62 protein-coding genes (2 of these 62 cut by a window edge) are annotated in these 56,324 nt (G+C 59.4%); 34 read left to right on the top strand and 28 right to left on the bottom strand.

Translation table 11 applies throughout. The features are described from left to right. Positions 1–765: the 5' portion of an alpha/beta hydrolase gene (locus FGF66_RS04190; protein WP_342779636.1), read on the bottom strand. Its footprint begins 21 nt before the window's first position; the window shows 765 of its 786 coding nt (coding positions 1–765); it begins with the start codon at positions 763–765; the stop codon falls past the left edge of the window. A gap of 188 nt (positions 766–953) precedes the next feature. Between FGF66_RS04190 and FGF66_RS04185 the strand changes: the two genes are divergently transcribed. From FGF66_RS04185 to FGF66_RS13095, 3 genes are read left to right on the top strand one after another with little or no spacing between them, the layout of a single operon-like run. Beyond that, positions 954–1,469, top strand: coding sequence for a septal ring lytic transglycosylase RlpA family protein (locus FGF66_RS04185; RefSeq protein WP_139456471.1), 516 nt, complete (start codon positions 954–956; stop codon positions 1,467–1,469). A 29-nt stretch (positions 1,470–1,498) separates the two neighbouring features. After that, a complete protein-coding gene (locus FGF66_RS13100; protein WP_211341974.1) occupies positions 1,499–1,768 on the top strand; it encodes a four helix bundle protein in 270 nt (89 codons plus the stop codon). Further along, positions 1,743–1,874, top strand: a complete 132-nt coding sequence (locus FGF66_RS13095) for a four helix bundle protein (RefSeq protein WP_211341973.1) — start codon at positions 1,743–1,745, stop codon at positions 1,872–1,874. The genes FGF66_RS13100 and FGF66_RS13095 overlap by 26 nt, the downstream gene beginning before the upstream one ends. A 61-nt stretch (positions 1,875–1,935) precedes the next feature. Here the strand turns inward: FGF66_RS13095 and FGF66_RS04175 are convergent, their stop codons facing one another. Together FGF66_RS04175 and FGF66_RS04170 are read right to left on the bottom strand one after the other, a co-directional pair. Then, entirely contained in the window at positions 1,936–2,640 is a 705-nt protein-coding gene (locus tag FGF66_RS04175; RefSeq protein WP_139456438.1) for a YecA/YgfB family protein, read from the bottom strand. A gap of 26 nt (positions 2,641–2,666) precedes the next feature. Further along, the gene (locus FGF66_RS04170) at positions 2,667–3,188 is read right to left on the bottom strand and encodes a GNAT family N-acetyltransferase (RefSeq protein WP_139456437.1); all 522 of its coding nucleotides are present in this window, start codon (positions 3,186–3,188) and stop codon (positions 2,667–2,669) included. 357 nt (positions 3,189–3,545) lie between these two features. Here FGF66_RS04170 and FGF66_RS04165 point away from each other — a divergent pair, with 357 nt between their 5' ends. The 3 genes from FGF66_RS04165 (at position 3,546) to FGF66_RS04155 (ending at position 6,134) form a co-directional block, all read left to right on the top strand. Next, on the top strand, positions 3,546–4,265 hold the full coding sequence (locus tag FGF66_RS04165; protein ID WP_139456436.1) for a CsgG/HfaB family protein: 720 nt from the start codon (positions 3,546–3,548) through the stop codon (positions 4,263–4,265). Positions 4,266–4,535: 270 nt separating this feature from the next. Then, positions 4,536–5,240 carry a PHP domain-containing protein gene (locus FGF66_RS04160; RefSeq protein ID WP_139456435.1) on the top strand — a complete coding sequence of 235 codons (705 nt, stop codon included), beginning with the start codon at positions 4,536–4,538 and terminating at the stop codon, positions 5,238–5,240. A gap of 27 nt (positions 5,241–5,267) precedes the next feature. Next, complete coding sequence (locus FGF66_RS04155; protein WP_139456434.1) at positions 5,268–6,134, top strand: hypothetical protein; 867 nt, start codon at positions 5,268–5,270, stop codon at positions 6,132–6,134. Between the two features lie 6 nt (positions 6,135–6,140). Here FGF66_RS04155 and bioA read toward each other — a convergent pair whose 3' ends face one another. The 9 genes from bioA to FGF66_RS12590 all read right to left on the bottom strand — a co-directional run bounded on the left by bioA (position 6,141) and on the right by FGF66_RS12590 (position 15,291). After that, positions 6,141–7,454: an adenosylmethionine--8-amino-7-oxononanoate transaminase gene (gene bioA, locus FGF66_RS04150; RefSeq protein ID WP_139456433.1), complete on the bottom strand. Its 1,314-nt coding sequence runs from the start codon at positions 7,452–7,454 to the stop codon at positions 6,141–6,143. Then, positions 7,451–8,146, bottom strand: a complete 696-nt coding sequence (bioD, locus tag FGF66_RS04145; protein WP_170181204.1) for a dethiobiotin synthase — start codon at positions 8,144–8,146, stop codon at positions 7,451–7,453. Before bioD ends, bioA begins: the two co-directional genes overlap by 4 nt. Continuing rightward, positions 8,143–8,943 (bottom strand): malonyl-ACP O-methyltransferase BioC, encoded by an 801-nt coding sequence (gene bioC, locus FGF66_RS04140; RefSeq protein WP_246046567.1) that lies wholly within the window; start codon positions 8,941–8,943, stop codon positions 8,143–8,145. Before bioC ends, bioD begins: the two co-directional genes overlap by 4 nt. Next, positions 8,922–9,602 carry a pimeloyl-ACP methyl esterase BioG family protein gene (locus tag FGF66_RS04135; protein ID WP_139456431.1) on the bottom strand — a complete coding sequence of 227 codons (681 nt, stop codon included), beginning with the start codon at positions 9,600–9,602 and terminating at the stop codon, positions 8,922–8,924. Before FGF66_RS04135 ends, bioC begins: the two co-directional genes overlap by 22 nt. Then, the gene (locus FGF66_RS04130) at positions 9,599–10,819 is read right to left on the bottom strand and encodes an aminotransferase class I/II-fold pyridoxal phosphate-dependent enzyme (RefSeq protein ID WP_139456430.1); all 1,221 of its coding nucleotides are present in this window, start codon (positions 10,817–10,819) and stop codon (positions 9,599–9,601) included. The genes FGF66_RS04135 and FGF66_RS04130 overlap by 4 nt, the downstream gene beginning before the upstream one ends. Then, positions 10,816–11,817, bottom strand: coding sequence for a biotin synthase BioB (gene bioB, locus FGF66_RS04125; protein WP_139456429.1), 1,002 nt, complete (start codon positions 11,815–11,817; stop codon positions 10,816–10,818). Before bioB ends, FGF66_RS04130 begins: the two co-directional genes overlap by 4 nt. Further along, positions 11,814–12,815, bottom strand: a complete 1,002-nt coding sequence (locus FGF66_RS04120; RefSeq protein WP_139456428.1) for a biotin--[acetyl-CoA-carboxylase] ligase — start codon at positions 12,813–12,815, stop codon at positions 11,814–11,816. Before FGF66_RS04120 ends, bioB begins: the two co-directional genes overlap by 4 nt. Positions 12,816–13,183: 368 nt before the next feature. Continuing rightward, on the bottom strand, positions 13,184–14,920 hold the full coding sequence (locus FGF66_RS04115) for an N-acetylmuramoyl-L-alanine amidase family protein (protein ID WP_246046564.1): 1,737 nt from the start codon (positions 14,918–14,920) through the stop codon (positions 13,184–13,186). 125 nt (positions 14,921–15,045) lie between these two features. Further along, complete coding sequence (locus FGF66_RS12590) at positions 15,046–15,291, bottom strand: hypothetical protein (protein ID WP_170181203.1); 246 nt, start codon at positions 15,289–15,291, stop codon at positions 15,046–15,048. On the opposite strand from FGF66_RS12590, the gene topA reads away from it, so the two are divergent. The 9 genes from topA (at position 15,245) to FGF66_RS04070 (ending at position 23,570) form a co-directional block, all read left to right on the top strand. Further along, positions 15,245–17,647, top strand: coding sequence for a type I DNA topoisomerase (gene topA, locus FGF66_RS04110; RefSeq protein ID WP_139456427.1), 2,403 nt, complete (start codon positions 15,245–15,247; stop codon positions 17,645–17,647). The genes FGF66_RS12590 and topA overlap by 47 nt on opposite strands. 183 nt (positions 17,648–17,830) lie before the next feature. Then, positions 17,831–18,007 (top strand): hypothetical protein, encoded by a 177-nt coding sequence (locus tag FGF66_RS04105; RefSeq protein WP_246046562.1) that lies wholly within the window; start codon positions 17,831–17,833, stop codon positions 18,005–18,007. A 230-nt stretch (positions 18,008–18,237) separates the two neighbouring features. Next, positions 18,238–18,759: an NYN domain-containing protein gene (locus FGF66_RS04100; protein ID WP_139456426.1), complete on the top strand. Its 522-nt coding sequence runs from the start codon at positions 18,238–18,240 to the stop codon at positions 18,757–18,759. Positions 18,760–18,849: 90 nt separating this feature from the next. After that, a complete protein-coding gene (locus tag FGF66_RS04095) occupies positions 18,850–19,176 on the top strand; it encodes a chorismate mutase (RefSeq protein WP_139456425.1) in 327 nt (108 codons plus the stop codon). A 13-nt stretch (positions 19,177–19,189) separates the two neighbouring features. Next, positions 19,190–20,236, top strand: coding sequence for an endolytic transglycosylase MltG (gene mltG, locus FGF66_RS04090; RefSeq protein ID WP_139456424.1), 1,047 nt, complete (start codon positions 19,190–19,192; stop codon positions 20,234–20,236). A gap of 90 nt (positions 20,237–20,326) precedes the next feature. Further along, a complete protein-coding gene (locus FGF66_RS04085; RefSeq protein WP_139456423.1) occupies positions 20,327–21,520 on the top strand; it encodes a phosphoglycerate kinase in 1,194 nt (397 codons plus the stop codon). Positions 21,521–21,648: 128 nt separating this feature from the next. Further along, positions 21,649–22,473, top strand: a complete 825-nt coding sequence (locus FGF66_RS04080; protein WP_139456422.1) for a rhomboid family intramembrane serine protease — start codon at positions 21,649–21,651, stop codon at positions 22,471–22,473. Between the two features lie 39 nt (positions 22,474–22,512). Beyond that, complete coding sequence (locus FGF66_RS04075; RefSeq protein ID WP_139456421.1) at positions 22,513–22,980, top strand: YkvA family protein; 468 nt, start codon at positions 22,513–22,515, stop codon at positions 22,978–22,980. 71 nt (positions 22,981–23,051) lie between these two features. Next, positions 23,052–23,570: an O-acetyl-ADP-ribose deacetylase gene (locus FGF66_RS04070; protein ID WP_139456468.1), complete on the top strand. Its 519-nt coding sequence runs from the start codon at positions 23,052–23,054 to the stop codon at positions 23,568–23,570. A gap of 112 nt (positions 23,571–23,682) precedes the next feature. Here FGF66_RS04070 and FGF66_RS04065 read toward each other — a convergent pair whose 3' ends face one another. The 5 genes from FGF66_RS04065 to FGF66_RS12585 all read right to left on the bottom strand — a co-directional run bounded on the left by FGF66_RS04065 (position 23,683) and on the right by FGF66_RS12585 (position 27,150). Further along, entirely contained in the window at positions 23,683–23,937 is a 255-nt protein-coding gene (locus FGF66_RS04065; protein WP_139456420.1) for a hypothetical protein, read from the bottom strand. A gap of 130 nt (positions 23,938–24,067) precedes the next feature. Then, on the bottom strand, positions 24,068–24,448 hold the full coding sequence (locus tag FGF66_RS04060) for a DUF4365 domain-containing protein (RefSeq protein ID WP_139456419.1): 381 nt from the start codon (positions 24,446–24,448) through the stop codon (positions 24,068–24,070). 80 nt (positions 24,449–24,528) lie between these two features. Further along, a complete protein-coding gene (locus FGF66_RS04055; RefSeq protein ID WP_211341972.1) occupies positions 24,529–26,364 on the bottom strand; it encodes an AAA family ATPase in 1,836 nt (611 codons plus the stop codon). Positions 26,365–26,600: 236 nt separating this feature from the next. After that, positions 26,601–26,771: a toll/interleukin-1 receptor domain-containing protein gene (locus FGF66_RS04050; RefSeq protein ID WP_170181202.1), complete on the bottom strand. Its 171-nt coding sequence runs from the start codon at positions 26,769–26,771 to the stop codon at positions 26,601–26,603. A gap of 43 nt (positions 26,772–26,814) precedes the next feature. Continuing rightward, positions 26,815–27,150: a hypothetical protein gene (locus tag FGF66_RS12585; protein ID WP_170181201.1), complete on the bottom strand. Its 336-nt coding sequence runs from the start codon at positions 27,148–27,150 to the stop codon at positions 26,815–26,817. Between the two features lie 48 nt (positions 27,151–27,198). On the opposite strand from FGF66_RS12585, the gene FGF66_RS04035 reads away from it, so the two are divergent. Both FGF66_RS04035 and gatB read left to right on the top strand, forming a co-directional pair. Then, the gene (locus FGF66_RS04035; protein WP_342779635.1) at positions 27,199–27,744 is read left to right on the top strand and encodes a lipid-binding SYLF domain-containing protein; all 546 of its coding nucleotides are present in this window, start codon (positions 27,199–27,201) and stop codon (positions 27,742–27,744) included. Positions 27,745–27,789: 45 nt separating this feature from the next. Further along, on the top strand, positions 27,790–29,217 hold the full coding sequence (gene gatB, locus FGF66_RS04030) for an Asp-tRNA(Asn)/Glu-tRNA(Gln) amidotransferase subunit GatB (protein ID WP_139456415.1): 1,428 nt from the start codon (positions 27,790–27,792) through the stop codon (positions 29,215–29,217). A 206-nt stretch (positions 29,218–29,423) separates the two neighbouring features. Here the strand turns inward: gatB and xseB are convergent, their stop codons facing one another. Then, on the bottom strand, positions 29,424–29,720 hold the full coding sequence (xseB, locus tag FGF66_RS04025) for an exodeoxyribonuclease VII small subunit (protein ID WP_139456414.1): 297 nt from the start codon (positions 29,718–29,720) through the stop codon (positions 29,424–29,426). A gap of 69 nt (positions 29,721–29,789) precedes the next feature. Here xseB and obgE point away from each other — a divergent pair, with 69 nt between their 5' ends. From obgE to corA, 11 genes are all read left to right on the top strand, one after another. Further along, a complete protein-coding gene (obgE, locus tag FGF66_RS04020) occupies positions 29,790–30,797 on the top strand; it encodes a GTPase ObgE (protein WP_139456413.1) in 1,008 nt (335 codons plus the stop codon). After that, the gene (locus FGF66_RS04015; protein ID WP_139456412.1) at positions 30,784–31,251 is read left to right on the top strand and encodes an N-acetyltransferase; all 468 of its coding nucleotides are present in this window, start codon (positions 30,784–30,786) and stop codon (positions 31,249–31,251) included. Before obgE ends, FGF66_RS04015 begins: the two co-directional genes overlap by 14 nt. Positions 31,252–31,299: 48 nt before the next feature. Beyond that, complete coding sequence (locus FGF66_RS04010) at positions 31,300–31,566, top strand: HPr family phosphocarrier protein (RefSeq protein WP_139456411.1); 267 nt, start codon at positions 31,300–31,302, stop codon at positions 31,564–31,566. A gap of 34 nt (positions 31,567–31,600) precedes the next feature. Continuing rightward, positions 31,601–32,746: a glycosyltransferase family 4 protein gene (locus tag FGF66_RS04005; protein WP_139456410.1), complete on the top strand. Its 1,146-nt coding sequence runs from the start codon at positions 31,601–31,603 to the stop codon at positions 32,744–32,746. Then, on the top strand, positions 32,680–33,600 hold the full coding sequence (locus FGF66_RS04000; RefSeq protein ID WP_342779634.1) for a glycosyltransferase family 2 protein: 921 nt from the start codon (positions 32,680–32,682) through the stop codon (positions 33,598–33,600). The genes FGF66_RS04005 and FGF66_RS04000 overlap by 67 nt, the downstream gene beginning before the upstream one ends. Beyond that, the gene (locus FGF66_RS03995; protein ID WP_139456409.1) at positions 33,597–34,178 is read left to right on the top strand and encodes a methyltransferase domain-containing protein; all 582 of its coding nucleotides are present in this window, start codon (positions 33,597–33,599) and stop codon (positions 34,176–34,178) included. Before FGF66_RS04000 ends, FGF66_RS03995 begins: the two co-directional genes overlap by 4 nt. Further along, complete coding sequence (locus tag FGF66_RS03990) at positions 34,162–35,322, top strand: glycosyltransferase (RefSeq protein WP_170181200.1); 1,161 nt, start codon at positions 34,162–34,164, stop codon at positions 35,320–35,322. Before FGF66_RS03995 ends, FGF66_RS03990 begins: the two co-directional genes overlap by 17 nt. Then, positions 35,256–36,815, top strand: coding sequence for an oligosaccharide flippase family protein (locus FGF66_RS03985; protein ID WP_246046557.1), 1,560 nt, complete (start codon positions 35,256–35,258; stop codon positions 36,813–36,815). The genes FGF66_RS03990 and FGF66_RS03985 overlap by 67 nt, the downstream gene beginning before the upstream one ends. After that, positions 36,812–39,199, top strand: a complete 2,388-nt coding sequence (locus FGF66_RS03980; RefSeq protein ID WP_139456407.1) for a hypothetical protein — start codon at positions 36,812–36,814, stop codon at positions 39,197–39,199. The genes FGF66_RS03985 and FGF66_RS03980 overlap by 4 nt, the downstream gene beginning before the upstream one ends. Beyond that, positions 39,196–40,476 carry a glycosyltransferase family protein gene (locus tag FGF66_RS03975; protein WP_139456406.1) on the top strand — a complete coding sequence of 427 codons (1,281 nt, stop codon included), beginning with the start codon at positions 39,196–39,198 and terminating at the stop codon, positions 40,474–40,476. Before FGF66_RS03980 ends, FGF66_RS03975 begins: the two co-directional genes overlap by 4 nt. A gap of 72 nt (positions 40,477–40,548) precedes the next feature. Further along, entirely contained in the window at positions 40,549–41,673 is a 1,125-nt protein-coding gene (gene corA, locus FGF66_RS03970) for a magnesium/cobalt transporter CorA (RefSeq protein WP_246046555.1), read from the top strand. A 154-nt stretch (positions 41,674–41,827) separates the two neighbouring features. Here the strand turns inward: corA and FGF66_RS03965 are convergent, their stop codons facing one another. Continuing rightward, positions 41,828–42,295, bottom strand: a complete 468-nt coding sequence (locus FGF66_RS03965; RefSeq protein ID WP_139456405.1) for a YqhA family protein — start codon at positions 42,293–42,295, stop codon at positions 41,828–41,830. A gap of 1,240 nt (positions 42,296–43,535) precedes the next feature. Here FGF66_RS03965 and FGF66_RS03960 point away from each other — a divergent pair. Together FGF66_RS03960 and FGF66_RS03955 are read left to right on the top strand one after the other, a co-directional pair. Continuing rightward, complete coding sequence (locus FGF66_RS03960) at positions 43,536–44,399, top strand: hypothetical protein (protein WP_139456404.1); 864 nt, start codon at positions 43,536–43,538, stop codon at positions 44,397–44,399. Positions 44,400–44,459: 60 nt separating this feature from the next. Then, entirely contained in the window at positions 44,460–45,233 is a 774-nt protein-coding gene (locus FGF66_RS03955) for a hypothetical protein (protein ID WP_139456403.1), read from the top strand. Between the two features lie 101 nt (positions 45,234–45,334). Here the strand turns inward: FGF66_RS03955 and FGF66_RS03950 are convergent, their stop codons facing one another. From FGF66_RS03950 to rpmH, 9 genes are all read right to left on the bottom strand, one after another. Further along, the gene (locus FGF66_RS03950) at positions 45,335–45,763 is read right to left on the bottom strand and encodes a PIN domain-containing protein (RefSeq protein WP_139456402.1); all 429 of its coding nucleotides are present in this window, start codon (positions 45,761–45,763) and stop codon (positions 45,335–45,337) included. Continuing rightward, positions 45,753–45,971: a hypothetical protein gene (locus tag FGF66_RS03945; protein ID WP_139456463.1), complete on the bottom strand. Its 219-nt coding sequence runs from the start codon at positions 45,969–45,971 to the stop codon at positions 45,753–45,755. Before FGF66_RS03945 ends, FGF66_RS03950 begins: the two co-directional genes overlap by 11 nt. 142 nt (positions 45,972–46,113) lie before the next feature. Then, positions 46,114–47,553 (bottom strand): 23S rRNA (uracil(1939)-C(5))-methyltransferase RlmD, encoded by a 1,440-nt coding sequence (gene rlmD, locus FGF66_RS03940; RefSeq protein WP_170181199.1) that lies wholly within the window; start codon positions 47,551–47,553, stop codon positions 46,114–46,116. 41 nt (positions 47,554–47,594) lie between these two features. Beyond that, positions 47,595–48,518, bottom strand: a complete 924-nt coding sequence (locus tag FGF66_RS03935; RefSeq protein ID WP_139456401.1) for an ROK family protein — start codon at positions 48,516–48,518, stop codon at positions 47,595–47,597. After that, complete coding sequence (locus FGF66_RS03930; RefSeq protein ID WP_139456400.1) at positions 48,515–49,111, bottom strand: phosphatase PAP2 family protein; 597 nt, start codon at positions 49,109–49,111, stop codon at positions 48,515–48,517. The genes FGF66_RS03935 and FGF66_RS03930 overlap by 4 nt, the downstream gene beginning before the upstream one ends. A gap of 6 nt (positions 49,112–49,117) precedes the next feature. Further along, the gene (gene yidC / locus FGF66_RS03925; RefSeq protein ID WP_139456399.1) at positions 49,118–50,887 is read right to left on the bottom strand and encodes a membrane protein insertase YidC; all 1,770 of its coding nucleotides are present in this window, start codon (positions 50,885–50,887) and stop codon (positions 49,118–49,120) included. Continuing rightward, positions 50,887–51,138, bottom strand: a complete 252-nt coding sequence (gene yidD, locus FGF66_RS03920) for a membrane protein insertion efficiency factor YidD (RefSeq protein WP_211341969.1) — start codon at positions 51,136–51,138, stop codon at positions 50,887–50,889. Before yidD ends, yidC begins: the two co-directional genes overlap by 1 nt. Positions 51,139–51,209: 71 nt before the next feature. Next, entirely contained in the window at positions 51,210–51,647 is a 438-nt protein-coding gene (gene rnpA, locus FGF66_RS03915; RefSeq protein WP_139456397.1) for a ribonuclease P protein component, read from the bottom strand. Between the two features lie 59 nt (positions 51,648–51,706). Continuing rightward, the gene (rpmH, locus tag FGF66_RS03910; protein WP_139456396.1) at positions 51,707–51,868 is read right to left on the bottom strand and encodes a 50S ribosomal protein L34; all 162 of its coding nucleotides are present in this window, start codon (positions 51,866–51,868) and stop codon (positions 51,707–51,709) included. A gap of 406 nt (positions 51,869–52,274) precedes the next feature. On the opposite strand from rpmH, the gene dnaA reads away from it, so the two are divergent. The 4 genes from dnaA to FGF66_RS03890 all read left to right on the top strand — a co-directional run. Next, the gene (dnaA, locus tag FGF66_RS03905) at positions 52,275–53,756 is read left to right on the top strand and encodes a chromosomal replication initiator protein DnaA (protein ID WP_139456395.1); all 1,482 of its coding nucleotides are present in this window, start codon (positions 52,275–52,277) and stop codon (positions 53,754–53,756) included. Between the two features lie 283 nt (positions 53,757–54,039). Continuing rightward, entirely contained in the window at positions 54,040–55,164 is a 1,125-nt protein-coding gene (gene dnaN / locus FGF66_RS03900; RefSeq protein ID WP_139456394.1) for a DNA polymerase III subunit beta, read from the top strand. 11 nt (positions 55,165–55,175) lie between these two features. Continuing rightward, positions 55,176–56,288, top strand: coding sequence for a DNA replication/repair protein RecF (recF, locus tag FGF66_RS03895; protein WP_139456393.1), 1,113 nt, complete (start codon positions 55,176–55,178; stop codon positions 56,286–56,288). Continuing rightward, positions 56,285–56,324, top strand: the beginning of a protein-coding gene (locus FGF66_RS03890; protein WP_139456392.1) for a DUF721 domain-containing protein. Its footprint extends 254 nt past the window's final position; the window shows 40 of its 294 coding nt (coding positions 1–40); its start codon is at positions 56,285–56,287; its stop codon lies beyond the right edge, outside the window. The genes recF and FGF66_RS03890 overlap by 4 nt, the downstream gene beginning before the upstream one ends.

Here is a 56,324-nt window from a genome sequence, read left to right as displayed (position 1 = left end):
GCTGATGCGGTTGGCGACAAACCGCACGGCGGCATCGACGGCGGCCTTGCGTTCACAGTCGCAGAAAATCTGGTGGTCGGTTTTTTCGAACCAGACAATGGATGTGGCCTCTGGCGGCGTCGCGACGGCGCGCGTCAGAATTTCGGCGCTCTCGGGCAGCACGATGCTTTCGTGGCGGGCGTGCAGAATCAGCGCAGGCACGCGGACGCGGACGGTGATCCGCATCGTCTCCTCCAGCAGCTCGAACATCGAGAGAATCGTTTTGGTCGGCGCCCAATCATACTGCTCCGGAATGATGGCGCTGCCGGGATCGGCGAATTTGGCCTCCATGCCCCAGCGGTCAACGACATGGCTGATGAGCGGCGCGAGGAAGTGGAGCGGGCGTCCGGGGCCAAGCGGCGAGGTGAGCCTGATCGGCGGCGTGGCGAGAATGACCGAATCGACCAGCTCCGGACGGCGAGCGGCAAGTTGCAGCGCGAGCAAGGCGCCCATGCTGTGGCCGATGACCACCGCCTTGCCGTCGATGCCGGTCAGCGTTTCGAGCGCTCGCTCGGCATCTTCGAGCCAGTCCGGCCAGGTCACGCCGCGCAGCTCGTCCGGCGATGAAGCGCCATGACCGCGCAAGAGTGGCGTGGCAATCCGGAGGTCGAAGCGGCCAAGCGGGCCGAAAAGCTCCCGTACGCTCTCAAGGTTCGCCGTAAATCCGTGAAGGATCACGATGCCGGTCAAGCGCCTTTCTGGCGGCTCATGTGAAACCCGATTCATCATTCGGCAAAAGTGCTGTTCACTGCATAACTATCTGCGGTAAAAGCGTTTGCAGACATACGGCAGAAAATTTTGATTCAGGAAATATACAAGAGGGTCAGGAATATTCAGTCGAAATAGCTATTTTTTTATTCAAAGGATAGCGCTACCATGTCGATATGCAGCTCCCCGATTACCGGAGATACGCCATGATCAAGTACAAGAGAATACCCGTCCTGCTGTTGCTTCTGCTCCTGTCGCTTCAGGCCTGTTCGACGTACAAGGGCACAACGACCACGTCACGCGGCCAACAGCGAATATCGCCGGAAGAGGCGTACCGGCTGGGCAAACTCAAGAATAATCCCTACCTCATCGACGGTCGGCTCTATGTGCCCATGAGCTTCGACCAGGTCTATGCCTACGAGGAGACCGGCCTGGCCTCGTGGTACGGCCAGGAGACGCTCGACCAGCATAACGGACAGCCCACGGCCTACGGCGAAACGTTCGACCCAAATCTGCCCAGCGCCGCCCACAAATACCTCCCGCTGCCGATGATCGTGAGGGTCACCAACCTCGAAAACAACACCTCGATCGTCGTGCGGGTCAACGACCGCGGCCCCTTCGTCGATGGCCGCGTGATCGACCTGAGCATGGAAGCCGCCAAACGGCTCGGCTTCTACGGCAAAGGCACCGCCAAGGTCAAGATCGAATCGGTGTACCGGTAGGGAGAATGATGAATTATGAGCGATGAGTGATGAGTGATGAATTGAAAATTCCTGAACGGTCGTTCCGGTTTGCTGTTCGGATTGTGCGGTTTTGCCGTTTTCTTGAACGACACGGCAATGTTTCTCGCACACTGGCTGGCCAGTTATTGCGATCAGCGACATCGATCGGAGCCAATGTCGAGGAGGCTCAAGCCGGGCAAAGCAAATCGGATTTCATTGCGAAAATGTCCATTGTCCGACAAAGAGGCGCGCGAAACCCACTACTGGCTTCGTGTGCTTGTCGCATCAGATGTCGTTGAACAACCACAACTCGATAATTTGCTCAAAGAGTCAGATGAGCTGGTTCGCATCCTGACCAGCATCGTAAAGTCAGCGCAATGCGGAAAAGCCCACCGCGAACAGTAGTCTCTCACTCCCCATCCGCTTCTTTAATTCAGCATTCATCACTCATAACTCATCATTTTCCTCACTTCCCGCAGCATTTTTTGTACTTCTGGCCGCTGCCGCAGGGGCAGAGATCGTTTCTGCCGGGGTCTTCAGCTTTGGGCGGTTTCGCGCTTTCCGCCGCCTGGTTCCGCGCCGGCATCCAGAAGCTTTTGATTTCAAGCACGGCTTCCGGGATCAGCTTCCAGAGTTCGTACTCCTTCTCCTCATCCAGCCCAAGCTTGTCGCGCAACAGGCCGGAGGCAGCGGAGATGGCAAAAATAGTCTTGGAGCCTTTTTCGTCTCTCAGCAGCGGCTGCCAGGAGGCGGGCCTCACGTTCACTCCCTCGATGAAGCCGAGGCACCACGATCTGGCCGCGTGGCGCTGCGCCTCGTCGTTGTCGAAGGTGGTCAGGTTGGGCAGCGGCGCGTAGTCGGCGGGACTCTCCTCGAACTGATGCGCGAGCGCGTTCATCATCCGCACGGTCAGCCCCACGATCCGCTCCTCCTGCTTGCCGGACTGAAAAACCGGCGCTTCGGCGGAGCCAGCCGAACCCCAGACGTACGACAGCCATTCGTCACGCCCGATCGTATCCGGCCCGATGACGAGCGCGGTCAGGAAGCCGTCGAGCGCGTCGAGATTCATCGGATGCTTCAGTTCCGATTCGTGCAGCAGGAAATCCTCCAGCTCTTCATATTCCTGCGCGGTCAGTTCTGCGGTGGAGTTATACTGAAAGGTGTCACTCATGATTCGTCTGGTGATGTGTTATCGATTTATGCAGCGGGGCCGCTCGTCATGAACGCTTCGTGGAAGCTCGCCATGCCTTGCGCAACGCGCCCGTCAAACGAGAGCGTGAAAAAGACCTCCGGCGGTACGCCCTCGTGCGCCAGCCCCTGCGGGTTCTCGAAGCCGAATTGCCGGTAATATTCCGGATGGCCGACCAGGCAGCAGCCTTTCGCGCCGAGCGCTTGCAGCCGGGCGAGGCCCTCGCGGATCAGTGCCTTGCCGATGCCCTGCCGCTGAAGCTCCGGCATCACCGAGACCGGCCCGAGGCCGAACCAGTCAGTCGTGCCGTCCTGCATCGTCACCGGCGAAAAGGCGATGTGGCCGACGACCTGCCCGTCGAGTTCCGCCACGAGCGAGATGGTCAGAGCGCCAGCCTCGCGCAGCGCCCCGATGACGAACTGTTCGGTGTGCTGGCTGATTTCGAGCGTCGCGAAAGCCGCGACGGTCACCTCGCTGATCGCCGTAGCATCGGCAGGCGTTTCTGGTCTGATGACGATTTTCTGGTTCATCGTGGCTGGCGGTTGTTGAAGCGTTCAGGAAACGCGTGTTCAGGCGAGTTTGCCTGGGAATTTGTCGGCCAATATACCAATATCCCCCGTTTGTCGTGCACACCCGCAGGAGCGCCGTCCGGCAGGCGCGGGGCGTGACCGGAAAACGTGACCGGTCAAGTTCGCGGTGAACTTTGCGCTCTTTGCTTTTCCTTTTTACAGTGATACTTTACTTATGCTTGGCCTTGCACAGGTTCATTGCCCATTTTTGTATATGGCGCGACGCCTGAAGGCCGGGCCGGAAAAATTTCACCCCTGTTCTCTGTCCGTTTCGCATCCGAGAGATAATCATCACCATAACTCCCAAGGAGACTCATCATGAAGATCAAAGCCTTGCTGATTTTTCTGCTTTTCTGCACCATCGCCCTCGTCCAGGATGGACTGGCCGCCGGAAAACCCCGGATCGGCGTCCTGAGGTTCACCAACCACTCCGGTGCGGCATGGTGGAACGGCGGCGTCGGTACCGACCTGCAAGACATGCTCATCTCGGAACTTGCATCAACCAACAGCTTCCGCGTGCTCGAAAGGCGGGAACTCGACGCGGTGCTCGACGAACAGGATCTCGGCAGGTCTGGCCGGATCAATCCGAGAACACGCGCCAGACTGGGCAAAATCACCGGCGCCCAGTACCTTGTCGCCGCGACGGTTTCCGCATTTGAACAAAACACGAGCGGTGGCGGCGGCGGACTCTCTTTCCGCGGGATCAGTCTTGGCGGAAGGCAGGACAAGGCCTACATGGCGGTCGATCTGAAGGTGATCGATGTGGAGACCGGCGAAATCTACGACGCACGGACGGTCGAGGCGACCTCGAAGTCGAGCGGCGTCAGCGTCGGCGTTTACCGCGACGGCTTTGGCGGCCACCTCAGCGAGTACAAGAACACCCCTGTCGGCAAAGCGATCCGCGCCTGCATCATCGAAATCACCGATTATCTGCAATGTTCGCTCGTGGAGGGCAAGGACAGCGGCTGCATGGATCAGTACAACCGCAAAGAGCAGAACCGCCGCGAAAAGACCAGAGGCTCCATCGATCTCGATTGACCAGCCGGAACGGCTCGCCTGATTTCAGAAGCGCCTGCGCATTGTTCGCCCGATGCGCAGGCGCTTCTGTTTTTTAACTGGCAGAGCCCGGCAGGGGAGAAAAAAATCGGCAGGATCACGGATGGTTAAGAAAGCGCTTTCAGTGTGGTCGCGCCCGCCCTCAGCTCTGCTTTCCCGCGTCTGCCAAAAGTTTGCAAAGCCTTCACGCTTTGATCACGTCTCTTCTCGCCTTTCGGCTTTATCTTCGAATTTATTCTTACCGGACTACCCATGCAATGGCTCTACTGCGATTTTCATATCCACACGACCTGGAGTGACGGGGCGTGTTCGATTGACGAGGTTGTCGATCTCTACGGCGAGGCCGGATTCGATGTGATCGCCATAACCGATCATGTGCTTGACCGCGAAAGCATCGAGCGATACGGGAAGCCCGTTTCGGAGCTCTCCGTCATGGACAGGGCGGCGTTCGGTGCGTATCAGAAGTCGCTGTGGCGTGCGGCGAGAAGCGCTTGGGAGAAGTATGGAATGCTGTTGATTCCTGGCGTCGAGCTGACCAACAACACCGACCGCTATCACATCCTGGCTCTCGACCTCAAGGAATTCATTTCACCTGATCTGTCCGTCGAAGAGATCATTGCATCCATCAGAAGACAAGAGGGGATTTCGGTTGCCTGTCACCCCTATTTCAGGAACCATTCCGGGGAAGACCCGTCGTTCTACCTCTGGGAAAACCATGAACGCCTCGCCTCGCTGTTCGACGCATGGGAGGTGGCCAACCGGGACGACCTGTTCAATGTTGTCGGCCTGAAAAAATTCAACTACATCGCCAACTCCGACTTTCACGAACCGAGGCACCTGCTGTCGTGGAAAACGCTGCTGCGATGCGAAAAGAATGTCGAATCGGTCAAGGAGACCATCAGAAAAAATGACCAGGTTTCGTTATTTTTGTACCGTGGGGGGAAAATCCGGCCGTGACTTGCGGCCCGAAAAAAAGGTTGAATCATGGTCGTTATTCTCCGGCGCTTTGTTGCCCTGTACGATTGGTTTGAGCAGCTCTGGGAAGACCGGCGCCGGGAGCGCGTTGCAGCCAATCTGCTGATTCTGGCGTTCCTCTCTTCGCTCATCCTGATCGAGCTTGCCCGTCTGGGGTGGCTTCCGGCAGGCGTCGCCTCTCTTCTGCCGAAAACCCATTACTACGCTATCAGCACAGCGCTTTCCATGCTGCTCGGCCTCGAAGTGTTCGGGCTGGTCTTCAGCATCGCCAAATCGGTTTCGGTGTCGGTCGGCAAGCAGTTTGAAATTCTCTCGCTCATCCTGCTTCGCCACTCCTTCAGCGAGCTTGTCCATTTCAGCGAGCCGCTGGGCTGGGCGGAGGCGTCGCAGCCGGTGCTGCTCATGCTTGCCTATGCGGGCGGCGGCCTGTCGATCTTCCTCTTGCTCGGCGTCTATTACAAGCTCCAGCACCATCGCGCCATCACCCGTGACAAGGAGGCCGCGGCGGATTTCATCGCCGTCAAGAAGATCATCTCGCTTTTGCTTCTGCTGATCTTTTTCGTGATCGGCGCTATCGACGGTTTGAAGTATCTGAATGGCAATGCCACGAACGAATTCTTTTCACTCTTCTTCACGATTCTCATCTTCAGCGACGTGCTGATCGTACTGATCTCGTTGCGCTACAGTTCGAGCTATCCCGTTGTTTTCCGGAACTCCGGGTTCGCCGTCGCCACCTTGCTCATTCGGCTCGCCCTGACCGCGCCGCCCTATTTCAGCGTACTGCTCGGCATCGGCGCGATTGCGTTCGCCATCGGCATCACCTTCGCCTACAACCGCTTCGAAAACGCTGAGATGCAGCGCTCGGCGCATATCTGAGCGCGGTCAGCTTTGTGCTCCATCGGGATTGGATGGAGCGCTGACAGCGCTCATCTCCAGAACATCGCAGACCGCCGAGGTGAGCGCAGCAAGTTCGCCTTCGCCGATAATGAATGGCGGCATGAGATAGACCAGCCGTCCGAAGGGCCGAACCCAGACGCCCCGCTCGACGAACGCTTGCTGGATTTTCGCCATATCGACCGGCTTGTCGAGTTCGACCACGCCGATGGCTCCGAGCGTCCGCACGTCGCGTACGCCGGTCATCGCGTTGCAGGGCGCGAGGCCTTTGGCGAGTTGCTGCTCGATGCGCCGGACGCTCGATTGCCAGTCGCTGGAAAGCAGCAGCGTGAGGCTCGCCACGGCGACCGCGCAGGCGAGCGGGTTGGCCATGAAGGTGGGGCCGTGCATGAACACGCCGGGATTTCCGGCGGAGATCGTGTCGGCCACATGGCCGGAGGCGACCGTGGCGGCGAGGGTCATGTAGCCGCCGGTGAGCGCCTTGCCGAGGCAGACGATGTCGGGCGTGACGCCTGCGTATTCCATCGCGAACATCCGGCCCGTGCGCCCGAAGCCGGTCGCGATCTCGTCGAAGATGAGCAACACGTCGTGTTCCGTGCACAGCTCCCGGAGGCGTTGCAGATAAACCGGGTTGTAGAAACGCATCCCGCCCGCCCCCTGCACGATTGGCTCGATGATGATCGCCGCGACGACGCTGGCGTGAGTTTCGAGCAGCTCCCGCATCTCTGCGATGGCCACCTCGCGCCACGGCTCGCGGAAGCCGCACGACGGCGCTTCGGCGAAGAGCTGCTCCGGCACTGCGCCGCTGAAGAGGCTGTGCATTCCCGTGACCGGATCGCAGACCGACATGGCCATGCAGGTGTCGCCGTGATAGCCGGAGCGCACCGTCAGCAAGCGTTTCTTTGCCGGACGACCGGCGGCCTGCCAGTATTGCAGCGCCATCTTGATGGCCACCTCGACGGAGACCGAGCCAGAGTCGCAGAAGAAAACGCGGTCGAGCGGATCGGGCAGAAGGCCGACGAGCAGGCGACCAAGCTCGATGGCCGGTTCGTGCGTCAGCCCGCCGAACATCACGTGGCTCATGCGAGCGAGCTGCTCCGTCACGGCGCGGTTCAGCGCCGGATGGTTGTAGCCGTGGATCGCCGCCCACCACGACGACATGCCGTCGATCAGTTGCCGCCCGTCCTCCAGCTCGATCAAGACGCCGCTGGCGCTTTTGACGGGATACACCGGCAAGGGATCGGCCATCGAGGTGTAGGGATGCCAGAGATGCTGGCGGTCGAAATCGAGATTCATCGTCATCGGCGTGGCGGATCGATGAGGCGTTGCAAATCCTCCGCCTCCACCGCGAGGCCGCTGGCATCGAGATCGATCACCGGCGCGGCGTCGTAGCCGAGGCGCTTCAGGGCGGCGGCGATCACCGTGCGCGTGTCGGCGGCGATGGTTTCGTCCGCCTCGAAGAACCGGTTGTAGATGAGGCCACGGACAGGAATATGCCGCGCCGCGCACACTTCGAGCGAGAGCAGCGTGTGGTTGATGCTGCCGAGGCGCGGGGAGCTGACCAGCACGAGGCCGTAGCCCGCGTCGCGCACGTAGTCGGCGAAGAGCAGCTCCGGCGTGAGCGGCACGAGCAAACCGCCAACCCCTTCGAGCAGCACGAGGTCGTAGCGCAACTGCAATTTGAAGGTGCTGCGCCGGATCGCCATGAAGTCGATCTCGCGCCCCTCCAGCGCGGCGGCAAGATGCGGCGAAGCCGGAAAGCGGAAGAGGTACGGGCAGGTCGCGCCGTCCAGATCGACCTCCTGCAACGGGATGCCCATCAGTTCGCGGTGCGTGGCAATGTCCTCCGAGACGCCCTCGCAGCCGGTCTGCGCGATCTTCTGGGTGATCGTGCGCACTCCCGCCCCGGCGAAGCGCCGGGCGAGCAGGCCGGTGGCGACGGTTTTGCCGATGCCGGTATCGATGCCCGACACCACGAGCACCTGTCCTTTCATGACTCTTTCCTCCTGAAACAGCAATAAACGGGATGCCAGGTGAGCGCGACGCCGCTGCCCGCCGGGTAGGCAGCGCGATAGCGGCGCAGAAAATCGAGGTAGTGCGAGCGCGTCCAGGCGCGGCTGGAAACGCCGTTCACGCCGGTTGCGCGGATGTGGCGGAGCACCGCTTCGGGCGTCTCGAACTCCTGCCGGACGATCTCCTCTTCGATGGCGACCACCTCGAAGGCCGTTCCGCCAAGCGCGGCGACTTCGCCGATGCTCCGGTAGGGGAGCGCCGCCTCGCCGAGCGTGGCGATCTCGCGCATGTTCTGTGCGCCGAAGGTGCTGAACGCCACGAGGCCGCCCGGCCTCATCGACGCCGAGAGCCGCTCGAAAAATAGCGCCGGTTCGTGCAGCCACTGCAAGGTGGCGTTCGAGACAGCAAGATCGAGATTGGCGGGCAGCGGATCGAGCCGCTCGACGTCGCCTGGCAGGAACTCCAGCCGCCCTATCTCGCGGCCTGACACGGCAGCCTCGACGAACACGCGGCTTTCGGCGACGAGATCGTTGGCGTAAAAAGCCTCCGCCGAGTGGCGCTCGAAGAGCATCGAGGTGAGCATGGCCGAGCCGCAGCCGAACTCGAAGACGCGCCCAAGAGACGGCGCGGCTCCGGCGCTTTCGATCATTGCGACCAGCCGCGCGGCCATGCGCCGCTGCACCTCGGCGTGACCGGCGTAGGTCGGCAGCGCTCGCCGGAAGCGGCGGCGCACGAGCTGCTTGTCGATACCGGCGCTCATGCGAGCAGCTCCCGCCATCCGGCGAGGTGGGTGAAGGGAAAATGGGGCATCGCGGCGATTTCGACGGCGGGCACTCCCGCCTCGCGCCACGAGCGGCGCTGGTTTTCGGGCGTGAAAATCAGGTCGCGCCCGCCGATCAGCGCTTTCGAGAATTTCCATGACGCGGCGCTTGCCGCCGGACAACTGGCGACCGCCTCGCCAATCGAGCGAAGTTCCGCCTGCTGCTCGTCGGCGGAGCGGACAGCGCGGACGGCCTCGGCGATCTCCGCCGGAATGCCGCCCGTCATCCGGCGCTCGAAGCGCTTGCGGTTCTCGTCGTTCCAGCTTTCGAGCGTTCCACGGAAGATTTCGGGCGGAATGCCGCGCTCCGCATTGACCGGCGTCGGCGTGCCGTTGAGCGCCACGGCGCGGTCGATCCTTGCGAGTCCCGCATTCGAGGCCGCCCAGACGCCAAGCGACCAGGCGACGAGATAGAGCGAATCCGAGTCGGCTATCGCCTCGCCGAGCCAGCCGGGTAGCGAGAGGTCGCAGTAGTCGTAGAGCACGGCGATGTCGCGATCCGGCAAATCGGGCCACGTCGAAGCAAGCCAGTCGGCCACGCGGCGATCCATGCCCCAGCCGTTGAAAAAGAGCAGCAGGCTTCGGTTGCCCCGCCGGACGATCCACTCCGCTTTCACGATGCGCCCCTTTTCATGGTTTCGGCAAGCGCGGCGATGTCCTCGACGGTCAGATCGGCCCGGAGTGAAAAGCGGAGTCTGGCGCTGTTTTCGGGCACGGTCGGCGGACGCACTGGCAGCGCGTGGAAGCCCGCCTCGCGCAAGGATTCGGCCATCGCGACCGCCCGGCGATCTTCGCCCAGCACCACCGGCACGATGTGGCTCTCTCCGGGCGCGTCGAACCCCGCCTCGCGGAGGCGCTCGCGCAAGGTCGCCGCGAGACGGAGCAGATGGTCGCGCTCCCGCTCCATTTCGAGCTGCTTCGTGAAGGTGGCGAGGCTCCAGGCGAGCGCCATCGGGGGCAGGGCGGTGGTGAAGATCAGCGTGCGCATCGTGTTGACGAGGTACTCGCGGAAGAGGCCGCGCATGACGGCGTACGCGCCCGTCGAGGCGAGCGATTTGCCGAAGGTGCCGACGATGATGTCGATCTCCGGGATCACCTCCGCCGCTTCGCAGAGGCCGAGGCCGCGCTTGCCGAAGACGCCCGCCCCGTGCGCTTCATCGACGATCAGCACTGCGCCGTAACGTCGCTTGAGATCGACCAGACGCCGCAGGTCGGCAAGGTCGCCATCCATGCTGAAGACCGACTCGGTGACGATGAAAATCTGGCGGTAGCGATTTCCGGCGGCAGCAAGCTGCTCTTCGAGGTGGTCGCAGTCGGCATGGCGGAAGCGGAGGAATTCGGCGTCGGCGATGCGCAGGCCGTCGATGATACTCGCGTGGTTGAGCTTGTCGCTGAGGATCAGGTCGTGGCGGGTGGCGAGCGCGGGCAGGATGCCGGTGTTGGCGTGGTAGCCGCTGTTGAAAACGAGCGCCGACTCGCTGCCGTACGCGGCGGCAAGCGCGGCTTCGAGTTCGTCGCAGACCGGGTGATGGCCCGTCAGGAGGCGCGACGACGAGCTGGTCATGGCGTAGCGCCCGTCGTCAAATCGATCATCCTGAATCCCTGCGATGAACGAGCCGAACAGCTCGCGGTCTGCGCCGAGGCCGAGGTAGTCGTTCGAGGAGAGGTTCAGCAGTTGCCGTTCGCCAACCGTGATGAACCGCCCGCTCCGCTCGCCGGTTGCGGGGATGGAGCGAAATCGCTGCTTCGCTTTCAGCCTCTCCAGCTCCGCCGCGATATGCGACTCGATTGGCAGTTCGACCCGGCTCGATGCCGCAGTGGTGACGCCGCTCATGAGAACATCGAGAGTTGCCGGGCGAGCTGGCGGTCGGCGGCGATGTCGCGGCCACGGGTGGTCAGATAGCCGCCGGTGAGGAAGCCGTCCGCGCCGGCCAGCATCAGCAGGCCCTGAAAATCCTTCATCACGGTTTCGCGCCCGGCGGCGAACTTGATGATCTTTTCGGGATGCGCGAGGCGGCAGATGGCGAAGGTTTTGGCGATCTCCGTCACGGGCAGCGGCGTGGCCTTTTCGAGCGGTGTGCCGTCGATCGGTACGAGCACGTTGATCGGAATGACCGAGACGTCGAGGTCGCGCAGCGCGAAAATCATCGCGACGCGCTCCTGCATCGTTTCGCCCACGCCGATGATGCCGCCGCAACAGACGCCGATGCCGCTGGCGCGGAGCCGCCGGATCGTCTCGATGCGCTCGTCAACCCCGTGCGTCGTGGCGATCAGCTCGCCGTAGCGGCGCGGATCGACCTGGATGTTGATGTTGTAGTGCGCGACGCCGTGGCGGGCCAGTTCGGCGGCGGGCGCGTCGCCAAGTACGCCGAGCGAGGCACAGACGTACAGGCCGGGCAGTTCGCGGTGCAACAGGTCGATCATGCCAAGAATTCGCTCGAACTCTGGCGTGATTTTCAGGTAGCCGTAGCCGCTCGTGACGATGCCGAAGTGGCCGATTCCCTGCTCCCACGCGCTCCGCGCCTGTTCGAGCACCCGCGTTTCATCGACCAGCTCATAAACCTCGACCTCGGCGCTGTTGTGCTTCGACTGGGCGCAGAAGCGGCAGTTCTCGCCGCACACCCCCGACTTGGCGTTCATGATCGAACAGGCGTGAATCGCGCCGTGGTTGGCGGCGTGGCGGACCTTGACCTTGCTGGCGAGCGACACCAGATCGAGCACCTCGGAGTCCGGCAGGTTGGCCAGCGCCGTGGCGAGTTCGAGCGAGAGCGGCTCGCCGGTATCGAGCACCTGGTAAGCCGCTTCAATGTCGGGATGCAGTCGTGAGATCATGCGGGTCTTGTTTCATGGTTGACGGGTAAAAGATGCGCCTCGCCAGAGCTGACGGGCAGAATCGCGCCATCAGCGGTACGCAAAAGGAGGTGGCCCTGCGGCGAAAGTCCCACCTCGGTGCCGGTCAGCACGCGGTTGAACTGCTCGATCTTCAGCTCGTGCCCCTTGAGCCAGGCGTACGCTTCGAGGCAGGGCAGGATGAACGAAAGATCGTCCCGACCGAGCCATTCGAAGTAGAGCCGCTCGAATCGGTTGAGCACGGCGGCGAGCAAGCGGGCGCGGGAGACGCGAGCGCCGGTCTCGATGGCGATTGAGGTGGCGATGCTTTGCAGCTCCTCCGGCACCGGATCGAGGTTGACGTTCAGGCCGAAACCAACCACGACGAAGTGGGTGCAGTCCGGCTCGGACTCCATTTCGCACAGGATACCGCAGAGCTTGCGCCCGGCGACGATGATGTCGTTCGGCCACTTGATGAAGGCGCTGAGGCCGACGCACTCCTCCGAAATAGCGCCGTGGATCGCCGCCGCCGCCACGAGCGGAATCTCCGGCACACGCACGGAGGGCACGGGCGGACGCAAAACAATCGAGCAGTAGAGATTCACCCCGGCGGGCGAAACCCACGCGCGGCGCATCCGGCCTCGCCCACCCGTCTGGCTGTCGGCCACCACCACCGCGCCCTCCGGCGCGCCATCGCGGGCCAACGCTCGCGCCCGGAGGTTGGTCGAGTCGGTGCTCGCAAGGTAGATGAAGTTTCGTCCGAACGACGCCGTGTCGAGCAGCGGCACGACCTCCTCCTGCACCGGATCGCCGGTGAGCCGTTCGAGCCGGTAGCCTCTGCCACTCACCGCCTCGATGGCGTATCCCGACTTGCGCAGGGCGGCGACGTGCTTCCACACCGCGCTCCGGCTGATGCGCAATTCGCCGCAGAGCTGGCCGCCGGAGACGAAGCCGCCGTCAGCGGCAAGGCGCTGGAGAATGGTCGCCGCCAGCGGATTCATGCCGCCCTTCCCGCGCCAGGAAGCGCCGCCAGCGGCAAAAGATGGTTGTGACGAAGGTCATGCATGGCGGGAAACTGTCTCGATCTGAAGGATGAAATGACAACCGGCTGGAGCCGATTTGTGAACCGGAATGTAGCTGGAGGTTGACAACTATGCAACAACAAAATCCGGCAAACGGATCAGGTGGGTCAGAATACCGACGGACTTACCGGCACGACTATCCTGACATGCCTTGAAGTCCTCTGTTATAATCCGTCATTGCGATCCCGACTTGTCGGGAGAAGCAATCCATATGTGCATACTGCGAAATGGATTGCCACGTCGCTTCGCTCCTCGCAATGACGACAGCAACCATGGTTGTCGGAGTGTCAATAGGCGGCGCGCACCGCAGCCGTCGTCCGGCTCTCATAGCTGGAGCGATACTGTTGCAGCCCCTGGAAAATAGAGTAGGCTATGCCCGTCTGCTCCTTGCGGTCGCGCAGGATCAGCTCTTCGGTGGGGTTGGAGAGATAGCCGGCCTCGACCAGAACGCTTGGCATAGAAGGCGTCCAGAGCACCATGAAGCCCGCCTGCCGAACGCCGAGTCCGTTGTTGCTGCCATTCCGGCTCAGGCGGCGGAGCACATCCTGCGCCAGCTCGGTCGATTGCATGGCGAAGGCGCTTTGCGCCATGCTGCTCATGATGAGATACTCGTCCGAAAAGCCTTTGTAGTTTTCCGAGGAGTTCTCCTCTCCGGTGATGACCGAGTTTTCGAGCATGGCCACCTGAAGCGCGGCCTGCGTTTTATGAGGGCCGAGAATATAGACCTCCGGGCCGCGCACCTTGCTGTTGCTGGCCGCGGCGTTGCAATGGATGCTGACAAACATTTTGCCGCCGTAACGGTTGGCGACCTGGCCTCGCTCTTTCAGGGGAATGAACCGGTCTTCCTTGCGGGTGTAGATTACCTTGACGTCCGGCCACTGCTGCCTGATAAACATGCCGAGGTCTCTGGCGATGTTCAGCACAACGTCTTTTTCGCGAGTGCCCCGTGTGCCGATCGCGCCGGGGTCTTTGCCGCCATGACCGGCATCGATCACCACCGCGTCGAGCTTCCACTTGTCCACGTCGCGGCTCAGCCCCTCCTGGATGCGGCGCTCCTTTTCCGACAGGTGGATCGCCTCGACATCGACATCGTTCATGATCGAAATGACGTAGTCATTTTTCGACGCATCATATCTGAACGACGACGACTTGATAACGTAGGCCGGGGTGTTGAGCGCGATGGTGAACTGTATCGCCCCGCTGTCGAGAAGCGCTGGGGCGATCGAGCGGACGACGCCCTCCTGATAGGTTTTCGCGAGAAGATCAGGGTTTCCGGCTGCATTTTCAATGGTCAGATAAAGGGTGCCGCTGCCGTCTGGTCTGAGAAAGGAGGCCTGACGCATTCCCCCGGTCGCTGAAAACCGGATGACGATGCCGTTTGCGCGGGTTTCGACCTCGATATTCTCGATCGAAGTCTTTCCGTTGACCGGCGGTTTGGAGTCGTTGTCGTCTGCCGACGGCTCTTCCTGCCATAAGTCACTTCGTCCGAGCCGCCCGACCGATTGCAGCGATGTGTTTGGCCATCGGCTGCCGAGCGCGGCGTCGATCCTGCCCTCCGATGCGTCATAGGTCACCTTCCGGCCAAGCCAGAGGGTGAACATCCGGCACGCCGGATCGATCGGCATATAGACCCTGTTCTGCGATACCGCTGGCGGTGCGCCGAGTTGCAGCACCCGTTTCGGGCTGTCGCCGGAGGCGGAGCCGATCAGCGCGAAATCGCTGTCCGCATCGAGGATGCAGCTCGTCACCGTGGAGCCGAACGCTTCGTCGATCTGCATCCGCTTGCCATCGAACACGCTGCCGAGGCGCAGGGCGCGGGCGAAGGAGCCAAGGTCCGCCAGAAAGCCTTGAGCGGACTGTATGCCCTGCACCTTGATCATATACCCCTGTTCGGGGCCGTTGGTGACTCGCAGGAAAACATCATTTTTTCCGGGAGTTTCAGCCAGAGCGCCGGAGGCGAACAGCAGGAGGAACATCAGGAGGCCCAGAGGCCGGAAAAACTGTCTGGATAAAGCGTCTTTCATGATTCGCATTGAAGTCGTCACTATACATTGGGTCGGCTTTGAACAGCGGTATTGCAGGCATGACCGGTTTCTGCCGGAAATGAGTCGTGCTCGCCGCCACTTTCGATTGGGGTAATAATAAGCAATTAATAGTTCAGCGTCCAGCGCTGGCGAAATCCTGTTTCCATAAATCCGGTGATCTTCACTTGCCAAAGCCCAAATCGGGTAAAGTTTGTTTTTTGGCAGGCAACCCCTATCTTTTCGGTCATCCTTTTACACGGGCAACTCTTTTTTCCTTGTGGATGCATGCTGCCCGCAATCCCAACGCAACCGGGATCAACCTCAATGGCTTCAAAAAGCGCAACCCCTTCGGCCAAAAACAGGACGCTCATCGTTGTCGAGTCGCCCTCAAAGGCGAAAACTATCAACAAATATCTGGGCGACGGCTACACGGTCTATGCTTCGGTCGGGCATATCAAGGATTTGCCCAAAAAAGAGATCGGCATCGATTTCGACAACCACTACGAGCCGCGCTATGAGGTGATCGCGGGCAAGGAGAAGGTGGTGCGCCAGCTCAAAAAGCTGGCCGGGGAGGCCGACAAGGTGCTGATCGCCACCGACCCTGACCGCGAGGGCGAGGCGATCGCCTGGCACATCTCCAACGAAATCGACTTCGCCAAGAAGCCAGTGTTTCGCGTACTCTTCAACGAAATCACCAAGAACGCCATCATCGAGGCGATCGGCCATCCCAAGCAGATCGACCAGCGCCTCGTGCGCTCGCAGCAGACCCGGCAGGGGCTCGACAAGATCGTCGGCTACAAGATCAGCCCGTTCCTCTGGAACGTGGTCTATCGCGGCCTTTCGGCGGGCCGGGTGCAGTCCGTGGCGCTCCGGCTGATCTGCGAGCGCGAGACGGAGATCGAGGCCTTCACGGCGCAGGAGTACTGGACGATCTACGCTGACTTCACCACCGACGCTGGCGAGACCTTCCGCACCAAGCTGGTCAAGGTGAAGGGCGACAAGCCGGAGATCGGCTCCGGCGCAGAGGCTGAGGCGATTGCGTCGGCCATTCAGGGACGCCTCTTCGCCGTCGGCGAGATTGCGCCGAAGGTGATCCAGCGCAAGCAGCCGCTGCCCTTCACCACCTCGCTGTTGCAGCAGGCGGCCTCCAACCAGCTCGGCTTCGGCTCGCAGAAAACGATGCGCACCGCGCAGCAGCTCTACGAAGGCATCGAACTCGGCCCGGAGGGGGCGACCGGTCTCATCACCTACATGCGTACCGACTCGACCCGCATCAGCGCCGAGGCGGTCGCGCAGGCGCACGACTACATTTCGCAGCAGTTCGGCCCGGAGTACAAGGGCTTCGGCGGGCCGGGCAAGGCGGGCAAAAACGCCCAGGACGCGCACGAAGCGATCCGCCCGACCTCGGTGACGCGCACCCCCGAATCGCTTCGCCGCCACCTGACGCCCGACCAGTTCCGCCTCTACGAGCTGATCTGGAAGCGCTTCGTGGCCTCGATGATGGCTCCGGCCAAAATCGAGCAGACGCGCGTTGACGTCGAAGACCGCCAGAAGGAGTTCGTCTTCCGCGCCACCGGCAACAAGGTGCTCTTCCCCGGATTTTTCCGCGTGTACGACGACCAGCAGGAGCTGGACTACGAAGCGCAGAAATCGACCCGCGACGAGGTCGAAAAGGAGCAGATGGTCAAGCTGCCCGAAAAGCTCGCCGCCGATGACAAGCTCGCCATGTCGGCGCTCGACCGCAAGCAGAGCTTCACCCGTCCACCCGCCCGCTTCACCGAGGCGAGCCTCGTCAAGGAACTCGACAACTACGGCATTGGCCGCCCATCGACCTACGCCTCGATCTTCTCGACTCTTCAGGAGCGGCGCTACGTGGAGCTTCAGAAAAAGAAGATCACTCCGACCGAACTGGGCCGCGACGTCTCGACGATTCTCGTGGCGAACTTCCCCGACCTTTTCAACGTCCGCTTCACGGCGGAGATGGAGGACGAACTCGACAAGGTCGCCTCGGGCGACGACGAGTACGAAAAGGTGCTCGACGCCTTCTACCGCCCGCTCGAATCGGTCTTGAGCCACCGAAAAAGCGATCCGCTCATTCCGCAGAACCGCGACGCCGTCGTCTGCGAGAAGTGCGGCAAGGGGCACATGGTGGTGAAGTGGACGACCAGCGGCAAGTTCCTCGGCTGCTCGGACTATCCGAAGTGCAAGAACATCAAAGCGATCACCACCAACAAGGCCAAACCGAAGGAGACCGGCGTACGCTGCCCGGTGTGCGGCGAAGGGCGCATGCTCCTGCGCAACGGACGGCTCGGCCCGTTCCTGGCCTGCTCGAACTACCCGAAGTGCAACACGCTGCTCAACCTCAGCAAGCTGCGCCACATCGAGCCGATCAAGGTTCCGCCCATCACCACCGATCTCGCCTGCGCCAAATGCGGTGCGCCGATGTATTTGCGAACCGGCAAGCGCGGCCTGTGGCTCGGCTGCTCGAAGTTCCCGAAGTGCCGCGGACGGCTCTCGTGGAACACGCTCGATCCGGAGACGCAAGCCCGCTGGGAGCGGGTGATGAACGAGCACATGGCCGCCCATCCGGCCGTGGCGATCACGATGCTCGACGGCTCGCCCGCGCCGATGAACCTGCCCATCGAAGACATCATCGCCCGCGCCGAAGACGCCGGCCTCATCACCGCGCCGAGCGAAGAGGTAGAGAGCGCAGAAGCCTCGGCGTAAAGCCGTGGCTTTCTGGATCAATGCGAGATTTTTTTTTGCTGATCGCCAGCCTTGGCGCACCGAATAATCCTGTTATGTCGCATGGATTATTCCATACGCTGCGCCGTTGTGCTTTTTTTAAGGCTCTTCGCAGAATATCGTGGAAAGATGGGGGTGTAATCAGGATACCCGCTTTTTCCGCCCATGCAGCGCCTGACGAGCCATTACCACCAACTTCTGGGGCTTCCCTCAAACTGGAAAGTCGAAACCGTTACTCTGTCGATCACCGGCAAGCAGGTCGAGTGCCCGGTGTGCGGTCAGGCATGGAACATCTACGACCATGCCGCTGAGCAACGACGGCGGCGAGCCTGTTGGGTCTGAGCTGGTACGCCGTCAATCAGTCCAGCGTGGCCTGAGTCGCCGGAAGGCGGAAAACTGAACATGGCTCTCGGATCATGGCGTAACGGCTCACGGCCTTACCCACGATATTCTGGCGAAGAGCCACTTTTTCTGCACGCTTTCATTTTGATGCGAGCAGAGTCGAAAGTTCAAAAAAAATATTAGACTCACCACGACAGGGACGCAGAGAAACAGAACACAGCGAACAAGGCATGGCATCCAGCTATCGGGAAACCGTTATCGACGGGTACAATCTGATTCACAAGTTCAGCAAGCCCCGTGACAGTGCGCCGATGGCAAAGCTGCGCGAGCGGCTCGAAACGATGCTCGCCCGATATCGGCAGAAGTCGCGGCGACATGTCATTCTGGTTTATGATGGTGGCAGCGGGCCGAAGCCGCTGACCACCGCCGGAGCGATCGACATCACCTTCAGCGGCACGGTCAAATCCGCCGACCGGTGGATCATCGACCACGTCTGTTCGCTGGGCGCGCGCGCCTCCATGACGCTCGTGGTCAGTTCCGACCGGGAGATTCAGCGATATTCGACGGCGCATGGCGCCAAGTGCATCGATTCCGAGACCTTTATCGACGAACTGGCGGCAATGGGCATCGTCATCGATGAAAGCAAGCGGCGGAATGCGCGAAGTGCTGGCGGAATAAGCAAAAGCGCTCCGGGGCCGCTCTCCGACAAGGAGGTCGATTACTGGCTCCGCCTCTTCGACAGAAAACGGTGAGGGCGATAATCTGCGCCTGTTTCTTGAGACAATTTGTTATAATTCAAGGTTAATCATTATTACCGACCCCCATTAACCGACGACCGTATCATGTCCGAAAGCCGTGCAATGAACAATGATCACTGGCGGGAACTTGAAGAGTGGCGAGGCAAAATCGACGAGATCGATCGGCAGGTAGCCGCCCTCCTGTGCCAGCGTTTGCAGTTCGCCGGAAATATCAGCGCCGTAAAATCGAGGATGGGCGAAACCGTCCTTCAGCCGGAGCGCGAGAAAGAGGTGTTCATCAACGTCCTCAGCCACGCGGATTCTCCGCTGATGAACCAGGCGATCGAAAATATCTACCACTGCATTCTCAATGAGTCGCGCCTCTTCCAGCAAGAGTGCAAGGACGGGCGACAAAACCTTTCCGCCCGATAATTCGCAAGCTCCCATGCCTCCCCGGAAATCCCCCCGCCGTTCAACCTCGCTGAAGGTTACGCTGCTGGCCATCGTGGCCGCCTTGGCGGCCCTCCTGTTCGTACCGGGCGTCAACACGATGCAGCCGAAGGAGGAGCAGGCGGCGATCACCATCCACCGGGGCGAGGGGTTCCGGCAGATCGTCGAAGCGTTGCATGATGCCGGAGCGATCCGCTTGCGCTGGCCGCTGATTGCCGCCGGAGCGCTGATTCCGCCGCTGCACAAGATCAAGCCGGGCCGATACCTCCTCTCCGGCAATTATTCAACAGTCAGCCTGCTCTGGCACTTGCATTCGCACCCGCAGGACGAGGTTCGGATCATGATTCCGAACGGCTTCGAGCAGCGCAAAATCGCCCGGATCATCGCCCGGAACCTCGACATCGATTCCACCGCCTTCATGGCCGCCTCGCGCGACCAGCAACTGCTCGCCTCGCTCGGTATCGAAGGCGGGAGCACCGAGGGCTATCTTTTTCCCGGCACCTACAACTTCGCCTGGGGCAGTACGCCGAAAGAGGTAATCACCTTCCTTGCGGGCCGATTCCGGGCGTTTTACTCCGACAGCCTCAAGCAGGCGGCGGCGAGCGCGGGATTTGACGAAAACCGCCTGCTCACGCTGGCATCGATCGTCGAGGCCGAAACGCCAATCGACGCCGAGAAACCGCTCATCGCCAGCGTTTATCTGAACCGGCTGAAGAAAAAGATGCGCTTGCAGGCCGATCCGACGGTGCAATACGCCATTCCGGGCGAAAGCCGTCCGCTCTATTACAAGGATCTCGCCATCGATTCGCCCTACAACACCTACCGGAACGCGGGACTGCCGCCCGGGCCGATCTGCAACCCCGGCGAAACGTCGATCCGCGCGGTGCTGAATCCGGCGAAGACCGGCTATCTCTACTTCGTGGCGAACGGGCGGGGCGGACACACGTTCGCCACGACCCTCGACGGACACGCCCGCAACGTCCAGCTCTACCGTGCCGCAAGAAAAGCGCAGCAAAAGAGCGCGAACGGCAGCGAGCGCTGAGGAATGGCGCCGGATATGTCGCGGATGCCGGATAATATGTATATTCACACATTCATTTACCGTTAATTCCACCAACCAACTCACAGGGAAATGCAGAAAAAGACGTTGTCTGACATATCGTTACAGGGAAAACGCGTCTTGATGCGAGTCGATTTCAACGTGCCGCTCGATCAGGACAGAAACATAACCGACGAGAAAAGAATCGTGGAGGCGCTGCCCTCGATTCGCAAGGTCATCGACGAGGGAGGTCGGCTGATTCTGATGTCGCACCTCGGCAGGCCGAAAGGCAAGCTCAATCCGGCATTCTTCCTCGCTCCGGCGGCAAAGCGCCTCTCCGAGCTGCTCGACTGCCCCGTGACGATGGCTGGCGACTGCATCGGCACCGAGGTGATGCAGCAGGTGCTCGCCCTTCAGGACGGCGAGGTGATGATGCTCGAAAATCTGCGTTTCCATGCCGAAGAGGAGGCGAACGATCCGGACTTCGCCAGGGAGCTGGCTTCGCTGGGCGAAATCTACGTCAACGACGCATTCGGCACCGCGCATCGCGCGCACGCCTCGACCGAGGGCATCACCCACTACGTGCAGACCGCCGTTGCAGGCTACCTCATCGAAAAGGAGCTGCGCTACCTCGGCACGGCGCTCAACGACGCGCAGCGCCCGTTCGTGGCGATTCTCGGCGGCGCGAAAATTTCCGGCAAGATCGACGTGCTGGAAGCGCTCTTCAACAAGGTCGATGCCGTGCTCGTCGGCGGCGCGATGGTCTTCACCTTCTTCAAAGCCCAGGGCCTCGACGTCGGCAACTCGCTGGTCGAGGAGAACAAAATCGAACTGGCGCTCTCCCTGCTCGAGAAAGCCAAAGAAAAGGGCGTCCGCCTGCTTCTTCCCGAAGATGTGGTAGTGGCCGCTGAGATTTCCGCCGACGCGGAGTCGCGTGTCGAGCCGGTAACAGCCATCTCCGAAGGGATGATCGGTCTGGACATCGGCCCGGCAACCATCGACGCTTACACCAAAGAAATTCTGGGCGCGAAAACCGTGCTCTGGAACGGCCCGATGGGCGTCTTTGAAATCGACCAGTTCGCCGCCGGAACCTTCGCCGTCGCCAGGGCGCTTGCCGACGCAACCGCCGGGGGTGCGGTCACGATCATCGGCGGAGGCGATTCGGCCGCAGCCATCGCCAAGGCCGGCCTGTCGGACAACGTGACGCACGTCTCCACCGGCGGAGGCGCGAGCCTCGAATTCCTCGAAGGCAAAGAGCTTCCAGGCATCGCCGCCCTGAACGATTAGGCCCTGACAGGCATTGATCGTCACGGAAGCGACTTCCGTACCGTACGAACAATCATGGGCGCTTCTGAAAAATGGCTCAATTCCGAGCCGCATGTTTTCAGAAGCGCGCTCATTGAAAACTCACCTGAATGACCCGATACGACCAGCCATACATGCCCGGCGGCTTCCAGGTGATGCCGCCGGCCATCAAGGCGATCATCATTGCCAACGTGATCGTGTTTCTGTTCCAGAATACCGCTTTCGGCCCTTTTCTGACGACGGTTGGCGCGCTTTGGCCCATTGGCTCCCAAAATGCCGGAGAGTACTCTTTCCACCTCTGGCAGCCCTTCACCTACCTTTTTCTGCACGGAAGTTTCACGCACATCTTCTTCAACATGTTCGCGCTCTGGATGTTCGGCGCGGAGATCGAAAACTACTGGGGCACCAAAAACTTCGTCATCTATTACTTCGTCTGTGGCGTCGGCGCTGCGGCGATCAATCTTCTGGCGACCATCGGCAACGCCTATCCGACCATCGGCGCATCCGGAGCCATTTTCGGCATCCTGCTCGCCTTCGGCATGATGTTTCCCGAACGCTACATCTACCTCTACTTCCTGCTGCCGGTCAAAACGAAGTACTTCGTGGCCGGTTACGCGCTGATCGAGTTCCTCGCGGGCCTTGGCAACCGAACCATGGGCAGCGGCAGCAACGTCGCCCATTTCGCGCACCTCGGCGGAATGCTCGTGGGCTTCATCTACATCATGATCCGGCGCAACGACGGGTCGGTCAGCCGGATGTTCCGGAAGTTCTCTTTTCCGAAAAAGCAGAAAGGCCCAGTACTCTGGCAGGGCGGCGCGGATGACGATGTTTCGGAAGCCGAGATTGACAGGATTCTCGACAAGATTTCGAGCAGGGGTTACGACTCCCTGACGGCGGAGGAAAAACGCAAATTACTCAAAGCGGGAAAACGCTGATCCTCCGACGGCGCAAACCTGCACGAGAATCACTACGGGATGAAAAGCAAAAAGGAAGGGCGCATTTTCGAGCGCGCCCGCAAAGCAGCCGAACAGACCCTGCGTGACCCTGAAAAAATCAGGAATGTCATAGACACCGCCCTGCACATGGCTGGAAGCGCGAGCACATCGTCGCCATTCCACGAACTCAGCGACAAGTTCCAGGCGCTCGTCCGGCTCGTTCGCGCCTACGTCAATCGCCAGTACCGGATTGTTCCCTGGCAGACGATCACCCTTGCCGTCACGGCGCTGATCTACTTCGTCAATCCGCTCGACGCGATTGCCGACTTCCTGCCTCTGGTCGGCTTCTTCGACGACGCCGCCGTGCTCACCGCCGTGCTCGCCTCGATCAACCACGACCTCACCGCTTTCCTCGAATGGGAAAAAAGCGTCGCTCAAAACCCGTCAGAGCCGATGCCGAGGGTGATCGATGCTGATTTTGAAGAGGTGAAGGAGGAGATTTCCTGAGCGAGGTTTTGTGCCGTGTGGACGTTGTGGACTTGGTGGACAGGAGAGAAGGCAAGAAGAAATCAATGGCTATGCGGGAAACTGCTCAAATTCGAGCGCTAAAGGCGGACATTACCACGCTGGAGGTCGATGCCATCGTGAATGCGGCGAACACTTCGCTGCTTGGCGGCGGAGGCGTTGACGGGGCGATTCACCGGGCGGCGGGGCCGGAGCTGCTCCGCGAGTGCCGCACGCTTGGCGGGTGCCGAACCGGCGAGGCGAAGATCACGAAAGGCTACCGGCTGCCCGCAAAGTTCGTCATCCACGCCGTCGGCCCGGTCTGGCGCGGCGGCAACCACGGCGAAGCCGGGCTGCTCGCCTCGTGCTACCGCAACTCGATGAAGCTCGCCGCCGAAAACCACTGCCGCTCCATCGCCTTTCCCTCCATCAGCACCGGCATCTACGGCTATCCCATCGAACAGGCCGCAGCCATTGCCGTGGCGACCGCGCGCGAAATGCTCGCGGATGAATCTGGCATCGAAGCAGTGCTCTTCTGCTGCTTTTCCGACCATGACCTCGTTATTTACAACAAACTTCTCGCCGCCGAATAGCGGCTTCTCGTCAGGACACCCTTGCGGCAAACACGGCCAGGCGTCCAGAAAAAACCGATCCCCCGGAACGTCGGGGGATCGGAATCAATCTGTAGATGCGAGCGAAAGCGCGTCACTTCGGAGCATTCGGCCCGTTGGGCGAGTTCAGACCGCTGCCATCGGAAACACCATCGCCAGACTGCGGAGCCGAGCCGAATGGCCCGTCAGGCTCGGATGGAGGATTTCCCGGCGGCTCGTCTGCCGTGACTTTCACCACCTCGCCGGTAACAGGATTCGGAATCATGATTCCACCCCCGCCCGCCAGCGCCGGCGACGTCCCGGCAACGAAAAACAGCGCCGCGATACCGGCTGCAAAAAATCGTTTCATTGCTACCTCCTTTTTTCGGGTTACATCGAAAAAGAGCCACAAAAGCAATTGACACTGCAAGTTATGCAATGAAACCTGTTGTCGGAAAGATGAATAGAACGAAGCTCCCTCATTTCACGGCATTCTGACGTCATGAGTAACTTTTTCTCGGGAAATAGCCGTCGCGGAGCGTCCACACCGCCGTCATCGTCAGCGCTTCGCCGTCAAAGACGATCTGGCGACTCTGTTTGTCTGACCGTTTTTTCAGGTTGCTCGTGACGTTCATCCAGCGGATGGTTTGCTCGCCGGTGCGCTCGTCCGTCTGGCGGATGACGAGAAAGACATCGACCGGCTGGTTGAGCCAGTAGCTGAGATGGCGTTCGTTCTTCACGTCGAAGATTTCCTTCCCATCACTCCGGCGAGTGCGCAGATACGAATTGCCGCTCTTGAGCTGTACGTAGATTTTCCGACCGCTCGGCTGGCCGTTGTCGTCCCGGAACTCCACCTCGCCGTCGATGCCGTAGTCGAACATGCTTGTCGGGCAGCAATTGATAAAAATACAGATAGTCCGGCACCGTTGACAACAAGTGCGTCAGGCCACAACTATTTCTGTTAAGCAAGCAGCATCGCCTCGCCAGTGTTAGCACGTTCAAAGAGAAGCTGTAAAAGATCCAGTTTTTCACGAACTTCGTTGGCAATGCTTCCGGGCTCCACATATGCCACTAACCTGTGCAACTCACCTTTTTTTAGAAGCATGGCATGGCCCAGCTTACTCGCAAGGCGACGGAAAAACTCCTCTGCGAAATCGCTGAGCTTGAGCCGCTTCGTCTCGGCCGTCCAAACAAGACGAGCGGCTTCCGGGGGCGATTCTCGCCAAGCTTTAAAATCAGCCTGATTTCCGGTAAAGACTCGATCAAGGATCAAACCGGACAGTACCTCTTCGACCTCATCAGAATAACTGCCAAACAATGGCATATCCGAATAAGCGTTGGTGACATAGTTTTTCAACACCGCAGGTGTGATAAAATAATTCTCAGCCTCATAGCGAAGCCAATAGACAATTTTCAGTCCATTACTCTCTGAGTTCTGGCGATTGCGCCCGTCATTGTCAAGAATGGCAAGCCCCTTCAGCTCACCAAGCATTTTACGGAGTCCGTGGAAATGTTTTTCAGGAGAAATACCAAATCCACCCTCGACACGCTCAAGTTCCGCCTCGATATCCCGGTCTGGAAAGTTGTTCTGAACATAGTACGTGTTGATTCGCTCGTCCCACACCTCCAGTACCGGATGATTGATTCGCTCTGCAAAAGCGCGCAACATATCAATGTCGGTACCACCCTCGACATAAAGCACATAGCCACGCTCCCGCGCCTTGAGGTAATGTTCCGCGCCAAAATGCTTCAGGGAATTGGTAATCTGGGACTTTGCCGCAAGGTCATCGGCCCGACCGTCAAGAAGAAGCGTCAGATTGTGATCCAGAGCCTCTTCCAGAATCACCTCTGAATGAGTCACCATAACAACCTGGGATTGATTGTCAGCAGCGATTTCCCGCAGCAGTACATACACCTGCTTTTGCCGCAGAATTTCAAGATGGGCATCCGGTTCATCGACAAGTATCACGCTTCCTTTATGAGAAAAAAGATAGGCAAAGATCAGAAGCATCTGTTGATAACCGCGACCGGACATTGCTATGTCAAAAGGCTCCTTCACCCCCTTCTGACTATAATAAAGCTCAATGCTTCCGCGAGTGTTCTCTTTTGGCACATCCAATTCAACTGAAAACAATCGTTTTATCAATTGCCGGATTCGCTGCCAATCCTCCGGCGAGTCTTTGAAAACCATCAAACAGAGATTACGCAACACCTGCGCAGTTTGCCCCTGACCAAGCAACACATCGATTCGTCCCGGTTGCAGAATAGGCTCTTCAGTCTCCAGTCCGGACATAGGATAGAGCAGCTCTACATTGATCCTGGCCGCAGCCTCCAGCAATTCCATCCGATCGATCACAGCGCCAACCGGAGAGCAATACACCAACTCATCCCCCTGATTGCGAAAACGCATCGAAACAGGTTCAATCTTATTGTCATGCATGACACCGACGGTGATAAGCAGAGGAATATCCTTGTTCCCTGTTCGAACCTGCGTGTTATGCCAGAAGTATCGGGTACGCTGAACCGGAACCGCAACGATGTTCAGTCGGTTAAGCGCTGTGGCGGTGCGCTCCTTCGCGCCTGAATTTCGTTTGGCATCCAGCCATGTCTTCAATGCCTGGGACCAGAGCGCAATAGCCTGAATGGCCGTTGTCTTGCCGCAATTATTCGGCCCGATCAGCACCGCCGGATGATCCAGCTCTATGCGCTGTTTGTCACCAAACCGCTTGAAGTTCTCGATTTCGAGATAATGTAAAAGTCGCATCGGATAACCCCTTTGGTGGTTTCTTTTTTCCACACATCGATTTTTCCCGTCACGACAAAGGCAAACAAGGCAGTACGATACTCGTCCCGTTTGTGCGGCCCATAAAGCAAATCGCAGATGCTCCAGATATGACTGACGATTTCCTTATACCATGAGTTCCCGCTGTGCTGGTGACGTAGATAATCGATTGGGACACAACAGCCAACATACGGAAATTCAGGGTATTATGCCTATCCAAGAAAGGTCGGCAAACAGCTAAGAGATTGTCCTCAATAAAACCGCCTTGAAAAGTAATATTTCGCAAACCTGAAGGCAATCACCCACTCGTCGAACCACACCCGCAAGCCCGCCAAACGCAACCGCCCGGCCAGCGCCCGCACCCGCGGCTTGTCAGCCTTGTTGTGGCTCAGAAAAACATCGTATTGAAACGCAGTGCTCATCGAAAACTTGTAAAAGGTTGTGATGGCAGTAGTTGTCGCGCTTTCAAAAATCAGGGGGATAGCGCTTCAGTGAAACGCCTGTAATATACCGAATCAAATCCCGAATGAACCGGTTATTTCCCTCCATCTGGCAGCCCGGCAAGCGCAAAGCATCAAGGCGATAACGCGGCCCGGCTGAATCGAAATCGCCTTTCCCGACAAACGTGTTGGCAACGATTTTGCCGGCATCCTCTGGAGAACTGCCGGGACGGCTCATCCTTCCGAAAGAATCGCCCCCGTTCGACGTCCAATCTGTTGATTTTCCGGCTTTTTGCGCCTCGGCTCGCTCCGGGTTTTCAGGCTGGAAAATCGTACATTGCAGGCTGGCGTTGCATTGCAACTTTTTGCCGGTTTGTTTTTATTTGTCCAACGAAAAAAGGTTGCCATGATGAAGAGAGTACATTTGATGCGGGCGCTGCTGATCGCTTTGGCGGCGGTGACGATGTTTTTCGGAACGGCTCGCGCTGGCTGGGATCCGGCTGACGGGGCGAATTCCGAGCGGACGATTGGCCAGTTCAGGAAAGCCGATCCGTCTCTTGAGCGTTTCTTTTCAAGGGCTTACGGGTATGCGGTCTTTTCCGATATTTACAAGGGCGGCATAATATTCCTCGGCGGCGGGCACGGCCAAGGCGTGGTGTTCGAGCAGGGCCAACCCATCGGCCAGTCAACCGTGACGATGGTCAATATCGGGCCGCAGCTTGGCGGACAATCGTTTTCCGAGATCATTTTCTTCAAGGATCGCGACGCGCTGGTCAATTTCACCAATGAGAATTTCGAGCTGAGCGCTCAGATTGCCGTCGTGGTCGTCAAGGCTGGCATGGCCACCAACACCGACTACTCGAACGGCGTGGCCGTTTTCGCCATGCCTAACGCGGGCCTGATGGGCGAGCTCACCGTTGGCGGCCAGAAGTTCACGTTCGAGCCATTCCGGTAATGCGGTCGGCATTCGACAAGGTTTTTATCACTATCTCATTTTCTGATGAACTATGAAATCGTCGTGGGCCTCGAGGTCCACTGTCAGCTCAATACAGAAAGCAAGGCCTTTTGCGGCTGCTCCGCGAAGTTCGGCAAGTCGGCCAACACCAACGTCTGCCCGGTCTGCCTGGCCCTGCCCGGCGCGTTGCCGGTGCTGAACGCCCGCGTGGTGGAGGATGCCGTAAAGCTTGGCCTGGCAACCGGTTGCACCATCGCCCGCCACTCGATTCTGGCGCGAAAGAACTACTTCTACCCCGATCTGCCGAAGGGCTACCAGATTTCGCAGTACGAAGAGCCTATCTGCTCGGAGGGGATGCTCCACGTCGAGACCGACGAGGGGAGCAAGGATGTGCGCCTGGTCAGAATCCACATCGAGGAGGACGCGGGCAAGTCGATCCACGACATCGGCGACGACACCTACATCGACGTGAACCGCTGCGGCGTACCGCTGCTCGAAATCGTGAGCTACCCCGACATGCGCACCTCGAAGGAAGCCTCGGCCTACCTGCAGAAGCTGCGCCAGATCGTCAAGTACCTCGGCATCTCCGACGGCAACATGGAGGAGGGGAGCCTGCGCTGCGACGCCAACGTGTCGGTGAGGCCTGTCGGCGCGACCGAGTACGGCACCCGCACCGAGATCAAGAACATGAATTCGTTCCGCAACGTCGAGCGGGCCATCGAGTACGAAGCCAAACGCCACATCGAGGTGATCGAGGGCGGCGGCGTGATCGTGCAGGAGACGCGCCTGTGGGACGCCGACAAGCTCGAAACGCGCTCGATGCGCGGCAAGGAGCACGCCCACGACTACCGCTACTTCCCCGATCCCGACCTCGTGCCGGTGCTGGTGGATGACGGCATGATGCACCGGATGCGCGAGGAGCTGCCGGAGTTTCCGGAGGATCGCGCGGCGCGTTTCGTCTCGGAATTCGGCATTCCGGCCTACGACGCCGGGGTGCTCACCGTGGAGCGCGAACTGGCCGACTACTTCGAGGCGACGCTGAACGTTTCGGGTGACGCAAAGGCCTCGTCGAACTGGGTGATGGGCGAGGTGATGCGTACGCTGAAGGAGAAGTACCTCGACATTCACGAGTTCGCCATTTCGCCCGAACGGCTCGGCGGCCTCATCAAGCTCATCAACGCGGGCGCGATCAGCAACACCATCGCCAAGCAAGTGTTCGAACTCATGCAAGAGGACGAGGCGACGCCGGAAGCGATTGTCGAGCGTGAAGGACTGGCGCAGGTTTCGGACACCGGAGCCATCGAGGCGTCGATCAAGGAGATTCTCGATGCGAACCAGAAGCAGCTCGAACAGTACCGCAGCGGCAAGGCGCAGCTCTTCGGCTTCTTCGTGGGCCAGTGCATGCAGAAGATGAAGGGCAAGGCCAACCCGAAGGTGGTGAACGACATCCTCAAGTCAATGCTGGAGGGGTGATTGCACTCTTACGGGGGTCGCCTCGCAAGAGAATGGTTGTCATTCTGAACGAAGTGAAGAATCCAGCGTTTTTTCAGACAGTACGCTAATCGACTGATTAGCAATGCTTTACGAAGCCTGCTTGGATTCTTCACCCGACTGCGTCGGACTCAGAATGACATCCGACGGATGCAGGACGGCGAAAGAGCTGATTCCGGTTCGATCCGTCAGCTCTCCATGCCGAACAGGTCGGCGGGTTTCGGAGGTTCGGGTTTCGCCGGTTTCGCGGGCTTTTCCGGCTGGGCGGCGGCTTGATCGGGATTGATCGTTTCGAGCTTCTTGCGAGTATCCTGCAAGCGCTTGCGGCACTCCCCGGCAACCGAGAGGCCCTCTTCGTAAAGCGCGATGGAGTTTTCCAGCCCGGTTTCGGGATTTTCGATCTGGCCGGTCAGCTCTTCGAGGTGCTGGATCAGCTCTTCGATGGTCGGGGCGGTTGTCTGCTGTGATTTTCTGGAGGCGGCCATCGGTCGGTCTGGTTTAAGATTCAGAGTAACTTAGGTAACGATAGCGATTATTACAAAAAGGATGGCAGCGTGAAGTTTGTCGATAGTGCGAAAATCTCGGTGAAGGCCGGCAACGGCGGTCGGGGTAGCGTGAGTTTCAGAAGAGAGAAGTACGTGCCCAAGGGCGGACCCGACGGCGGCGATGGCGGGCGTGGCGGTCATGTGTATCTGCGCGCCAACCGGCAGCTCGCCACGCTGCTGGACTTCAAGTACCGCAAATCCTACATCGCCGACCAGGGCGAACACGGCATGGGCGCGCGCAAGACCGGCAAGGATGGCAAGGATGTCGTCATCGGCGTGCCGTGCGGCACGGTGGTGCGCAATGCCGAAACCGGCGAGGTGATGTGCGACATGGTCGAGGACGGGCAGGAGGTGATGATCGCCAAGGGCGGTCGCGGCGGCTGGGGCAACCAGCACTTCGCCACGGCGACCCGGCAGGCGCCGCGCTTCGCGCAGCCCGGCGAGCCGGGCGATGAGTTCGAACTCGAAATGGAGCTGAAGCTTATGGCCGATGTCGGCCTGGTCGGCTTACCGAATGCGGGCAAATCGACGCTGATCTCGGTGCTCAGCGCGGCGCGTCCGAAGATCGCCGATTACCCGTTCACCACGCTCGTGCCGAACCTCGGCATCGTGCGGTACGAGGATTACAAATCCTTCGTCATGGCCGACATTCCGGGCATCATCGAAGGGGCCGCCGAGGGGCGCGGGCTGGGCATCCAGTTCCTGCGTCACATCGAACGCACCAAAACGCTCATCATCATGGTTCCGGCCAATTCGGAGGATATTGCCGCCGAGTACGCCACGCTCCTGAAGGAGCTTGAAAAGTTCGAGCCAACGCTGCTCTCCAAGCCGAGACTCGCGGTGATCACCAAGATGGACATCGCCCCGGAAGAGTTCGCCATCCCTGAGCTTGAAAAAGGGGTCAAGGTACTCGCCATTTCGAGCGTGGCCGGTCAGGGCCTCAAGGCGCTCAAGGACGAGCTGTGGAGGCAGGTCTCCGTTCAGAACCCGTCACCCGAGGAACATGCCGGCAACTGATACCTGCGTCAGAAACGCGCAACTGGCCGACGCTTCCGCTATTTCGCGGATAACCGAGGGCTACGCGGGCGAGGGAATCATGCTCAAGCGCCCGGTCGAGAATATCATCGAGCATATCCGCGATTTTTTCGTGGCGGACTACAATGGGCGGGTCATCGGCTGCTGCGCCATCGCCTTCTACACGGTGAAGCTCGCTGAAATCCGCTCGCTCGCCGTGCTCGACGAGTTCCGCAGCAAGGGCATCGGGCGGCTTCTGGTCGAAAAGGCCGAGGCCGTGCTCACCGAGGAAGGGGTCAAAGAGGTGTTCGTCCTGACCCTGAATCCCGGATTTTTCAGCAAGATGGGGTACAAGCAGATCGAAAAAGAGTATTTTCCCCAGAAGATCTGGCGTGATTGCACCAATTGCCCGAAACTCATGGCGTGTGACGAAATCGCCATGGTCAAAACGTTGTGAGGCCACTCCGCAGTCAAACAGCCATAACCATTTAACCGACCAGTATCAGTGATCGTCAAGGAAGTGATCATCAGGAACAGCGCGGGACTGCACACCCGGCCAGCGGCGGCGGTCGTCAAGCTCGCCTCGAAATTCAAGTCCGAGTTCTTCATCGAGATGGATGGCTCGGAAATCAACGCCAAATCGATCATCGGCGTCATGAGCTTGGCCGCGCCCAAAGGGTCGCGCATGGTGCTCAAGCTGGAGGGCGAAGACGAAACGGAAGCCGCCAGGCACCTCATCGAATTTTTCGAACAGGGGTTCGGCGAAGCGTAACAGTCAAAGCCGAATCAAACCGGGAGCCGATCCCTTGACCCCGCTGCGGATAGCGCTGCTCAGCCCCTTTCCTCCGCTCAAAGGGGGAATCGCCCGATTCAGCGACGAGCTTGGCCGGGCCTTCGAGGTGGCGGGTTGCGAGGTCGTTCCACTGCCTTTCCGGCGACTCTACCCCCGATGGCTCATGAAAGGCCGCCCGGCAACGGAGCTTGGCGCTCAGGCGGTGGAATCGACGCCGCTCTCCCTCGATCTCGTGAATCCTTTCACCTGGTTTTCGGTGGCCCGCAAGCTCCGCGAGTTCAAGGCCGACGTGCTGCTCATCGCGTACTGGAGCGCCATTCTCGCGCCGCTCTGCGCAATGATGCGCCGAGCCTCCGGACTGCCAACCGTGGTGCTGCTCCACAATTTCACCTCGCATGAATCCATTCCGGGAGAGCCAATGCTGAAGCGTTTGCTGGTTTCGTCCGCCGACGGCTTCATCACCCTCTCCCGCGCCGTCGAGTCGGAGCTGCGGGCCTTCGCTCCGGAGGCGCGGACGCTGCGCCTGTTCCATCCGCTCTACGAACGGCAAACGCCAGCTCCCGCCAAAGCCGACGCGCGGCGCTCGCTCGACCTGCCGGAGGATGCGCCGGTGCTGCTCTTCTTCGGCTACGTCCGCGAGTACAAAGGACTCGACACGCTGCTGGAGGCGATGGCCGCCGTGCTGCGCGAGCTGCCGTCGGCGCGGCTCGTCGTGGCGGGGGAGTTCATTCTCGGCTCGTCGCGCTTTCGGGAAGAGGCCCGGCGGCTCGGCATCGAAGGCGCGGTCGTGTTCCGCGAAGGGTACGTGCCCGCGAGCGAGGTCTCGACGCTGATGGCCGCCGCCGACGCCGTCGCGCTGCCCTACCGCTCGGCCACGCAGTCGGGCATCGTGCCGCTCGCGCTGGGGCACGGCGTACCGGTGATCGCCTGCAACGCGGGCGGCCTCGGCGCTCAGATCGAGCACAAGCGCACCGGCTGGCTCGTCCGCGAAGAGGGGGCCGGGGCGCTGGCCGAGGGGATCGTCGAATTTTTCGGCGAGCGCGAGCGCCTGCCGTTGGCGGCGGGGATCGACGAATTTCGCCGCCGCAATTCGTGGCGCGAGTTCGCCTCGCAGGCGGCGGCGTTTCTCGAAACGTGCAGCCGGAGGAGGTCGGCATGAGCGGCGAAAAAACAGCGCTGATCGTGCTGAACTGGAACGGCGCGCGGGATACGCTCGCCTGTCTCGCCTCGCTCACGAAGGTCGAAAGCCCGGCGTTCACCACGCTGCTCGTGGACAACGGTTCGAGTGATGGCACGGTTGGTCTTGTCCGACAAGCTTTCCCGCAGGTCGAAATTCTCGAACTTCCCCGCAACCTCGGCTTCGCGGGGGGCAACAACGCTGGCTTCGCCTCGCTGCGCGGGCGCGGCTTCGACAGCGTGGTGTTCCTGAACAACGATACGGTCGTCGATCCCGGCTTCCTCCAGCCGTTGCTCAATGAGTTGCAGAAGCCGTGGGTCGGCATCGCCGCGCCGAAAATTCTCTACATGGACGATCCGGGACGCATCTGGTACGCGGGCGGCGTACTCAAACCGGCGACGGGGCTGATCGAGCACACCGGCATCCGCCAGCCCGACGGCCCGCGCTTCGACGCGCCGAAGCCGGTCGGCTACGCCACCGGATGCTGCCTCGCGATGCGGCGCCGCGACTTCGAGGCGGTGGGCGGCTTCGACGAGCGGTTCCGAATGTACGGCGAGGATGTCGATCTCTCGATGAAGATTCGCGAGCGCGGCCTCGTGGTGATGTACCAGCCCGCGTCGCGCCTTTGGCATCGCGTGTCGGCCTCGTCGGGCGGCGAGATGAGCCTCGGCAAGCAGCTCCGCAAAAGCGGCGCGGCGATGACGCTTTTCGCCAAGCACGGCATATTCGGCGGCCTCCTGCTCTATCCGCTGCTCCTGCCGCTCCGGACGCTCTTCGCGCTGCTGCGCTTCCAACTGTTCCGGCGAGCGTCATCGCAAGAGCGGGAGGGAGCATGACGGGCGGGCAGGAGTTCCGGACGGTTGTCGATCAGACGTGGAGCGCCGATCCGGCGCACCGGATGCGGTGGGAGAAGAGTCTGGCGTTTGTCCGGGCGTCCGGCGCAATCCCGCTTCCCGTGCGGGCGGGCCTCGACATCGGCGACCGCACACCCGCGACCGCCATGCTCGAAGCGCACTTCGGCTGCCGGTTCGACACGACCTCGGTCGATCTCGACACCGAGCCGCTGGATCGGGCAAAAAGCTATCCGGTGGTGACGGCGTTCGAGGTGATCGAGCACCTCTACAACCCGCTCCACCTGTTGCTCCAGATTCGCGACGCGCTCGATCCCGCGCCGTCGGCGCGCCTCTTTCTCTCGACTCCGGCGTGGAAACCGGCCTTCCTGCAAAGCCCCGACCACTTCCACGAAATGCCGAAACGCTCACTCGACGCGCTCATCGCGAGGGCCGGATTCGAGGTGGCGCGGAGCGCGGAGTTCGGCATCCGCTCGCCGCTCTTTTGCCTGCGCGGCGTCCGCCCGATGTTGCGGTGCATCTTTGAAAAAATAAGGATTTACGAACTTGCGGCGCGGCGGTAACGACAGCGCGGAGCGGATCGATCTCGTCTGGTTCTCCGAAATCCAGTGGGATTTTCTTTCGACCCGAAAGCAGCGGCTGCTCGCCCGTTTTCCGGAAGCGTGGCGCATCCTCTTCATCGAGCCGTTCGCCGTGGGCCGCCGGAGCCACTGGCTGCCGGTGAAGCGTGGGCGCGTGACGGTCGTGACGGTGCCGTTCCTCAAAACCATTCCGCCGGGCAAGCCGCAGCTTTTCGACAACGCGCTCATCCGGTGGCTCGTCACGCAGGCAGGGCGAACGCTTGCCGCCTTCTGGGGCCGGGCGCTCGGCTTCGCCTCCGCCGACCGGATCATCGGCTTGAGCAACATCTACTGGGGCGAGGCGGCGGCCTCGATGCCGTGCCGGTTGCGCTTTTACGACGCCAACGACGACCACCTCGGCTTCACGCCCGGCCAGCCGTGGCTGCGCGAATCGATGCAGCGATTTGTCGAAAAGGCCGACGTGATTTTCTCCGTGAGCGATCTGCTGCTCGACAAGCTCAGGCCCCGTCCGGAGCAGCGCTGCGTCGAACTCGGCAACGGCGTCGAGTTCGAGCACTTCGCCACGCCACGCGTCGATATCCCGCCAGAGCTTGGCGGGTTGCCGCGACCGATCCTTGGCTACGCGGGAGCGATGGACTGGCTCGACGCCGATCTCGTCGCCTCGCTCGCCCGCGCGTGGCCGGAGTACAGCGTCGTGCTCGTCGGCCCAGCGTACGCGCGTGACTGGGCGGAGCGGCACTCGGCGCTCTTCGGCCTGCCGAACGTGCACTGGGTCGGCAAGGTGGCCTACGACGAGCTTCCGGCGTGGGTGCAGCGCTTCGATCTGGCGCTGATGCCGCTCGAACGGAGCGCACTGAAGCGGGCCTCGAATCCGAACAAGCTCTACGAGTACGCGGCGGCGGGGGTGCCGATTCTTGCCATCGACTATTGCGATGCCGTCCGGAAGGCGAGCGGCGTGGCGCATGTGGCCGCGACGCCTGAGGAGTTCGTGCGGCTCGTGCCGGAGGCGCTCGACGACGGGCGGCGGGCGGAGCGGCAGGCGTTCGCCCGGGCGCACAGTTGGGACACGCTCGCCGCCGCGATGGCGAGCGAGTTGCGCGACGCCATGCAGCGGAGGCGGACGTGAAGCGCGAGGTGACTATCGCGCGGGAGGCCGGTATTTCGATGGCCGGGTTAGTGTTCGGGCAGGCGGTGCGGTTCGGCTACAATCTTGCCGCCGCGCGGCTGCTCGGCGTCGATGCGCTCGGCGTGTATGCGCTCGTGGTCGCGGTGCAGCAGGTGGCCGAGGTGATCGCGATTGGCGGCTACGACCTGGGTCTCTTGCGCTTCGTCAACCAGCGCCAGGGCGAGGCGAGGCGGCAGACCATCGCCGCCGCCATCAAACGAACTTCGCTTGCGGCCCTCTTCGCGGGGCTTCTGATCGCGCTCTTCTCCGGCCAACTCGCCTCGCTTCTGCACGGCGGCGGGCTGTTGCGCATGACGCTGCTCGCGGTCGCCTTGGCGCTGCCATTGTCGGTGACGGCAAACATGGCCGGGTTCGCCATTCAGGCGCATCAACGCCTCATGCCAAAAATGGTGGCGACGCAAATCATCATGCCCGGACTCTTTCTCTTCTCGATGCTTGCCGCCCGCCAGCTCTGGGGACGCGAGGCCGCGTTGGCGCTGCCCTTCGTGATCGCGCCGCTCGCGGCGATGGCGTGGATTCTGCCGGGCTTCAGGCGGATGACCGGCGTCGAGCTGAACGATGTGCTCCGCGCCGGGAGCAACCGGGAGCTGAACCGCTTCGCCCTGCCACTGCTCGCCGTGGCGTTTTTCTCGATCCTGTCGCACTGGATCGACGTGGTGATGCTCGGCTTTCTGACCGACGTTGGCACGGTCGGCCTCTACCAGCCCGCCGCCCGCACGGCGGGACTCTTGCGCTCCGTCTTGCTGGCCTTTTCCGGAATCGCCGCGCCGATGATCGCCGCCTGTCACGGACGGCAGGATTACGGCGGCGTCCGGGCGACCTACGAGATGGTCACGCGCTGGACGCTGACGCTGGTCATGCCGCCGTTCCTCCTGCTCGCGCTCTTTCCCGCCGAAGTGCTTTCGGTGTTCGGCAAGGGATTCGGCGACGGAGCGGTGGCGCTCGTGCTGCTCTCCGTTTCATCGCTGCTGCTGGCGTGGTTCGGCCTCGGCAGCACGGTGCTCGCCATGAGCGGCGGCGAGCGACTGAGCATGATGAACCAGGCCGTGGCGCTGCTGCTTCAGGTGCTCTTGCACTGGCTCTTGATTCCGCGATTCGGGCTGAACGGCGCGGCGCTCTCGACGCTGATTGTCATGGCGCTCTTGACGCTCGCGCGGATGGCGGAGCTGCGCCATCTGCTGGGGATTCCGTACCTCTCCGCCGCGCTCTGGAAGCCGACGGCGGCGGGCGTCGCTGCCGGGGCGGTGATGCTTGGCGTCCGGTACGCCGCGCCGCCTCTGCCGCCGCTGGCGCTTCTCGCGCTCGCCGGGGTGACAGGCACGGCGCTCTACGCGCTGCTGATCCGGGCCTTCCGGTTGGAACCGGAGGAGACGGAGGTTATTTTCAAGCTCTTTCCTTTTCTGAAACGTAACCGGTCGAACGAAGCTCCGTGAAAAAAGTTGCCTGGCCATACCTGGCCGCCATAGTCCTGTTTGCCCTTTTGCTCGCCGTTCCCTTCGGCCCGATGCTCACGTTGCAGTTCGTGCCGGGATCGCCCGACAGCGTCACGCCAATGGCGCTCGACCGGGCACTCCAGGCGTTGCAGGCGCAATCCGGCCACTACCCGCTCTGGCAGCCCTGGACCTTTTCGGGAATGCCGACCGTGGCGGCCTTCAGCTATCTGAGCGGCCTCTATCTGCCAAACCAGCTCTTCGGCTTTTTGCATCTCGACCCGATCTACATCCAGCTCCTGCACCTCGTCTTTGCCGGAATGGGCGGCTTCGCGCTCGCGCGGCGGCTGGGTCTCGGCAGCACGGCGGCCTTCCTTGCCGGATCGGCTTTCATGCTCAATCCCTACATGACCGCCATGCTCGCCTACGGGCACGGCAGCCAGCTCATGACGGCGGCGTACATGCCGTGGGCGCTCTGGGCGGCGATTCGCCTCGCTGAACGCGGCAGCCTCGCCGATGCCGGACTCTTGGCGCTCGTGCTCGGCTTGCAGCTCCAGCGCGCCCACGTGCAGATCGCCTGGTATTCGTGGATGCTGGTCGCGCCGCTGCTTGCCTTGAAAATTCTGGTCGAAAAGCGGGAGGGGGTCTCGAAAATAAAGAGCGGCGGACTCGCCCTCGCGGCGCTTGCGCTCGGCGTGGCCATCGCCTTGCAGGTCTATCTTCCGGCGCTCGGCTACCTGCCCTTCTCGGCGCGTTCCGGCGCGGGCGACGCCGCCGAGGCGTATCGCTACGCCACGCTCTGGTCGATGCACCCCGCCGAACTTCTCACCTACCTCATGCCCGGCGCGTTCGGCTTCGGCGGCGTCAGCTACTGGGGCTTCATGCCCTTCACCGATTTTCCGCACTACGCGGGCCTCGTCGTGCTGGGCCTGGCCATCGCCGGAGTCGTGGCTGGCCGCCGGAAGCCGATGGTGCTTTTCCTCGCCGCCATGACGGCGCTGGCGCTCCTGCTTTCGTTCGGCAACTTTTTCAGCCCGGTCTATGACCTCTTCTACCACTTCGCGCCAAAGTTCAGCTCCTTCCGGGTGCCCTCGATGGTGCTGATTGTCGTGGCGCTCTGCCTCGCGCTGCTCGCCGGTTACGGGCTACAGGCGTGGCTCGACAAGCCGCTCGACGACTCCGCGCCGTTGCTCAAATGGGGCGGAATTGCCGTCGGCGTGGCGGCGGTGCTCTTTCTCTCCTTTGAAGGCGGACTCGAACAACTGCTTCGCGCTGCGTTTCCGCCCGTGCCGATCGACAACTACGATCTGGTGACGATGGTCGGCAACCTGCGCTGGGAGCTGTGGCGCGGCAGCCTGTTCGTGCTGATCGTCGCCTCGGCGGCCATTGCCGGATTGCTGTGGCTCGCCGCGCGGAAGATGATCGGCGCGCAAGCGGCGGCTATCGCTCTGGTCGCGCTGTCGTGCGCCGACCTCGGCTGGATCGACCATCGCATCGTTTCGCCCAACGAGCGCTCGCTACGGGCTTCGCCGCTGGTGGAGCGCGCCTCGCTCGACCGGGCGCTCGAAGAGGACGACGTGACCCGCTTCCTCGCCAGCCGCGAGGGGGCGTTCCGCATCTATCCGGTTGGCCGCCTCTTCGCGGAGAACAAGTTCAGCCTCGCGGGCGTCGAATCGGTTGGCGGCTATCACGCCGCCAAGCTCGGCCTGTATCAGGAGCTGCTCGCCCGCACCGATAACCTCGCCAACCTCGACGTGCTCCGGATGCTCAACGTCCGGTACCTCCTCAGCCCCGCGCCCATCAGTGATCCCGCCCTGAAGCCGGTGTTCGCCGGAAAGCTGAACCTCGTCTCCGGCGAAGTGCCGGTCGCGGTTTATGAGCTTGCGGGCACGATGCCAAGAGCCTGGTTCGCGCCGTGGGCCGCCGCCGCAGAGAGCGATGGCGAGGCGACCGAGGCGGTGATGGCCGGGCGGAGCGCCGACGGCGGCGTTGCCGTCACCGGAGCGCCGTGGCGGGGCGTGAAGCGCTTTTCGGGCGGCGAAGTGCTCTCGATGCAGCGCAGTGCCGAGTCGATGGCGCTGAAGGTTCGCGCCGAGGGCGAGGCGCTCGTCGCGGTAAGCGAAGTCTTTTATCCCGAACGCTGGAAGCTCACGGTCGATGGCCGCGAGCATGAGACGCTCAAGGTCGATGGCGTCATTCGCGGCGTCGTGGTGCCGCCGGGCGAGCACGAGGTGCGCTTCGTCTATGACCGGAGCCGTTTCGAGACGGGCCGCGCGGTCTCGCTCGCTGCGACGCTCCTGTCGCTCGGCCTCATCGTTACCGGCGTCGTCGCGGGACGCGGAAGGTCGAAAATCTCGAAAGCCACCAAACCATCGGGCAAACCGTGAGCAAAGTTCTGATTCTAACCCGCAACTTCCCGCCCTACGTCACCGGCGGCGCATCGAGGGCCTGGAAGTTCGCCTCCAATTTCGCCGCCATCGGCTGGTCGCCGGTTGCCGTCGCCCCTCCCGCCATCGCCGGCATGGCGACGGGCGTCAGCTCCGGCGCGAACGGCGTCAGCGAGTTATACCGTACGGCCCCCGACCTCGACGCGGGCGACCTCGATGCCGCCGCCCGCTGCGCGCTCCTGCACGGAAGGGAGGCGCCTGGCGCGAGCCGTCCGTTCAAGGGCAACCTGGCCCGCCAGTTCAAAAGCGTGACCGATGGCTCGCTCTGGCAGAAAAGCGCCGAAGCTACCGTCGAGCAGTTGCTCGAACAGGATCCGGAGATCGACCTGCTCTACGCGCAAGGCCCGCCGCTGGAGCCGCTCATGCTCGCGCTCAACGTCACGAGGCGGCGCTCGCTGAACCTCATGCTCGACATCACCGCGCCGCTCGATCCGGCGATGCCCGCGCCCGGCGCATCCCGCTCCGCCGCCGCCAAAGCCGAAGAGCACATTCTGCTTTCGGGCGTACCCCTGCTGACGCCGAACCGCTTCCTCAAGGAGTACTTTCTGAAGAAGTACCCGGGTCGGCTCGATTATAACCATGTGACTATCGTGCCTCCGGCCTTCGATCCGTCGCATCCGGCCTTCCGGCGGCAGGAGTCGAAAACGCCCGGAACGGTGCTGCGCGTCGCGCTGCTGGTGGACGAGTTGCCCAAGGGCGACCTCAAGGCGCTCCTCGCCGGTCTCGATGCGTGGATTCGCGCCGACGGCATCGCGGCGGGCGGAGTCGAACTGGCGCTCTTCGGCGATGGCGTACCGGAGCTGCTGCGCCGCGCCGCAAAAAAGCCGATCCGGCAACTCTTCGTTCTCGATGAAACCGGCGGCATCGACCGCGAACTGGAGACGTGCCGAAACACGGCGTTCTTCTGCGCCGTGCTCAGCAACAGCGCCGCCAGCACGGTCGTCGTGCCGGATCGGCTAATCGATGCGCTCGGCATGGGGCTGCCGCTCTGCGCCGTCGCGCCCGAAGGTGAAGCAGCGCGGCTGGCAGTCGAGTCCGGCGGCATGTGCGCGCCCGCCGGAAACGCCGGAGCGATCATGGAGCTGTTCCGCGCGATGGCCTCCGGCTGGTCGTTCGGCAACCTCCAGGCAGCGCCCGACTGGCTCCGCGAACGACACACCATCAGCACCGTCATGCAGGAGCTGAGGCGAGCCATCGCCAGCCAGCCGCTGATCTGACGGAGCGCCCGGCGGAGGCCATCGCGCAGATGCGCTGATGCAAAAGCAGGATTAACCAGCGAGGACTTTCCTATGAAAAACGATATGCCAGCCCTGCATCCGGCTCACGCAACCCGCCACCGGCGGAAGAGCGAAAAAAAGGTGCTTCGCAGCCGCCACAAATCGATTGGCCAGCCGCCGGGTTCGCTCATCCATATCGGCGAGCAGAAGGTCGAAAAAACCGAAATCACAGCCATCGGCTACGACGAAAAGCAGGCTGTTACGCTTTCCGTCGGCAACGTCGAGGAGTGCCTCGCCCTGAAGGAGCGCTTCAAGGTGCTCTGGATCGATGTCGCCGGACTGCACGAGACCGGCGTGATCGAGAAGATCGGGGAGCTTTTCGGCATCGATCCGCTGACGCTGGAGGACATCTTGCACACCGGCCAGCGCCCGAAGGTGGAGGATTTCGAGCGCTATCTCTACCTGACGCTCCAGATGCTCGACTTCAACCAGGAGCACGGCGAAGTCGGCCATGAGCAGTTGAGCGTCGTCGTCGGCCCCGGCTGGATCATCACCTTCCAGGAGAGGCCGGGCGACATGTTCGACCCTGTCCGCCAGCGCATCGACAGCCCGAACGCCAAGCTCAGGAAGCACGAGGCGGACTTTCTGGCCTACACGCTCGTCGATGCGGTCGTGGATCACTACTTCTCGACACTCGAAGAGATCGAAAACCGCATCGACCTGCTCGACGCCGACCTGGTGGCCACCTTCAGCCAGGAGAGCTTCAACGCCCTGAACGCCCTCAAGCGGGAGCTGATCATGTTCCGCAAGGCTGTCTGGCCGCTGCGGGAGATCATCGGCAGCATTTCGCGCGACGACTTCGCGGTGGTTGGCGACCTGGTGGAGCACTACTTTCGCGACGTCTATGACCACGTCATTCTGGTGATCGACACGGTCGAGGTGTTCCGCGAGATCGTCACGAGCATGCACGAAACCTGGCTGGCGGGGGTCAACAACCGGATGAACGAAATCATGAAGTTCCTCACCATGATCGCCACGATCTTCATGCCGCTGTCGTTCATCGCGGGTGTTTACGGCATGAACTTCCGGAACATGCCGGAGCTGAACCTCTGGTGGGGCTACTACGCCGTGCTTGGCCTTATGCTGCTGATCGTCTTCGGTTTCCTGAAATACTACCGGTCGAGAAAGTGGTACTGAGCAAGCGCAAGGCGATGATTGGGAACACGTTGTCCGCAACGAACACGACCTGACGGAAATCCGCGAATACATTCCGGAACGACCGCCGTCAAATGGAAATTCGATGCATTGTTCACTCCACAGTGACAAGCTGCCGAGCCTGCCCTGACCTCCTCTACTTCTTCTTGCTGCCGACAAACCAGGTCAGGGCTGCGGTGACGAGCGAGATCGCGCCGCCGAGCCAGATCAGCTCCTGTTCGCCATGCCATTTGATGACGTGACCAAGAAAGACGACCGCCATGACCACGACGATGACGCCGATCAGCTTGTTTTTGAGATCGTCGAGGGTGTGGATGACCAGCCAGGCGGGAAGAGTGATTGTATCGTCGATGAACAGCTCGTACAGCCCCAGCGCAGTGATGAAAAAGACCGTGCCGAGCAAAAACAGGTCGATGGATTCGATGAAGCCGAGTACGAGGATTTTGCCTGTCTTGCCGGAAATCTCCGCGTGCATGATGGTATCGGCGATGAGCTGGAACACCGAAATACCGCCATACACGAGCAGCGTCAGCGCGGCCAGAAAGGTTCCCGCAACGGCGATGAGTACCAGGTAGCGGCTCGAAGAAAGCAGTTTTTGCATCATGTGCGGTAGGGAATAGAGGTTATCATGTTGAGGCGGCAGCGCATAATTTAAGGAATGCGGTAATCAATCGAAACGGCTTCAGACTACCGGGCATCGCTAAAAAGTGTCACGAACGGCGTGAGGGCAAGGCTGTTGGATTGACGAAACCGGAGCGTACAACAGAGTACCAGAGAATTTCGGGCGCCGCCCGACGCGGCAAAAGGTCGCGCAAAAGGTTTTCAGATGCGCCCACAAGAAAAGATGGGCGGGCCATGATGATAGCCACTTGTTCAGAACAGAGTCAGATCAGTCGCAACAGAAACAAGCCCGTTAACAGAGAAATGTTTTACGGCGTTAAACGCTACTCTCTTTTTGAAAAAAGAGACGACATGCATATTTCAGCGGAATTATTGCGCAATACTTATAAGGGCATCTCTAAAAAGTCGAATACTCCTCTGAAAATCACCTAAAAAACTTTATTAATACATCTGTAAAATCGCTTACACACTGCAATTCTCACTAATTCAGCTACCTCATAAGACTTTTTAGAGATGCCCATAATATAAGCCATAATATTCTTTCCATAGAAACGACTCTTTTAACGGCATTAACAAAGAGTTAACAAACCGCCTTATTCGAGACAAAAAGGAAATAATTCAGATACGTATTATTTCGGCCACAATAAAAAAACAAAATACATCTCTTACGCCAATATAATTGCCATTCCTTTTTTACTGCCATTGCCGTATAAGGATCGCAGCGCCACGTCAGACGATATCAATAACAAGTGAAAAAGATCGTTCTTTTTACCTGCAAAAAGAAACCAAAAAAAATATTTAAACGTTACTTTAAATATGTATTTTCTTCTATCAAAACAATGAAACACGTTGACACAGCATTAAATATCAATAAGTTACGCAACACAGTCAAATCTCGCGAGACTGCTTGACCGCCATGAGAATCAGATGGCGGAAGTTATAGAAATAAAAATTCGGCAATATTCGCAAACAAAAACAGATTATTATCTAAAACCATCCAGCATTACGCGTTTTTATACCGTTTTATTTCGGAACCATTACGCAAGAAATAAAATCTTGAAATACGATGAAAATATTCATCACCACAGTGCAAAACAGAACCGCGTCTCCTGTTATTGCATTCATATTTTAAAGCGCTAAAAAGTCTCGAAGTAAAATAACACGTCTTGGCGCTGACGCTTGATTGAGTAAAAGACAAAGTGTGGATTGCCGTAACCAAAACGATGATCGCGATGACACATTTCATGAAAACATTATTGATTGCGTTGATAGTATTGTTCCCTGCTATCGCAAATGGCACAATGACCATACGCAATTATTCCGCAGCGAGTCACAGCCGCTTTTACACCGGGGCTGACAAAAATTTCATTGGCGCCCTCTACGACTTCTCGGGAGTCGGCTACAGCAGCGATGGACGTTGGGCGACACTGGTGTCCGATAACTACTTTATCTCAGCCGCCCACTTACATCCGGCGACAGCTCAGACGGTGACGTTCTGCACAAGCAATGATCCCAAAGGGACAAAGTACACCTACACGGTGGCTGGTGGTACGAAAATCGGATCGACTGACCTCTGGATTGGCTGGTTCGATACAACGGTCAATCCATCCATCGAACGCTACCCGATCTTGACGTTGCCCGAAAATAACGATTATGTCGGCCTCGAACTCTACAATTACGGAAAGCAGGACATTGTGGGACGAAACGTCGTGGAGTTTCTATGTTCTTCTTCTTGTGGAGGATCGACAGGGTTTGTTGCCGGATACGACTATGACAACCATGACGCTCTATCGGTAGGAGGCGATGAAACCTACATCATTACAGGCGATTCAGGTGCGCCCAGTTTTACTGTTTTCGACTCCAATCTGACCTTGTTCGGAATCCATTGGTCGCACACGAGTTCAGTCGCAGTCGAAGGGGCGATTTCTTACGATACCTTCGTTCCGAAATACTTTGATGAAGTCAATGCGGTTTTGGCTTCGGGCGGACAATCGTTAGAGGCGGTGCCGGAGCCAGGCATGATCTGGTATTTGATGGTCATCGCAGGCGCTCTCGTACTCCAGAGACGCCGCCATGCATTGCCGTAATTGCTCGTGGATGAGAATTACGCCGATGTCAACATTTTTTATTCGAAAGCAGTAGCCGACATGAAAAAATTTTCGCTGCCAATACTGATGGCGCTGCTGATGGCTCTCCCGACGGTCAGCCGTAGCGAAATGATCGTGCGCGATTACACTCCGGCGCGACATGGGCGGTTCTATCACGGGAGCGGCAAAGATTTTGTCGCCAATGGCCGCGACTTTTCCGGCGTGGGCCTCGGCAGCACGGGGCACTGGGCAACGCTGGTGGCCGACAACTGCTTTCTTTCAGCCAATCACCTCCATCCCGCCGTGGGTGAAAAGGTGACGTTTTGGGCCACAAACGAACTGACGGGAGCAAGTTTCACCTACACGGTAACCGGCGGCGCGCGCATCGGCACGACGGACCTCTGGGTCGGCTGGTTTGACCAATCGGTTACCGTCGATCGTTCGATAGCGCGCTATCCGATTCCGTTGCAGCCTTTTCTGAAAAGGTATCTCGGCCTCGAACTCTACAATTACGGAATGCGTCACCGGATCGGCAGAAACGTGCTGGAGGTTATCGCCCCATATTCGCTTGGTGGATCGACGGGGTTGACTGGTGGCTACGATTACGACAACAACGATACTCCGGCGGTTGGGGGCGATGAAACCTGCCTGCGGGTCGGCGATTCAGGCGCTCCGAGTTTCGCTGTATTCAACTCCCGACTGGCCCTGATCGGCATCCACTGGTCGGTCACCCGCAACCCGGAAAGCTCGATCGACACCTTCGTTCCGGAATACTTCGACGCAATCGACAAGGTGCTCAAGAAACGAGGGCAGGCGCTGCGCCGGAGCCTGTGAGCGTATTTCGCAGCCGCGCTGACAGGCTTCCGGATACCTGACTGTCGCGAAGCTGCTTCCGGCTTCAGCGGATCGAAAACGCAATAACACAGGTTGGCCCGTCACGTCTCGATGAACGGGTTCACAATAGTCAAACCCATGATTTTCTGGCCGTTGTGAAGGTCTTCTGAATAGAGTATATCGCAATCTCCCTGTAGCGCGGCGGCGATAATCAGGGAATCGTAGTAGCTGTAGCCCCATCGCTCCTTCACGTCGAGTGCTGCGCGACAGAGGTCTATCGTCGTGTTGACCCTGCAAAGTCCGGCGAGCACCGAATCCAGATATTTCCGGCAATCCGCAACAGAGAAGGGAACCTCGAATTTCCTCGTCGCTACGTTGATAAACTCCTGAACGACCTGCGAACTGACAATACCCCTGCCGTCCTGCAAAGCATTTCTTATCAGGCTGGTCGCCATCTCCTTCTTTAAGACATTCGACGGATCGAAGGAGTAAACGAAGATGTTGGTGTCGAGGAAATGGTTACCGCTCATTCATCTCCTCCCGGCTGAACGTTCGCCCCGGCTTGACATAGTCAAGGGATTGCATCAGTGCATCAAACTCCTTTGCCCGCGCTTCAGCGTTGACGTATTGCTGGAGCCACCCCCTGAAGGTTTCGTTCAGAGTGGTACGCTCACGCTGAGCCTTTTCCCTCGCTTTGCGGATCAACTCTTCGTCTGCGCTCATGGTGATATTTTTCAACATCAGCTCTCCTTTTCAATTTTCTTAGCGTACACGATTCTCGTGTGTAATATACCACGGAACCAGCGAAATGGTTCACAAGGCATTCCTCGAAATCGCTATCGGATCAGGAATCGGTGAGTTCGATTTCGATGGAGAGAAACTACTCCACCCGCTCGAAACACGCCACGGTTTCGATGTGGTTCGTCTGCGGGAACATATCCACCGGCTGTGCGGAACTCATCTTGTAGCCTCGGGCGGCGATCTCTTTGCCGTCGCGAGCGAGGTTGTCGGGGTTGCAACTGACGTAAACGATGCGCTCGGGCTGGAGCTTGAGCATGGTGTCGAGCGCTTTGGGGTGCATTCCAGCGCGCGGGGGGTCGGTGACGATGATGCGGGGTTTGGCGTAGGGGGCGAGCGCTTCCTGCATGGCGTGGAAGTTCTTGAGGTCGGCCTGGAAGAATACGGTGTTCGAGAGGCCGTTGAGTTCGGCGTTCATCTCGGCGTCCCTGACGGCGCTTTCGACCACCTCGATGCCGATCGCCTGACGGCAGTGGCGAGCGAGGTAGAGCGTGATGGTGCCGGTGCCGCAGTAGAGGTCGTAAACAGTGTCCTCCGGCGTGATGCCGCCGACGGCGATGATCTGGTCGTACAGGGTTTCGGCCTGGCGGGTGTTGGTCTGGAAAAAGGAGTTGGCTGAAATCCGGAAGTCGAGGTCGCCGAGCCGTTCGGTGACGTAACCATCGCCGCTGATGACGTACTCCTGCTCGCCGGTGGCGACGGTGTTTTTGCGCGTGGTGACGTTGTTGAGGATGGTCATCCGCTGCTCCGGCATGGCCGCTTCGAGCCGCTCTTTCAGCGCCTGCATCAGCGCCGCGTCGTACCACGAGGTGACGATGTTGACCATGAGCTGGTCATGGCGCTCGCTGTAGCGGAGCGCGAGGTTGCGCAGGTAGCCTTCGTGCGCCTTGGCGGCATACGGCGCGAGGCCGCGTTCGAGGGCGAAGTCGCGCACGAGGTTCAGCACCTTGTTCATGCAGGGCTTGGCGAGGTAGCAGGTGTCGAGGTCGAGCACCTTCTCGAAGTTGCCCGGCGCGTGGAAGCCGAGCGCGAAGGTTTTCGGCCTGGCGAGTTCATCGCTGTCGATCTCCGTCTGGAGCAGGTAGCGCATGTTCGAGCAGGAGAACTCCACCTTGTTGCGGTAGTGCAGCGCGTCGGGCGCGGCGAGCACCGGCAGGACGCTTGGATTCTCGAAGCCGCCGATGTGCGCGAGCGAGTCGGTCACCTTTTTGTGCTTGTAGCGGAGCTGCGCCTCGTAGCTGACGTGCATCCACTTGCATCCGCCGCAGGAGCCGAAGACCGGGCAGACCGGCTCGACGCGATCCGGCGACGGCGTGAGCACCTCGATGGTGCGCGCTTCGAGATAGCGCTGCTTGACCTTGTAAACCTGCGCCGAAACGCGGTCGCCGGGCGCGAGGATGCCGGAAACCATCACGCCCATCCCCTCGGCGGTTTTGCCGAAGCACTTGTCCTTCTCGGCGTGGTCGGTGATGATGAGTTCGATAGTGTCGCCTTTTCTGTAGCGGATTTCCTGTTGTTCCAATGGAGTGTGAAATGAGCGCTCCGCAGGGGAGTCGCGGTGAATCAATACTGTGCAATGAGCGGCGGCCCCGCGAGCAGCGCCGCGCCGAAGACGCCCGCGCTGTCGCCAAGCAGCGGCGGCAGAAGCGGAATGTCGAACGAGTGGTTGAAGACGTTACCGGCAATCGCCTGCCGTGCTTCCGGAGCGTAGAGCTGGCGGATGTTGCCCACGCCGCCGCCGATGATGACGAGGTCGGGATCGAGAATGTTGATTACCGCCGCCAATGCCACGCCGAATTTTGTGACGAGGCGGGCGATGGTCTTTCGCGCGGCCTCGTCCCGCCCACTTGCCGCGACGATCTCCCTGAGCGGCGCCTTTCGCCCGCTGAGGGCCGCGTAGTGGCGTTCGAGCGCCGGGCCGGAGATGACCGTCTCGACGCAGCCGCGCCGCCCGCAGTAGCATTTTGCCTGCTCGCCCGGCAGCGGGTTGTGCCCCCACTCGCCCGCGATGCCGTGCGCGCCCCGGATGATCCGGCCATCGCGGACGATGCCGCCGCCCACGCCGGTGCCGAGGATGATGCCGAAAGCGGTCACGCCGGGCCGGGCCATCTCGTCGCGCCCCGCGCCGAGCATCGACTCGGCCAAGGCGAAGCAGTTGGCGTCGTTATCGATCAGAACCTCCATCCGCAGCGCCTCCCGCAAATCGCGCAAGAGCGGCATTCCGTTCAGGCAGACGGTGTTCGAGTTGCTGATGACGCCATCGCCGCCGTCGGCGCGTCCGGGCGTGCCGATGCCGATGATCCGCGGCAAGTCGAGTCCGGACTTTTCAGCCATCGTACCGACGAGGCTTTTGATCTGCATGAGAATGTGGCCGTAGCCCCGCTCCTGCCCGGTGGCAATGCGATGGCGGATGATTGGACGCAGCGCTTCGTCGAGGATCACCCCCTCGATCTTGGTGCCGCCGAGATCGATTCCCCAGCGATTCACTTCGCGCCTCCGCTCTGCATTGCCCGGCGATGCACCACGTTTTTGACGAACCAGGCAAACGCCGTATAAATCAGCGCCGCGCTCACCAGGCCGATGGCGATGCCGCCAAGCACGTCGCCCGGATAGTGTACGCCGATGTAGATTCGCGAAAAGGCGACCATCGAGGAGTAAAAAATCACGACCACGGCGAACGCCTTGTCAACCTTTTCGCCGCGCCAGAAAAAGAGCCAGACGAGGGCGGCGATAGCCGTGGAGTTGGCGGCGTGGGAGGAGGCGAACGACCAGGAGCGGGTCTGGTCGATGAGCAGTCGCACCCCGTCGAGAGCGAAGCAGGGACGGACGCGCTGGAAGAGCGGCTTGAAGATTCCGGAGGCGGTGAAGTCGGCGAGGCCGACCGAGAGAAGAATCAGGGGAATGACGTAGAGCGCGTCTTTCCCCTTTCTGACGAAAATGAAGAGCAGCAGGAGTACGAAAATGTGGCCCGACAGCTTGGGGCTGGTCAAGAGCAGCATCAGGTCGTCCAGCGCCGGGCTGACCAGACTGTGGTTCAGGAGCTGGAAAAGCCACGCATCCGCCTGTTCGAGACCGCCCATCGCCGGTTACTTTTTCTTCCCTCCCTTTTTCGATCCCTGCGCCGGTTTGCTCGCGGCGGCGACCTGCATGGCAGCAGCCGCTTTGTCCTCATCGGAGACCGTGGCGTTGATGTAGGCCTGCTGGGCGATGCTGAAGACGTTGAACATCAGGTAGTACAAGCCGAGACCCGCCGGCATGTTGTTGAAGAACAGCAGCATCATGGCGGGGAACATCCAGAGCATGATCTTCATCTGCTCGTTGGACTGAGCGGTCGGCGTGATCTTCTGCTGCAAGAACACGGTCACGGCCATCAGGATCGGCATGACGGCGATATGGTCGCCGTAGAGCGGTATGGCAAAGCCGAAATCGAAGATCGAATCGGGCACGGAAAGGTCTTTGGCCCACAGGAAGCCGTGCTGGCGGAGCTGGATCGAGGAGCGGAACACGTAGAACATCGCGAAAAGCAGCGGCATCTGAATCACCGTCGGCAGGCAGCCGCCGAGCGGATTGACGCCCGCTTCCTTGTAGATACGCCCGAGTTCGCTTTGCAACTTGGCCGGATTGTCCTTGTACTTCTCCTGAAGCTCCTGCATCATCGGCTGCAAGGCAGACATCTTCTTCATCGACTTGGTCGAAGCCAGCGACAGCGGCCAGGTGACCAGTTTGATGAGGAAGGCGAAGATGATAATGATGAGACCGTAGTTGGTCACATACTTGTTCATCCAGTTGAAGATCGGCAGAATGAGGTATTCAGCGAACGGCCTGGTCAGCCACTCCCAGCCGAAGTCCATGATCTTTTCGAGACCGATCCCAAGCGACCTCACCGTGTTGTAGTCGAGCGGCCCGACATAGAGGCGGTAGTGATCATCCACGACGTTCTGGCCCGCAGGAACCGCCATCTTTAGAGCCGCGACATAGTTCTCGACCTCGCTGCCTGCCATTTTCGAGCCTTGCAGATAGACCCCTTCGGTGCTCCTCTGCGGTATGATTGCCGAGACGAAATACTTGTTCCTGACGGCAATCCATTCGGCCTTTCCGGACTCCTCCTCCCGATAGGATTTCTTGGCGTCGCTGGCGTCGAGCTTGAGCAGACCGCCGCCGAGATAAGCGCCGGCAAGCGCGTTGGCCGACTCGTCTTTGTGATCCTTCTCGGAATAGACAAGACCCCCATCCCAATTGAGCTGGTACTCATTGCCAGCAATGGTCGAACCGAAACCATTGAGCTTGAGATCGTAATCGACCACATAACTGTCGCCGCTGAAGGTGTAGGTCACCGTGATGCTGCGCGCGGCATCGACATCGAGTACATAGCTGACCGAGAGCTTCTCTTTGCCAGTTACCGTTTCGGAGGTTTTGGCGTCGAGACTTCTGAAATAGAGATCGCGCGTGTCGATGCGCCTGCCGTCACTGCTCAGAAAGAGCATGGAGAGCGCGCCTTTATCGCTGGAGGAGACCAGATTGAAGGGCTTGCCGTTCACATCGAAGTGCTTTTTGAGCACAAGCGACTTGAGCGTGGCGCCTTTGGAGGAGAGCTTCGCCGTGAACAGATCGTTGTTGACGGTGATGGTTTTTTCCGTGCCGACTGAGGCCTGCGCGAACGAACCGAAGCTGTCCGCCTTTGCCGTCGCCGCCGCCATTGCCGGAGCAGGCAATGAATCCGTGGGTGTTTTCTGAACCGCCTCGCGTGGAGCCGTCGCCTTTTCAAGCCCCAGCTTCTGCTCGGGCTTCATGAACTGTAGCCAGACGATCATGATCGCAGCAATCAGGGCAAACCCTATCACCGAATTTCTGTCCATTACTTCGAATCTTTTGAATTACCTGCGGATTTCACTGATTTTGGCGGCACCGGATCGTAGCCGCCCTTTGAAAACGGATTGCAACGAAGCACCCTCCAGACGGTCAGCCAGGAGGCGTAGAAAAAATTATGTTGCCGGAACGCCTCGATGGCGTAGTGGGAACAGGTGGGGTGGTACTTGCAGGAGGGGCCGAGAAGTGGTGAAATGAAGGACTGGTAAAATCTTATCAGGAGAATCGGCACGATATTCAACAACTGACCTGGGGTTCTGCCGTTTTGTTCAGTCCCGTGATCCCGTTGATTGTCCATGTTACTCAACTCTGTCATCCTCCCATACCTGCGGCAGCCTGTTCTGGTAAATTTTTCAGCATGTGCCGTATTTCAGCCCGGAACCTCTCCAGTGACGGAATGGCATCGGCCCGGCCCCGGTATAAAAAAGCCAGAATGACCTGCGTCTGTTCTTTCCGACTCCCGGATATAAGCATTCCGGACAAAATATTTTTTTCAAGCCGGTAAGCCTCGCGCATCAACCGTTTGATACGGTTCCGGTCAACAGCTCTCGGAGCAAGCTTCTTGCCGACTGTGAAAAGCACCCTGACCGGTGTCCGTCCGGCCTTGTCAACCGGCCGTGAAGAAGAATAGATCAGCAGGAGAGAACCCCCTTTCAGACGACTGCCCTTGTTGAACAGACGGGAAATGGTGCTCTTTCCTCGAACTATTTCACTCCTCGGCAGAGCATTTGCGCGTTTTTCCGAAAACATGCCAGCGTGGACGCTGATCCGTCCGGAGTTGGAACCGAAGCTCCTTACCGGCCTTTTTGTTAACGTTTCGAAGCGGTCATCGAGCTGCTCACGCTCAGGGAGTGACGGCCCTTGGCGCGACGAGAGGACAGAACCCTGCGTCCGTTCTTTGTAGCCATTCTCTGCCTGAAGCCGTGCTTGTTCCTTCTTTTCCTGTTGCTTGGCTGAAAAGTCCTTTTCATCTCCTCAAAACTCCTCTCGAATGATTGTTTAAAATTACAGGACGTTCAATTTATCATTTTACTCACAGATAAGCAAGAGCCGTCACATTTCCCGTACTTATCAACACCGGTCGCCCCATAACTTGCCCACACTGTGGATAACTTGTGGATAAAAAAAACCAAAACCGCCAAAACCCAACAAGCAGCCGCACCGCAACCCATCAACACATGTGGACAACTTTTGCGGATAAACCCAATAACCTACGACGAAAGAACAAGATAGAATGTTGAAGGATCCATGCGCAAACGCAGTTTCATCAACAGCCAAAATCAGAAGCAGGATTGTTTTTTGTCCACCGAAAGCTGTACCTTGTAAACAGAAAATGTTGATGAATCACCGAAACACCGCATCTCCCAGACAATTCCCATGTCCGATACGATCCAGCAAGAAGCTCCCGGCAACCTGAAAGTAACCCCGTCGCACAGCAAATCTTTTGCGGAAAAGGTGTGGAGCGCTTGCCTTGGACTGATCCAGGAGAACATCAATACCCTTGCCTTCAAAACCTGGTTTCTGCCGATCAGACCCCTTTCATTTTCAGGCAGCGAGCTGACCATCGAGGTTCCGAGCCAGTTTTTCTACGAATGGATCGAAGAGAACTATTCGGTGCATGTCAAGCAGGCGCTCCGGCAGGTCATCGGTCCTGAAGCGAAGCTGATGTACTCCATCGTGATGGACAAATCACAGGGCCAGCCGGTGACCATCGAATTGCCGCACCAGATCGATGCCGCGCCAGCGGAAAGAACTGCCAGGCAAGAAAATCCCGGCCAAAAGGCCCCGACCGGGCGCAATGGAGTGGAAATCGGACGCTCAAGATTCGACAACAACCTCAACCCGAAGTACACCTTTTCAACGCTGATCAGGGGTGACTGTAACTCCCTGGCATTCGCCGCCTCGAAATCGATCGCCCAGAATCCGGGCCAGAACGCCTTCAACCCGCTGGTCATCTATGGCGGCGTGGGACTCGGGAAAACCCATATGATGCAGGCCATCGGCAACTCGGTGCTCGAAAACCACATCACCAACGCCGTGCTCTACGTATCGAGCGAAAAGTTCGCCATCGATTTCGTCAACGCCATCCAGAACGGCAACATCCAGGAGTTCTCCGCGTTCTACCGGAACATCGACGTGCTGATCATCGACGACATCCAGTTTTTCGCCGGCAAGGAGAAGACGCAGGAGGAAATCTTCCACATCTTCAACACGTTGCATCAGTCCAACAAGCAGATCATCCTGTCGGCGGACCGACCGATCAAGGAGATCAAGGGAATCGAAGACCGGCTCATTTCGCGCTTCAACTGGGGACTCTCCACCGACATCCAGGCTCCGGAATACGAGACCCGCAAGGCGATCATCCAGAGCAAGCTCAAGCAGAGCGGCGTATCGCTCGATCCGGTTGTCATCGAGTTCATCGCCACCAACGTCACCAACAACGTCCGCGAACTCGAAGGGTGCATCGTCAAGCTCCTGGCCGCCAAATCGCTCGACAACCAGGAGATCGACCTGGCCTTCACCAAATCGACCCTCAAGGACATCATCCGGTACAACACCAAGCAGCTCACCCTCGATACCATCGAAAAAGCGGTCTGCTCCTATTTTTCGATCACCTCGAATGACCTGAAGGGCAAATCGAAAAAGAAGGAGATCGCCGTCGGACGGCAGATCGCCATGTATCTGTCCAAAGAGATGACCGGCTCATCGCTGAAAACCATCGGCCTGCACTTCGGCGGACGCGACCACTCAACGGTCATTCACGCCCTGAACACCATCGAGAAAAAGGTCGTCGCGTCAAACGATGAGCGCAAGAAGATCGAGGAACTCAGGAAAAGAATCGAAATCATGTCGATGTAACCGGCAAACTGTGCGTAACCTGTTAAATTCCTGTTGGCGGATTCTTGATGAGTACGCACTTGTCAACACCGGGCGGAATTTGCGAAAATGCGCCAACAAACCACCAACAGTACCTCCGGCAAGAAATGCACAGGCTATCCACAGGGTCAGAGGCAAAAGAATCGGATGTAAAACATTATGAAAAAATGACTTAAGAGAGGCGCTGCTCGATCAGTCAAGATTTCCACAGGATCAACAACAACAACAATTTTAATTATTAAAAAGAATAAATAATTGTAAAGAGATGAAATTCAATACGACCATCAAACGACTGCAGGAGGCTGCCAACAAGGTTATTCTCGCCGTTCCGGCAAAATCGCTCGATGCCCGATTCGACAATATCAACCTGACCATCGAAAACGGAATGCTCACGATGTTCGCTACCGACGGTGAACTTTCGATCACAGCAAAGTGTGACGTAGCGTCGAACGACAAGGGTAACGTCGCCATCAGGGCCAGAACCTTGCAGGATTTTCTTCGGAGCATGTATGAAACCGATGTCACCTTCGACATCGAGCGGCAGTCGATCGGTGAACTTGGCACCATTCATATCGCCACCGATAAAGGCCGTTACCGTATTCCATGCACCTTCGGATCAAAACCGGAAAGCCAGGAACGGAATTTCGATCTCGCCATCGATCTTCAGCCAAACGAGTTGCAGGACATGATCCACAAGACGCTCTTTGCGTGCAGCGTCGATGGAATGCGACCGGCAATGATGGGCGTTCTGTTCGAATTCAGTGAAAAACACATCACTGCCGTATCGACTGACGGCCATCGTCTGGTTCGTTGCAGAAAAAATGTGGAAATCGAGGTGGCTGACAAACAAAAGATTGTCGTTCCGGCAAGAGTGCTTTCCATTATTCAGCGCATGTTGACGAACGAAAACGTCAAAATGTCGATCGACTCGGAACGCAGGAACGTCAGGTTCAAAACCGACAACATGGAGCTTGAATCGGCGCTGATCGTGGAACCCTATCCGAATTACGAGGCCGTCATTCCGGTTGAAAACGAAAAGAAGCTGGTCACGGACCGGGTGCAGTTGCATGATTCGGTCAAGAGGGTCGGCAGGTTTTCGAGCATCGGCGACCTGAAACTCAGCGCCGAGAATTCCCAGATCAAGGTGATGGCTGAAAACGCCAGCGAAGGAGAGTCCGCACAGGAAGAGCTGGCCTGTTCGTTCGCAGGAGAGGAGATCACTATCGGTTTCAACACGAAATTTGTCGAGGCGGCGCTTTCGCATATCGATTCCAACGAGGTTCTGATCGAGATGAACTCTCCAAAAACCGCAGTGCTGTTCAAACCCAATGATTCCGAGAAGCAGGATGACCTCATGATTCTGGTCATGCCGGTCAGAATCAATAACTGATCGGAAGTGACTTGCGACTCAAGAGTATCGGCATTGAAAATTTCAGAAACCACAGGCATCTGGAATTCGATCCAGGACAACGCATTACCAACATTTACGGTTGTAACGGCTCAGGCAAGACCTCCATACTCGAGGCAATCCACTATTGTGCGCTGACCAAAGGATTCAGCGGAAACAGCGATCGGGATTGCCTCATGTTCGGGGAGGAGGTGTTCACCATACGCTCCTCCTTCGAAAGTGATCAAGGCAGTGAAACGAAAGTCGCCGTGGCTTACGCGCCGTCAAAAGAGAAGCGGATTCTGGTCAACGAGCAGGAACTCCAGATATTTTCGAGGCACATCGGCCTCATTCCGTGCGTGACCTTCACGCCGAGGGAGCTGGTCATCATTACCGGCGGTCCGGCTGAAAGGCGGCGCTTCATGGATACGGCAATTTGCCAATACGACAGGAAGTATCTTTCCGATCTCTTGCAGTATCGCAGAGTACTGCAACAGCGTAATGCATTACTTTCTTCATACGGTGATCTGGCAGCCGTTGAAACGTCGCTGGAGGTTTTGACCGATCAGCTTGTCACGCATGCCGTGGAGATCGTCGCGGCCAGAGAGCGATTCATTAGTAGTTTCAGCGTGATGCTCGACGAAGTCTATCGGTGGCAACCGGATTGCGCGAAGAGTGCCATCACCTATCACTCCTCGCTTCATCACCATGAAACGCAGCTCTCGAAAAAGGAGATGCAGGCGCAGTTCAGTGAACGGTATCGCGTACTGAAAAAACAGGAACTGCTGAGAAGACAAACACTTGCCGGCCCGCACAGGGACGATCTGCAATTATACCTCAACGGCAGGGAGATACGGAAATTCGCATCGCAGGGCCAGCAGCGAGCGTTTCTTGTGGCGATGAAAATGACCATGCACGCCTATCTGCACGAACATTCCGATGAAATGCCTGTTACGCTTCTCGACGATCTGTTCAGCGAGCTTGATGCAAAAGTATCGTCCGTCATGCTTGAAACGCTTTCATCGAAAGGACAGGTCATCATCACATCGACAGAAAAAAGAGATGGAAATGATATAACGTATTTTTCGATCGATGAGTACAGGAAAACATCAGGACAAGAGAGATGAAAAAAAAGAAAACACCAAGGGTACTTGGTTCACTCA

It is taken from the genome of Chlorobaculum thiosulfatiphilum (assembly GCF_006265165.1).
GTDB lineage: Bacteria > Bacteroidota > Chlorobiia > Chlorobiales > Chlorobiaceae > Chlorobaculum > Chlorobaculum thiosulfatiphilum.
This window is presented reverse-complemented; position numbering and strand designations above follow the sequence as displayed.

Bases quoted from the DNA above. Each gene is read 5' to 3' on its own strand.
- FGF66_RS04175 (WP_139456438.1), bottom strand. From the start codon at position 2,640: ATGAGTGACACCTTTCAGTATAACTCCACCGCAGAACTGACCGCGCAG.
- FGF66_RS04065 (WP_139456420.1), bottom strand. From the start codon at position 23,937: ATGAAACGATTTTTTGCAGCCGGTATCGCGGCGCTGTTTTTCGTTGCC.
- bioA (WP_139456433.1), bottom strand. From the start codon at position 7,454: ATGACGATGAATCTCGATTTCGACCGCCAGCATCTCTGGCATCCCTAC.
- FGF66_RS04070 (WP_139456468.1), top strand. From the start codon at position 23,052: ATGCGGGAAACTGCTCAAATTCGAGCGCTAAAGGCGGACATTACCACG.
- FGF66_RS04170 (WP_139456437.1), bottom strand. From the start codon at position 3,188: ATGAACCAGAAAATCGTCATCAGACCAGAAACGCCTGCCGATGCTACG.
- FGF66_RS04185 (WP_139456471.1), top strand. From the start codon at position 954: ATGATCAAGTACAAGAGAATACCCGTCCTGCTGTTGCTTCTGCTCCTG.
- FGF66_RS13100 (WP_211341974.1), top strand. From the start codon at position 1,499: ATGAGTGATGAATTGAAAATTCCTGAACGGTCGTTCCGGTTTGCTGTT.
- rpmH (WP_139456396.1), bottom strand. From the start codon at position 51,868: ATGAAAAGGACTTTTCAGCCAAGCAACAGGAAAAGAAGGAACAAGCAC.
- FGF66_RS12590 (WP_170181203.1), bottom strand. From the start codon at position 15,291: ATGAGCGTCCTGTTTTTGGCCGAAGGGGTTGCGCTTTTTGAAGCCATT.
- FGF66_RS04035 (WP_342779635.1), top strand. From the start codon at position 27,199: ATGAAGAGAGTACATTTGATGCGGGCGCTGCTGATCGCTTTGGCGGCG.
- topA (WP_139456427.1), top strand. From the start codon at position 15,245: ATGGCTTCAAAAAGCGCAACCCCTTCGGCCAAAAACAGGACGCTCATC.
- FGF66_RS04120 (WP_139456428.1), bottom strand. From the start codon at position 12,815: ATGAATCCGCTGGCGGCGACCATTCTCCAGCGCCTTGCCGCTGACGGC.
- FGF66_RS04075 (WP_139456421.1), top strand. From the start codon at position 22,513: ATGAAAAGCAAAAAGGAAGGGCGCATTTTCGAGCGCGCCCGCAAAGCA.
- mltG (WP_139456424.1), top strand. From the start codon at position 19,190: ATGCCTCCCCGGAAATCCCCCCGCCGTTCAACCTCGCTGAAGGTTACG.
- FGF66_RS04080 (WP_139456422.1), top strand. From the start codon at position 21,649: ATGACCCGATACGACCAGCCATACATGCCCGGCGGCTTCCAGGTGATG.
- FGF66_RS04085 (WP_139456423.1), top strand. From the start codon at position 20,327: ATGCAGAAAAAGACGTTGTCTGACATATCGTTACAGGGAAAACGCGTC.
- FGF66_RS03965 (WP_139456405.1), bottom strand. From the start codon at position 42,295: ATGATGCAAAAACTGCTTTCTTCGAGCCGCTACCTGGTACTCATCGCC.
- FGF66_RS04015 (WP_139456412.1), top strand. From the start codon at position 30,784: ATGCCGGCAACTGATACCTGCGTCAGAAACGCGCAACTGGCCGACGCT.
- FGF66_RS04050 (WP_170181202.1), bottom strand. From the start codon at position 26,771: ATGAGCACTGCGTTTCAATACGATGTTTTTCTGAGCCACAACAAGGCT.
- FGF66_RS04105 (WP_246046562.1), top strand. From the start codon at position 17,831: ATGCAGCGCCTGACGAGCCATTACCACCAACTTCTGGGGCTTCCCTCA.
- FGF66_RS03930 (WP_139456400.1), bottom strand. From the start codon at position 49,111: ATGGGCGGTCTCGAACAGGCGGATGCGTGGCTTTTCCAGCTCCTGAAC.
- FGF66_RS04095 (WP_139456425.1), top strand. From the start codon at position 18,850: ATGTCCGAAAGCCGTGCAATGAACAATGATCACTGGCGGGAACTTGAA.
- FGF66_RS03995 (WP_139456409.1), top strand. From the start codon at position 33,597: ATGACGGGCGGGCAGGAGTTCCGGACGGTTGTCGATCAGACGTGGAGC.
- FGF66_RS03955 (WP_139456403.1), top strand. From the start codon at position 44,460: ATGAAAAAATTTTCGCTGCCAATACTGATGGCGCTGCTGATGGCTCTC.
- FGF66_RS03960 (WP_139456404.1), top strand. From the start codon at position 43,536: ATGATCGCGATGACACATTTCATGAAAACATTATTGATTGCGTTGATA.
- rnpA (WP_139456397.1), bottom strand. From the start codon at position 51,647: ATGTTTTCGGAAAAACGCGCAAATGCTCTGCCGAGGAGTGAAATAGTT.
- dnaN (WP_139456394.1), top strand. From the start codon at position 54,040: ATGAAATTCAATACGACCATCAAACGACTGCAGGAGGCTGCCAACAAG.
- FGF66_RS03950 (WP_139456402.1), bottom strand. From the start codon at position 45,763: ATGAGCGGTAACCATTTCCTCGACACCAACATCTTCGTTTACTCCTTC.
- corA (WP_246046555.1), top strand. From the start codon at position 40,549: ATGAAAAACGATATGCCAGCCCTGCATCCGGCTCACGCAACCCGCCAC.
- FGF66_RS04160 (WP_139456435.1), top strand. From the start codon at position 4,536: ATGCAATGGCTCTACTGCGATTTTCATATCCACACGACCTGGAGTGAC.
- bioC (WP_246046567.1), bottom strand. From the start codon at position 8,943: ATGGCGGGAGCTGCTCGCATGAGCGCCGGTATCGACAAGCAGCTCGTG.
- FGF66_RS04130 (WP_139456430.1), bottom strand. From the start codon at position 10,819: ATGAGCGGCGTCACCACTGCGGCATCGAGCCGGGTCGAACTGCCAATC.
- bioD (WP_170181204.1), bottom strand. From the start codon at position 8,146: ATGAAAGGACAGGTGCTCGTGGTGTCGGGCATCGATACCGGCATCGGC.
- gatB (WP_139456415.1), top strand. From the start codon at position 27,790: ATGAACTATGAAATCGTCGTGGGCCTCGAGGTCCACTGTCAGCTCAAT.
- FGF66_RS04165 (WP_139456436.1), top strand. From the start codon at position 3,546: ATGAAGATCAAAGCCTTGCTGATTTTTCTGCTTTTCTGCACCATCGCC.
- dnaA (WP_139456395.1), top strand. From the start codon at position 52,275: ATGTCCGATACGATCCAGCAAGAAGCTCCCGGCAACCTGAAAGTAACC.
- FGF66_RS04155 (WP_139456434.1), top strand. From the start codon at position 5,268: ATGGTCGTTATTCTCCGGCGCTTTGTTGCCCTGTACGATTGGTTTGAG.
- FGF66_RS04060 (WP_139456419.1), bottom strand. From the start codon at position 24,448: ATGTTCGACTACGGCATCGACGGCGAGGTGGAGTTCCGGGACGACAAC.
- yidC (WP_139456399.1), bottom strand. From the start codon at position 50,887: ATGGACAGAAATTCGGTGATAGGGTTTGCCCTGATTGCTGCGATCATG.
- FGF66_RS04115 (WP_246046564.1), bottom strand. From the start codon at position 14,920: ATGAAAGACGCTTTATCCAGACAGTTTTTCCGGCCTCTGGGCCTCCTG.
- FGF66_RS04100 (WP_139456426.1), top strand. From the start codon at position 18,238: ATGGCATCCAGCTATCGGGAAACCGTTATCGACGGGTACAATCTGATT.
- bioB (WP_139456429.1), bottom strand. From the start codon at position 11,817: ATGATCTCACGACTGCATCCCGACATTGAAGCGGCTTACCAGGTGCTC.
- xseB (WP_139456414.1), bottom strand. From the start codon at position 29,720: ATGGCCGCCTCCAGAAAATCACAGCAGACAACCGCCCCGACCATCGAA.